Origin of the sequence: Vibrio sp. 10N.286.46.A8 (assembly GCF_041470165.1) — a bacterium.
GTDB classification, from domain to species: Bacteria; Pseudomonadota; Gammaproteobacteria; order Enterobacterales; family Vibrionaceae; genus Vibrio; species Vibrio tasmaniensis_A.
Window position 1 is genome coordinate 57,672 of the sequence record NZ_JBFRLX010000071.1, and the last position, 53,864, is coordinate 111,535.

The 53,864-nt window shown below is 44.6% G+C and carries 42 protein-coding genes and 1 tRNA gene (1 of these 43 only partly in view); 24 read left to right on the top strand and 19 right to left on the bottom strand.

Translation table 11 applies throughout. The features are described 5' to 3' along the window. On the top strand, positions 1 to 714 hold the 3' portion of the coding sequence (djlA, locus tag AB4232_RS08600; RefSeq protein ID WP_372086931.1) for a co-chaperone DjlA. The gene continues 141 nt to the left of window position 1, outside the view; 714 of the gene's 855 nt are visible here — the last part of the coding sequence; its start codon lies off the left edge, out of view; the stop codon is at positions 712 to 714. A gap of 57 nt (positions 715 to 771) precedes the next feature. Then, positions 772 to 1,317 carry a DUF924 family protein gene (locus AB4232_RS08605; RefSeq protein WP_372086932.1) on the top strand — a complete coding sequence of 182 codons (546 nt, stop codon included), beginning with the start codon at positions 772 to 774 and terminating at the stop codon, positions 1,315 to 1,317. A gap of 100 nt (positions 1,318 to 1,417) precedes the next feature. On the opposite strand, the gene AB4232_RS08610 is transcribed toward AB4232_RS08605, so the two are convergent. The 5 genes from AB4232_RS08610 to leuA all read right to left on the bottom strand — a co-directional run bounded on the left by AB4232_RS08610 (position 1,418) and on the right by leuA (position 7,283). Beyond that, positions 1,418 to 2,200 carry a DUF547 domain-containing protein gene (locus AB4232_RS08610; protein ID WP_029224049.1) on the bottom strand — a complete coding sequence of 261 codons (783 nt, stop codon included), beginning with the start codon at positions 2,198 to 2,200 and terminating at the stop codon, positions 1,418 to 1,420. A gap of 199 nt (positions 2,201 to 2,399) precedes the next feature. Then, complete coding sequence (gene leuD, locus AB4232_RS08615; protein WP_017105408.1) at positions 2,400 to 3,002, bottom strand: 3-isopropylmalate dehydratase small subunit; 603 nt, start codon at positions 3,000 to 3,002, stop codon at positions 2,400 to 2,402. A gap of 14 nt (positions 3,003 to 3,016) precedes the next feature. Continuing rightward, on the bottom strand, positions 3,017 to 4,429 hold the full coding sequence (leuC, locus tag AB4232_RS08620; RefSeq protein ID WP_012603168.1) for a 3-isopropylmalate dehydratase large subunit: 1,413 nt from the start codon (positions 4,427 to 4,429) through the stop codon (positions 3,017 to 3,019). 117 nt (positions 4,430 to 4,546) lie between these two features. Then, positions 4,547 to 5,638: a 3-isopropylmalate dehydrogenase gene (leuB, locus tag AB4232_RS08625; protein WP_017102937.1), complete on the bottom strand. Its 1,092-nt coding sequence runs from the start codon at positions 5,636 to 5,638 to the stop codon at positions 4,547 to 4,549. 97 nt (positions 5,639 to 5,735) lie between these two features. After that, a complete protein-coding gene (gene leuA / locus AB4232_RS08630) occupies positions 5,736 to 7,283 on the bottom strand; it encodes a 2-isopropylmalate synthase (protein WP_009847816.1) in 1,548 nt (515 codons plus the stop codon). A gap of 568 nt (positions 7,284 to 7,851) precedes the next feature. Between leuA and AB4232_RS08635 the strand changes: the two genes are divergently transcribed. The 9 genes from AB4232_RS08635 (at position 7,852) to ilvN (ending at position 20,890) form a co-directional block, all read left to right on the top strand. Further along, positions 7,852 to 8,511, top strand: a complete 660-nt coding sequence (locus AB4232_RS08635; protein WP_009847815.1) for a TetR/AcrR family transcriptional regulator — start codon at positions 7,852 to 7,854, stop codon at positions 8,509 to 8,511. After that, positions 8,511 to 9,848: an efflux RND transporter periplasmic adaptor subunit gene (locus tag AB4232_RS08640; RefSeq protein ID WP_372086933.1), complete on the top strand. Its 1,338-nt coding sequence runs from the start codon at positions 8,511 to 8,513 to the stop codon at positions 9,846 to 9,848. Before AB4232_RS08635 ends, AB4232_RS08640 begins: the two co-directional genes overlap by 1 nt. Continuing rightward, positions 9,845 to 12,952 carry an efflux RND transporter permease subunit gene (locus AB4232_RS08645; RefSeq protein ID WP_372086934.1) on the top strand — a complete coding sequence of 1,036 codons (3,108 nt, stop codon included), beginning with the start codon at positions 9,845 to 9,847 and terminating at the stop codon, positions 12,950 to 12,952. The genes AB4232_RS08640 and AB4232_RS08645 overlap by 4 nt, the downstream gene beginning before the upstream one ends. A 269-nt stretch (positions 12,953 to 13,221) precedes the next feature. Next, entirely contained in the window at positions 13,222 to 13,746 is a 525-nt protein-coding gene (locus AB4232_RS08650) for a phosphatase PAP2 family protein (RefSeq protein ID WP_048657992.1), read from the top strand. Between the two features lie 57 nt (positions 13,747 to 13,803). After that, positions 13,804 to 14,859 carry an MJ1255/VC2487 family glycosyltransferase gene (locus AB4232_RS08655; RefSeq protein ID WP_372086935.1) on the top strand — a complete coding sequence of 352 codons (1,056 nt, stop codon included), beginning with the start codon at positions 13,804 to 13,806 and terminating at the stop codon, positions 14,857 to 14,859. A 347-nt stretch (positions 14,860 to 15,206) separates the two neighbouring features. Next, complete coding sequence (leuO, locus tag AB4232_RS08660) at positions 15,207 to 16,166, top strand: transcriptional regulator LeuO (protein WP_017100430.1); 960 nt, start codon at positions 15,207 to 15,209, stop codon at positions 16,164 to 16,166. Between the two features lie 201 nt (positions 16,167 to 16,367). After that, positions 16,368 to 18,176 (top strand): long-chain fatty acid--CoA ligase, encoded by a 1,809-nt coding sequence (locus AB4232_RS08665; protein WP_017102943.1) that lies wholly within the window; start codon positions 16,368 to 16,370, stop codon positions 18,174 to 18,176. Positions 18,177 to 18,636: 460 nt separating this feature from the next. Continuing rightward, positions 18,637 to 20,394 (top strand): acetolactate synthase 3 large subunit, encoded by a 1,758-nt coding sequence (locus AB4232_RS08670; RefSeq protein ID WP_009847808.1) that lies wholly within the window; start codon positions 18,637 to 18,639, stop codon positions 20,392 to 20,394. 1 nt (position 20,395) lies between these two features. Continuing rightward, entirely contained in the window at positions 20,396 to 20,890 is a 495-nt protein-coding gene (ilvN, locus tag AB4232_RS08675) for an acetolactate synthase small subunit (protein WP_004735875.1), read from the top strand. A 751-nt stretch (positions 20,891 to 21,641) separates the two neighbouring features. Here the strand turns inward: ilvN and AB4232_RS08680 are convergent. After that, entirely contained in the window at positions 21,642 to 22,313 is a 672-nt protein-coding gene (locus AB4232_RS08680; RefSeq protein ID WP_012603177.1) for a GntR family transcriptional regulator, read from the bottom strand. Positions 22,314 to 22,489: 176 nt separating this feature from the next. After that, positions 22,490 to 23,902: a pyruvate kinase PykF gene (gene pykF / locus AB4232_RS08685; protein WP_012603178.1), complete on the bottom strand. Its 1,413-nt coding sequence runs from the start codon at positions 23,900 to 23,902 to the stop codon at positions 22,490 to 22,492. 429 nt (positions 23,903 to 24,331) lie between these two features. Between pykF and AB4232_RS08690 the strand changes: the two genes are divergently transcribed. Together AB4232_RS08690 and glmS are read left to right on the top strand one after the other, a co-directional pair. Beyond that, positions 24,332 to 25,102, top strand: coding sequence for a DeoR/GlpR family DNA-binding transcription regulator (locus AB4232_RS08690; RefSeq protein WP_004736011.1), 771 nt, complete (start codon positions 24,332 to 24,334; stop codon positions 25,100 to 25,102). Positions 25,103 to 25,209: 107 nt separating this feature from the next. Further along, complete coding sequence (gene glmS, locus AB4232_RS08695; RefSeq protein WP_065680160.1) at positions 25,210 to 27,042, top strand: glutamine--fructose-6-phosphate transaminase (isomerizing); 1,833 nt, start codon at positions 25,210 to 25,212, stop codon at positions 27,040 to 27,042. Between the two features lie 111 nt (positions 27,043 to 27,153). On the opposite strand, the gene AB4232_RS08700 is transcribed toward glmS, so the two are convergent. The 6 genes from AB4232_RS08700 to rpsU form a co-directional block, all read right to left on the bottom strand. After that, positions 27,154 to 28,422, bottom strand: coding sequence for an O-acetylhomoserine aminocarboxypropyltransferase/cysteine synthase family protein (locus tag AB4232_RS08700; RefSeq protein WP_372086936.1), 1,269 nt, complete (start codon positions 28,420 to 28,422; stop codon positions 27,154 to 27,156). 202 nt (positions 28,423 to 28,624) lie between these two features. Further along, positions 28,625 to 28,700: transfer RNA gene (locus tag AB4232_RS08705), tRNA-Ile, on the bottom strand. 163 nt (positions 28,701 to 28,863) lie between these two features. After that, positions 28,864 to 30,708: an RNA polymerase sigma factor RpoD gene (gene rpoD / locus AB4232_RS08710; protein ID WP_009847799.1), complete on the bottom strand. Its 1,845-nt coding sequence runs from the start codon at positions 30,706 to 30,708 to the stop codon at positions 28,864 to 28,866. Between the two features lie 99 nt (positions 30,709 to 30,807). Further along, positions 30,808 to 32,559, bottom strand: a complete 1,752-nt coding sequence (dnaG, locus tag AB4232_RS08715; RefSeq protein ID WP_017080230.1) for a DNA primase — start codon at positions 32,557 to 32,559, stop codon at positions 30,808 to 30,810. Positions 32,560 to 32,678: 119 nt separating this feature from the next. Further along, complete coding sequence (locus tag AB4232_RS08720) at positions 32,679 to 33,122, bottom strand: GatB/YqeY domain-containing protein (protein ID WP_009847797.1); 444 nt, start codon at positions 33,120 to 33,122, stop codon at positions 32,679 to 32,681. Positions 33,123 to 33,147: 25 nt separating this feature from the next. Then, positions 33,148 to 33,363 (bottom strand): 30S ribosomal protein S21, encoded by a 216-nt coding sequence (gene rpsU, locus AB4232_RS08725; RefSeq protein ID WP_004396009.1) that lies wholly within the window; start codon positions 33,361 to 33,363, stop codon positions 33,148 to 33,150. Between the two features lie 258 nt (positions 33,364 to 33,621). On the opposite strand from rpsU, the gene tsaD reads away from it, so the two are divergent. Together tsaD and AB4232_RS08735 are read left to right on the top strand one after the other, a co-directional pair. Further along, a complete protein-coding gene (gene tsaD, locus AB4232_RS08730; RefSeq protein WP_372086937.1) occupies positions 33,622 to 34,638 on the top strand; it encodes a tRNA (adenosine(37)-N6)-threonylcarbamoyltransferase complex transferase subunit TsaD in 1,017 nt (338 codons plus the stop codon). A gap of 178 nt (positions 34,639 to 34,816) precedes the next feature. Further along, positions 34,817 to 35,632, top strand: coding sequence for an alpha/beta fold hydrolase (locus AB4232_RS08735; RefSeq protein ID WP_372086938.1), 816 nt, complete (start codon positions 34,817 to 34,819; stop codon positions 35,630 to 35,632). 91 nt (positions 35,633 to 35,723) lie between these two features. Here the strand turns inward: AB4232_RS08735 and plsY are convergent, their stop codons facing one another. Next, the gene (gene plsY / locus AB4232_RS08740) at positions 35,724 to 36,320 is read right to left on the bottom strand and encodes a glycerol-3-phosphate 1-O-acyltransferase PlsY (RefSeq protein ID WP_009847793.1); all 597 of its coding nucleotides are present in this window, start codon (positions 36,318 to 36,320) and stop codon (positions 35,724 to 35,726) included. 138 nt (positions 36,321 to 36,458) lie between these two features. Here plsY and folB point away from each other — a divergent pair, with 138 nt between their 5' ends. Genes folB through AB4232_RS08755 form a run of 3 tightly spaced genes read left to right on the top strand, consistent with a single transcriptional unit; the run spans position 36,459 to position 38,115 of the window. Beyond that, the gene (folB, locus tag AB4232_RS08745) at positions 36,459 to 36,818 is read left to right on the top strand and encodes a dihydroneopterin aldolase (RefSeq protein ID WP_372086939.1); all 360 of its coding nucleotides are present in this window, start codon (positions 36,459 to 36,461) and stop codon (positions 36,816 to 36,818) included. Beyond that, positions 36,815 to 37,297: a 2-amino-4-hydroxy-6-hydroxymethyldihydropteridine diphosphokinase gene (gene folK, locus AB4232_RS08750; protein WP_009847792.1), complete on the top strand. Its 483-nt coding sequence runs from the start codon at positions 36,815 to 36,817 to the stop codon at positions 37,295 to 37,297. Before folB ends, folK begins: the two co-directional genes overlap by 4 nt. A 14-nt stretch (positions 37,298 to 37,311) precedes the next feature. Next, positions 37,312 to 38,115, top strand: a complete 804-nt coding sequence (locus tag AB4232_RS08755; RefSeq protein WP_372086940.1) for an undecaprenyl-diphosphate phosphatase — start codon at positions 37,312 to 37,314, stop codon at positions 38,113 to 38,115. Positions 38,116 to 38,215: 100 nt separating this feature from the next. On the opposite strand, the gene AB4232_RS08760 is transcribed toward AB4232_RS08755, so the two are convergent. Beyond that, on the bottom strand, positions 38,216 to 39,532 hold the full coding sequence (locus AB4232_RS08760; protein ID WP_372086941.1) for a multifunctional CCA addition/repair protein: 1,317 nt from the start codon (positions 39,530 to 39,532) through the stop codon (positions 38,216 to 38,218). A gap of 36 nt (positions 39,533 to 39,568) precedes the next feature. On the opposite strand from AB4232_RS08760, the gene AB4232_RS08765 reads away from it, so the two are divergent. After that, positions 39,569 to 41,257, top strand: coding sequence for an AAA family ATPase (locus tag AB4232_RS08765; protein WP_372086942.1), 1,689 nt, complete (start codon positions 39,569 to 39,571; stop codon positions 41,255 to 41,257). Beyond that, entirely contained in the window at positions 41,257 to 42,189 is a 933-nt protein-coding gene (locus AB4232_RS08770) for a general secretion pathway protein GspB (RefSeq protein ID WP_372086943.1), read from the top strand. Before AB4232_RS08765 ends, AB4232_RS08770 begins: the two co-directional genes overlap by 1 nt. Before the next feature lie 141 nt (positions 42,190 to 42,330). On the opposite strand, the gene AB4232_RS08775 is transcribed toward AB4232_RS08770, so the two are convergent. From AB4232_RS08775 to AB4232_RS08785, 3 genes are all read right to left on the bottom strand, one after another. Next, a complete protein-coding gene (locus AB4232_RS08775) occupies positions 42,331 to 42,942 on the bottom strand; it encodes a TIGR04211 family SH3 domain-containing protein (RefSeq protein ID WP_017098289.1) in 612 nt (203 codons plus the stop codon). A gap of 205 nt (positions 42,943 to 43,147) precedes the next feature. Then, entirely contained in the window at positions 43,148 to 44,410 is a 1,263-nt protein-coding gene (locus AB4232_RS08780; protein ID WP_012603189.1) for an inorganic phosphate transporter, read from the bottom strand. Positions 44,411 to 44,538: 128 nt separating this feature from the next. Then, a complete protein-coding gene (locus tag AB4232_RS08785) occupies positions 44,539 to 45,219 on the bottom strand; it encodes a TIGR00153 family protein (RefSeq protein ID WP_029223984.1) in 681 nt (226 codons plus the stop codon). Positions 45,220 to 45,426: 207 nt separating this feature from the next. Between AB4232_RS08785 and AB4232_RS08790 the strand changes: the two genes are divergently transcribed. Next, positions 45,427 to 46,944 carry an inorganic triphosphatase gene (locus AB4232_RS08790; protein WP_102250310.1) on the top strand — a complete coding sequence of 506 codons (1,518 nt, stop codon included), beginning with the start codon at positions 45,427 to 45,429 and terminating at the stop codon, positions 46,942 to 46,944. Between the two features lie 39 nt (positions 46,945 to 46,983). On the opposite strand, the gene AB4232_RS08795 is transcribed toward AB4232_RS08790, so the two are convergent. After that, positions 46,984 to 47,733 carry a potassium channel family protein gene (locus AB4232_RS08795; RefSeq protein ID WP_017098290.1) on the bottom strand — a complete coding sequence of 250 codons (750 nt, stop codon included), beginning with the start codon at positions 47,731 to 47,733 and terminating at the stop codon, positions 46,984 to 46,986. Between the two features lie 97 nt (positions 47,734 to 47,830). Between AB4232_RS08795 and AB4232_RS08800 the strand changes: the two genes are divergently transcribed. From AB4232_RS08800 to hldE, 3 genes are all read left to right on the top strand, one after another. After that, positions 47,831 to 49,087, top strand: a complete 1,257-nt coding sequence (locus AB4232_RS08800) for a methyl-accepting chemotaxis protein (protein ID WP_012603193.1) — start codon at positions 47,831 to 47,833, stop codon at positions 49,085 to 49,087. A 253-nt stretch (positions 49,088 to 49,340) separates the two neighbouring features. Beyond that, entirely contained in the window at positions 49,341 to 52,190 is a 2,850-nt protein-coding gene (gene glnE / locus AB4232_RS08805; protein WP_372086944.1) for a bifunctional [glutamate--ammonia ligase]-adenylyl-L-tyrosine phosphorylase/[glutamate--ammonia-ligase] adenylyltransferase, read from the top strand. Between the two features lie 165 nt (positions 52,191 to 52,355). After that, positions 52,356 to 53,786: a bifunctional D-glycero-beta-D-manno-heptose-7-phosphate kinase/D-glycero-beta-D-manno-heptose 1-phosphate adenylyltransferase HldE gene (gene hldE / locus AB4232_RS08810; RefSeq protein ID WP_065680187.1), complete on the top strand. Its 1,431-nt coding sequence runs from the start codon at positions 52,356 to 52,358 to the stop codon at positions 53,784 to 53,786. The last annotated feature ends 78 nt before the right edge of the window (positions 53,787 to 53,864 follow it).

Here is a 53,864-nt window from a genome sequence, read left to right on the forward strand (position 1 = left end):
TTTGGCCGAGGTCCAAGCCAAGCTGAAAGACAAAACGAGTTTTTCAAATCTGCTTTTGCGGTTATGGGACACGTTGCTAAAGCTAAGGGGCAGGTTACACCAGAAGAGATTCAGCTCGCTTCTACAATGATGGAGCGTATGAACCTGCATGGCGAACAACGTAAAGCGGCTCAAGATGCTTTCCGTGACGGCAAGCAGAGTGACTTCCCGTTAAGCGATGTGCTTGAGCGTGTGAAGATCTCATCGGGTGGCCGTTTTGATCTCCTGCAGTTTTTTTTAGAGCTACAAGTATCTGCTGCATTTGCTGATGGAAGTTTGCACCCTAGTGAACGTCAGGTTTTGCATAAGATAGCGCAAGGCCTTGGCTTTTCAGCAGAGCAACTAGAGCGTCGTTTGCAGATGCAAGAAGCAGCGTTTCGTTTCCAACAGCAAGGTGGAAGCTTTGGTGGCCATCAAGGCCATGGGCAATCATCAGGTTGGCAACAGGCTTCACAACAGAACCAGCTAGGCGACGCATATAAGGTTCTTGGTGTGAGTGAAAGTGCTGACGGTAAAGAGGTGAAGAAAGCCTACCGCAAGCTGATGAATGAGCATCACCCAGATAAACTGATGGCGAAGGGCTTACCGCCGGAGATGATGAATGTTGCGAAAGAGAAATCGCAAGAAATTCAAAATGCTTATGACCTGATAAAGAAGGTCAAAGGTTTTAAGTAATCGAACACTAAACCGAGTAATAACAAAGTTACTCGGTTTTTTATTAAAGGGAATTATATGACGGTAACGTATCAGGATGTTCTAGAGTTTTGGTTCGATGAATTGACGCCAAAAGACTGGTTTGCTGGCGGCGAAGAAATTGATGCTTTAATAGAATCTCGTTTTGCTGAACTGCACAAAGCAGTTATCCAAGGTGAGCTATTTGAATGGCGACAAAACGCACAAGGGCGCTTGGCAGAGATTATCGTGCTGGATCAGTTTTCTAGAAATCTTGGCAGAAACAGTCCGACAGCTTTTTCGGCTGACCCAATGGCGTTGGCTCTAGCCCAAGAGGCGGTATCGGGTGGTTTTGATCACCAGCTTAACGAGCAACAAAAAAGCTTCCTGTATATGCCTTATATGCACAGTGAGTCTTTGCTGATGCATGAACAGGCTGTGATGCTTTTTTCTCAGACAGGCTTAGAGAATAACTTGGATTTTGAGTTTAAGCATAAGGTCATTATTGAGCGTTTTGGTCGCTACCCTCACCGTAATGAGGTGTTAGGTAGAGCTTCGACTCCCGAAGAGGTTGGGTTTTTACAGCAACCGGGCTCAAGCTTTTAATCGTAGAAATACGGTTCAATAGATAAAAAAGAGGCTAGAGGTTAATAAAAACCTCTAGCCTCTTTTTGTTTAGCTTCATTCATGAGCTTTAATGTTAAAACTAGTTCGCTTGGTTAAGTGACCAATTATAGTCATAGCTGATTTTGTGAGTATTCGTGATAGGTTGAGTTCGATATTGGTCTAAGTGCTGAATGAGCTGTTTCTCTGTACCAAAATCCACAGCAAACCATTCGTAAATCGATGATAGTTGGAGCTTATTACCTTTAACCCACACACCTTTGTCACTATTAACAAACTCAGAGGCCGCTTGTTCTAGTAGAGTCTCGGTGTTGTCAGTCGTAAATGCTTGAAGTTGTAAGTTAGGGCAACCCAAACTCGCACAATTCACCGCATAATGAGTGCGCGGATCTTGCCAAATCGGTCTTAAAATTCGATGTTCAATGTCATTGAGTGTCAGTGACTTCCCGTTAACGACGACGACATCATCTCCCCATGGCCCAAAACTAAATAGTCCGCCAAGTTTAGTGATGGATTTGATCGGGTAGGCATCAAGAATCAAATCGACAGTCACGGCGTTATATAGATTAACCCAATAGGCATACTGTTCCGCTTTTGGATAGTAGAGTGGGTCAATCTGTTCAAGTCGGCTTATGTACTGCTTCAGTTTGGTTTTGTCTGAAGAACTCACCGTTTGATATCTAACTAAGGTGTGCTGACCTTGTTTTACTAAATAGTTATCGAGGAATTGTTGCCAATCTTGATGAGATACCTGTTCTAGATTGGTTTCGTTGCTTTGATTCCAGTATGGCCAAAGATCGGATTTAGGCGCAGACCAAGCTAAGGTTGAGAAAAGTAGGCTGACAATAAAAAGTAGTTGTTTCATGGCATTCTCCTGATGACTGACTACTAAGACCTTAAGGCTTACCATTTTCTTTCATTGCTCTTCATTTAAATAAACATATGAAGTTAAGTTAAAAGCTTAGCCAAATAAAAAAGGTTGGCACTAAGCCAACCTTTTATATGAACACAAAACTGTGTGATTCTACTTCATGACTTCATGACTTCATGACGTCATGACTTCTTTATTTCAGGAAGCTAGGAATCTTAGCTTCAAACTCAGAGATCTTATCGGCATGTTGAAGTGTAAGGCCGATATTATCTAAACCATTTAGCAAACAGTGACGACGGAACTCATCAATTTCAAACGAGTACTCTTTACCGTTTGCACGGACTTTCATTGCTTCTAAATCAACGTCGATCTCAGCGCCTTCGTTTGCCTCAACGAACTGGAATAGTTCATCGACTTCCTGCTCTGTAAGACGAACTGGCACCATCTGGTTGTTGATCGAGTTACCGTAGAAAATATCGGCAAAACTTGGCGCGATCATCACTTGAATACCGTAATCGGCAAGCGCCCAGGGTGCGTGTTCACGAGATGAACCACAACCAAAGTTTTCACGAGCTAGAAGAATTGAAGCGCCTTTATAGCGTGGTGCATTCATTACAAACTCAGGATTTGGCTGCTGGCCAGCGTCATCTAGAAAACGCCAATCGTGGAACAAGTGCTTACCAAAACCGATACGGTTCACTTTCTGTAGAAACTGCTTTGGAATGATCGCATCAGTATCGATGTTGGCCGTATCTAGAGGAACGACTAATCCGGTGTGTTGTTGAAAACCTGACATGTTAAATCCTCTAATTAAAGTTCACGAATATCGACAAAGTGACCAGCGATTGCTGCTGCGGCTGCCATTGCTGGGCTAACTAGGTGCGTACGACCATCACGGCCTTGGCGACCTTCAAAGTTACGGTTTGATGTAGAAGCACAGCGTTCTTGTGGACCTAAACGGTCGTTGTTCATTGCAAGGCACATAGAGCAGCCTGGTAGGCGCCATTCAAAGCCGGCTTCTTTAAAGATTACATCTAAGCCTTCAGCTTCAGCTTGTGCTTTAACTTGCTCAGAGCCCGGAACGATCAATGCTTGAACATGTTTCGCTACTTGGCGTCCTTTCGCTACTGCTGCAGCTGCACGCATGTCTTCGATACGCGAGTTAGTACAAGAACCCACGAACACTTTATCGACGTTGTAATCCGATAGTGATTTACCCGCTTCAAGGCCCATGTACGCCAGAGCCTTTTCTGCTGAAGCTTTTTCAACAGGATCTGCAAAGCTTTCTGGTGCAGGGATTGGCGTGTCTACCGAGATAACCTGACCTGGGTTAGTGCCCCAAGTCACTTGTGGCTTGATGTCTGCTGCTTCTAGTGTCACAACTGCATCGAATTCAGCGTCAACATCAGTTTTCAATGTGTCCCAGTATTCGATTGCCGCTTCTAAGTCTTCACCTTGTGGAGAGAACTTACGACCTTTGATGTATTCGTATGTCGTTGCATCTGGAGCAATTAGACCGGCTTTAGCACCAAGCTCGATTGCCATGTTACATACCGTCATACGACCTTCCATTGTAAGGTCAGTAATTGCTTCACCACAAAATTCAACTACATAGCCTGTACCGCCAGCGGCTGTTGTCTTACCGATGATTGCGAGCACGATATCTTTTGCTGTAATGCCTTCAGCGACTTTGCCTTTTACTTCGATCTTCATGGTTTTAGCGCGAGCTTGTTTTAGCGTTTGAGTTGCTAGAACATGTTCAACTTCTGAAGTACCGATACCGAATGCTAATGAGCCAAATGCACCGTGTGTTGCTGTGTGTGAGTCACCACATACAATGGTCATGCCCGGCAGAGTAATACCTAGCTCAGGGCCCATTACGTGCACAATACCTTGGTATTTGTGGTTTAGGTCGTAGAGCGTGACACCAAACTCTTCACAGTTTTTCGATAGCGTTTCCATTTGGATACGAGCCATCTCACCAGAGGCGTTGATATCTTTCGTTTGTGTCGATACGTTGTGATCCATGGTTGCAAAAGTTTTGCCTACTTGGCGAACTTTACGACCTTTTTCACGCAGGCCATCAAAGGCTTGTGGTGATGTTACTTCGTGGACTAAGTGGCGATCGATATAAAGAATTGGCGTTTCGCCCTTTGCTGCAACTGCAACGTGAGCGTCATAAACTTTTTCGTATAAGGTTTTTGCTTGCTGGTTTGTCGACATAGCTTTTCTTCCTTGGGATCATCAGTCCCAGTGTTTGTTTCGAGCCAAGTCATGCGGTTTACGATGACTTGGCTTGATATTATTCTTATGTACTTGCTTCTAATCGGAGCATTTAGCTTATGAAGCTAAGATGTACTCAGCGATCTTGTCACCCATTTCAGAGGTAGTCAGTGCTTGGTTCTTACCTGCAAGGTCTGCCGTTAGCTCACCTGCAGAAAGTGCTTTAGATACCGCTGATTCGATGTCTTGTGCTGCCGCTTCTTCGCCTAGGCTGTAACGAAGCATTAGCGCTGCAGAAAGAATTTGCGCGACTGGGTTCGCAATGTTCTTACCTGCGATATCTGGTGCGCTGCCACCTGCTGGTTCGTATAGGCCGAAGTTGCTTTCGTTTAAGCTTGCAGAAGGAAGCATACCCATGGAGCCTGTGATCATTGCGCACTCATCAGAGATGATGTCACCAAAGATGTTTGAACATAGCATTACGTCAAACTGAGATGGGTCTTTGATTAGCTGCATGGTCGCGTTGTCGATGTACATGTGGTTTAGCGTGACATCTGGGTAATCTTTTGCGATTTCTTCAACCACTTCACGCCATAAGATAGAGCTCTGCAGAACGTTTGCTTTGTCGATTGAGTAAACGTTTTTGTTACGTAGACGTGCAGATTCAAACGCAATCTTTGCAATACGTTCGATCTCGTAACGGTGATAAACCTCTGTATCAAAAGCTTTCTCAGTTGCGCCTTCGCCTTCACGACCTTTAGGTTGGCCGAAGTAGATGCCGCCTGTTAGTTCACGAACTACAACGATATCGAAGCCGTTACCTGAGATGTCAGCACGCAAAGGAGAGAAAGACTCTAGACCTTTGTGGATTTGTGCAGGACGTAGGTTACAGAACAGTTGGAAGTGTTTACGTAGAGGAAGTAGGGCACCACGCTCTGGTTGATCGTTTGGTGGGAGATGTTCCCACTTAGGTCCGCCAACCGAGCCAAATAGTACTGCGTCAGATTCTTCACAGCCCGTTACTGTCGCTTCTGGAAGTGGACAGCCGTGATTATCAATTGCGATACCACCAACATCATACTCTTCGCGAGAAAAGCTAATCGCGTGCTTCTTTTCAATCGCGTCTAGCACTTTATGTGCTTGCTGCATTACTTCTGGGCCAATGCCATCACCAGGTAGTACGGCAATCTTGTATGATTTATCTGTCATGTTAATCCTTTAATTCTTGTTACTGAGCTTTTTGGCTCGTTTTAAATTTTGTCCCTAAAGCCAACAACATCGGCTCTAGGGCTCTGTTATTGGGGTCTTAAACTGTCGCGAATTTTTGCTGCTTCATTTCAGCAATAGTGTCTGCGCGTTGAATGCTATTGATAACGTGTAGCAACGCTTGACCAGAAGCTTCAACGATATCGGTTGAAACGCCAGTACCGTGGTACTTACGGCCTTTATAGTTAGCAATGATGTCCGCTTGACCTAAGCCATCTTCGCCTTCACCTTTTGCAGTTAGGTCGAACTTATCCAACGCTATTTCGTAGCCTGTTAAGCGGTAGATACATTGGTATAAAGCATCAACAGGGCCATTGCCGACAGCGGCTTCGCATTTCTCTTCATCACCACATTGCAGTTTGATGCTGGTGGTAGACATAACACTACCAGATTGTACGCTTAGGTAGTTAAGTTTATAGAAGTCATCTTCATCACGTAGATTCGCGAAGTGCATCAATGCTTCTAGGTCGTAATCGAACACTTGGCCTTTACGGTCAGCAAGCTTCAAGAAGTCTTCGTACAATGAATCTAGGTTGTACTCATTATCTTTATAACCCATAGCGTCCATGTGGCTCTTAACAGCGGCTCGGCCACTACGGCTTGTTAGGTTCAAGGCTTTGTTTTTCAAGCCAATAGACTCAGGCGTCATGATCTCGTAAGTGTTCTTGTTCTTTAGCATGCCATCTTGGTGAATACCTGAAGAGTGGCTGAATGCGTTAGCACCGACGATTGCTTTGTTGTCTTGAATTGGCATGTGGCAAAGCTGACTTACCAACTTACTGGTACGGTGGATCTCCTTGTGATCCAAGCCAGTATGAACACCCAAAAGCTCTTGACGAGTTTTGATGATCATTGCGATTTCTTCTAGAGAACAGTTACCAGCACGTTCGCCAATACCATTGATTGTGCCTTCAATTTGACGAGCGCCCGCTTGCACAGCAGCAATTGAGTTTGCAACCGACATACCTAAGTCATCGTGACAGTGAACAGAGATGATCGCTTGGTCGATGTTGGGTACGCGATCGAATAGCGTCTTGATAATGCCACCAAACTCATTTGGTACTGTGTAGCCCACTGTGTCTGGAATGTTGATGGTTTTCGCGCCTGCGTTAATCGCGGCTTCAACCATGCGACATAGGTTGTCGATAGGGGTACGGCCGGCATCTTCACAAGAGAATTCAACATCATCGGTATAGTTACGAGCGTGCTTGACTGCTTTCACTGCCATCTCTACTACGTCATCGTAGCTGCGGCGTAATTTGTCTTGTACGTGAACCGTTGATGTTGAGATGAAGGTATGAATACGGAACTGGTCAGCAACTTTAAGCGCTTCGGCAGCGGCATCGATATCTTTCGCTACGGCACGAGAAAGCGCACAAATACGGCTGTCTTTGATGTGTTTAGCGATGGTTTGTACTGACTCAAAATCACCCGGAGAAGAAATAGGGAAGCCAGCTTCGATAACATCTACACCCAGTCTCTCAAGAGCATAAGCGATCTGTAACTTCTCTTTTACCGTAAGGCTTGCAGCCAATGCTTGCTCGCCGTCACGTAAGGTAGTATCAAAAATTATTACTTGATCGTTCATGGGTGCTTCCTTATATCGATAATGAATCGATTGCTATCCAAATTATTATTAAGAATGATGTTCTTTTAAAAGTGCCAGTTACAAAAAAACCCGCTCAGTGCGGGTTTTAATATTTGTGTAGTTCTTGACCCACAACTTACCCGCGCGATTGGTTCACGATAAGGAGAAGTTTCAGCAGTAGAGAAGAAGAAAAAATCATTACACAAATATCCGTAAATAAACTGTTAACACCATATTTACCGTAATTTATTCTGAGCGTCAAACAAGAAAATCCAATATCAGCGTGCATTGGCAGTGTTTTGGTTTTGTTTGTGCTGTTTTTTGTTTAAGTGTTAGCAATATCAACTAAATGGTGGTTTTGTATTGGCGGGTTAGTTTATCGTTTGGCTGATGTGTAGGTTAAAACTTTGTAGTAAATATTTTTAATGGAACGATTCACCAAAAAAATCACAAGCGTGACTAAAGTAATTAATCAATTGATTAAATAGTGAGTAATTAATCTTCTACTGTTATGCCTGTTTATCTCTATAATTAATCGAATGATTAATTATAGAGATAGGTTGATGCCATGACAGCACGAAAAGCGGGGCGACCTCAACAGAACTTAGATGTTCGACAACTATTGATTGAGCATGCTCGTGATCTGTTTGTCGTTCAGTCATACGACAAGGTCTCGACACGCCTGATTGCTGATCGTGCGGGTGTGAACATTGCGATGATCCGTTATTACTTTGGCAGTAAGGCTGGATTATTTGAGGCGATGCTGCGTGAAACGCTACGACCGATGCAATTGCAAATGCAGAGATTGGTTGAAGAAAGCAGCCATGAGAACTTTCTTGATTTAATGCGGACTTACTATAAAGAGATGGTCAAGGTGCCCAAGTTTCCTCGCTTGATTGCTCAAGTGATGAATATGCCTCCCTCTGAAGTGCAAAGAGAGTTGCTCGAAAAGGTTTTTCTCGATGTCGCCAAGCCAGCCCAAGATGTCATTTTTGAAAAGCTGGTTGAACAAGGCATCTTAAAACAGAACATGGATCCAAAATTGTGTCGAGTTTCGTATATAAGCTTGATGGTGTTTCCATTCATTGCTCCGCCCCCTCTATTAGCAATCCATGGTATTGAGATTAATGAAGAATTTCTTAACCGTTTAATCGAACACAACATTCAATTGATGACCGAAGGCTTTATCAACGCACCGAGCCCTTCTGCAGTGCAGGACAAAAGATAATGAAAATAAATAAAAAACTACTCTTCTTTCCAGCACTTGCGGTTGGTGTCATCGGCCTTGTGACTGCTATTAGCTTAAAGCCGGATCTGCCGACTAAGCCCGCGGGAGATAGGGCTCGTCTAGTCGAAACCGTCAGTTTAGAACAACAAATGATCGCGCCGTTGGCTGTGGGCTTTGGCAAAGTAGTCCCTAAAGTTGAATGGAAAGCCATTGCCGAGGTGACAGGGCAGATTGTTTATCGACATCCAGACCTAGAAAAAGGGCAGATCATTCCAGCGGGTACTGAGGTACTTAAGATCGATCCCTTGGATTACGAGTTGAAGTTGGTACAAGCTGAAGCGGATCTTAAATCAAGCCAGACCTCATTAGCTAAATTGAATCAAGAAGAAGACAACCTGAATCAGACTCTTAAGATCGAAAAGAACCGCTTAGTGATCAGCAACAAAGAGCTACAACGTAAACAAGATCTGCGTAAGAAAGGGCTGACTTCTCAATCGGATGTCGACCTGCAACAACAAAGTGCACTGTCTCAACAGAAGCTTGTATTGGATATTGATAACCAAATTGCATTGATGCCAGATGAAAAGCGTGTTGCGGAAGCCGTGATTAAGGTGAATGTCTCTAAAGTAAAAGAGGCGCAACGCTCTTTAGATAAAACAACCATCACCCTACCTAGAGCGATGAGAATTGCGCAGGTTGATATTGAACAGAACCAAGTGGTTAATCTTCAGCAAGAGATGTTTGTTGCTCACGGGATTAAAGTTATGGAAGTTGAGGCGCAACTCTCTATTCACGATATGCAAACTTTAGCCTCAAGCTTTACTCAATTCCCTCGTGATGCCGCAGGCATACCAAACCCTTATGAAGCGCCGATCAAAGCAAGTATTCAGCTAAACAGTGGCAGCCTTAACCTCAATTGGCCTGCAAAGGTGGCGAGAATCAGTGAGACGGTTGATGAGAACCAAGCGACAGCAGGGATCATTCTTGAAATCGCTCAAGACTACTCACAACTGCAACCAGACAGCGCTCCTCCGTTGGTCAATGGTATGTTTGTTAAAGCGGAGATTGAAGGTGTCGCGAATCTGAGTTGGGTTGTGCCTGAGCGAGCACTGCATGGTGATAAGGTTTACCTGATGGACGACAATCAGCGTTTGCAAGTGGTGAATGTTGAAGTGCTTTATCGCAGAGACAATCAAGCGGTTGTGAGTGGTGAGCTACAAACGGGAGATAAACTGGTTCTCAATGATGTCCTGCCAGCAATCGAAGGCATGTTACTGAAAGAGTCGAACTCTGAAGAGGCTGAGCTTGAATCAGATACTCAGGAGAGTGCGTCATGATCAAGTTTTTCTCTCGGCACCCAACAGCAGCAAACTTGTTGATGCTTGGGTTGTTGATTTTGGGTATAAGCTCACTATCAACCATCAAACGTGAAACCTTTCCTGCCTATGATCCACCTTACATTATGGCGGCGATCGTTTATCCCGGCGCATCACCACAAGAAGTGGAAGAGAGCTTATGTGTGCGAATGGAAGATGCAGTAGACGGCTTAGCCAACATTGAAGAGACTCAGTGTGAAGCCATCGAAGGCAGCGCTCGTTTAATTCTCAAGTTAAATGAGAAAGCGGACATTGGCCGAATGCTGGTGGACGTTCAAACTCAGATCAACTCGATCAATGATTTCCCTAGTGAGATTGAATCTCCGGTTGTTCAAGAGTTGGATTGGAATGAACCGGTAGTTGATATCGCGATTACAGCCGAAACCTCATGGCCTGAACTCAAAGCTTACGCCGAAGATCTCAAACGAACCATGAAGCTCGATTACGACGTTTCTTTAGTCGAAGTTAGTGGTTTTTCCGATCACCAATATCGTGTCGAACTGGATACCCAAGCCATTCGCCAGTTGGGTTTGAGTGTCGGTGATATCGCCGACCAAATTGGCCGTCAGAATGTAAAACTGCCAAGCGGTAACGTTGAGACGCCAGACAAAAATTTTCTGATTCGTTTTGATGAGAGACGAATTACACCGGTTGAGCTGGAAAGTATTGTGGTTGGATCTGCGCCTAATGGCTCGGTGATTCGTTTGAGAGACATAGCCAAAATAACCAACCGCTTTGAGCTTGATGAACAGAAGGTTCTATTTGATGGTAAGCCATCTGCTCTGTTGAAAATCAGTAAGAACAAAGAAGATGATGCGTTACGAATTAAAGAGAACGTGACTCGATTCGTTGAAGATCAAAGCGCGATTGCGCCCGATGGCGTGACATTGCAAATGACCAACGATCTCTCGTCGGTACTTTGGGATCGTCTAACCATGATGGTGCGCAATGGCTGGCAAGGTATTGTGTTGGTGTTCGCAACCATGTGGCTGTTCTTCAGTTTACGATATTCATTCTGGGTTGCAGCAGGTTTGCCGGTAGCCTTCCTTGGTGGCTTGTTCTTAATGGCTAACTTGGGCTTGTCGATCAACATTATGTCACTGGTTGGTTTATTAATGGCGATTGGTATCATGATGGATGACGCCATAGTGATAGCCGAATCTATAGCTTCCCATCTGGATCGGGGGCAAAACGTTGACGATGCGGTGTACAACGGTGTGAAGAAAGTGCTCCCCGGAGTCTTGTCTTCTTTCCTAACCACTGTGTGTATCTTTGGTAGTTTGTTGTTCCTTGATGGTGAAATGGGTGCGGTGCTTAAAGCGGTGCCTCAGGTGCTTATCTTGGTGTTGTCGCTGAGCTTAATCGAAGCGTTTCTTATTCTACCAAATCACTTATCTCATTCATTACACAAAGAAAAAAATGATAAGCCAGCGCTGCGCTTTAAAGTCGTTCTGCTTGAGAAGTTTGAGAACTTTCGCAATACCACTTTGATGAACATGGTCGAGAAGGTCGTGACGTTCCGCTATGCCTTTATGGGCGGAGTGCTTACCCTGCTGCTGCTTTCGGTAGCATTGATTGCAGGTGGCGTTGTCAAATTCCAACCTTTCCCTGAGTTGGATGGTGATATTGCCGAGGCTCGCATCATTCTTCCACCGGGTGCATCACTGTCTCAAACCGAGAAAGTCGTCGATAAAATAGTCGCATCTGCTGAACGTTTGAATGAGCAGTGGAGTGAAGAGCTTGAGGACGGTAATAAATTGGTTGAGCATATCACCAGCCAATTCAATGCAAACGCAGATGCCAATGAATCAGGCCCACACTTAGCCACTGTGCGCTTAGACTTGCGTGGTGCAGAGAGTCGCAACACGGTGATCGATGATTTTATTGATGCATGGCGGGAAGACATCGGCGATTTGGCTGATCCTATCTCGCTAGTTTTCAAACAACCGACGATGGGGCCGGGCGGTCGTGCTATCGAGATCCGCGCCAAACATGATGATCTTGCCGCGTTGAAATCGGCTTCTTTAGATATTCAAGAGTACCTCAATCAGTTTGATGGTGTGCACGGCGTGCTTGATGACATGCGCATGGGTAAGGAAGAGATCTTAGTTAAACTGCGCCCAGGTGCTGAAACCTACAATGTGAATGGGCAGATGATTGCTTCCCAATTGCGTGCGGCCTTCTTTGGTCAGACTGCGGATGAAATCCAAATTGGGGTCGAGAACATTTCGATTGAGGTACGCCTTGATAAAGAACAAGCGGGTGATTTACAGCAATTAGCTAATTTCCCAATCATCACCGCTGATGGCAGTCAGATTCCGCTAGCGACATTGGCAACGCTAGATTTCCAACGTAACTACGTACGAATCCAACGTATTGATGGGCTGAGAACCATCAGTATCTTTGGTGATATTGATAATAAGAAAGCGAGCTCTTCAGCAATTTTGGCTCAGTTCCAAAAAGATGAAGCAGCCAAGCTTATTCAAAAGTACCCAGGATTACGCTTTGATTTTGAAGGGGAAGCCAAAGATGCGGCGAAGACCGGAGCCTCGATGGGCAAAGGGTTCTTATTGGGCTTATTCGGCGTATTTGCGATTCTAAGTTATCAGTTCAGAAGTTACTTAGAACCTGTGGTCGTGATGTTGGCGATTCCACTAGCCTTCATTGGGGTAGTGGTTGGTCACTGGATACTTGGGCACGCTTTGAGTATGCCAAGCATGATGGGCTTTGTGTCGCTTGCTGGGATTGTGGTTAATGATTCCATCTTGTTGGTGCAGTACATTCGTCACCATGTTGATGAGGGAGATAGCGTTCATGACTCGGTGGTGAAGGCCAGTCGTGAGCGTTTCCGTGCGGTATTCTTGACCTCAATGACCACAGCGGCAGGTTTGCTACCGCTGTTGACGGAAACCAGCTTGCAGGCTCAGGTTATCCAGCCTCTGGTTATTTCAATTGTGTTTGGCATATTTGCTTCAACCTTACTGGTGTTGTTTATGATCCCTGCCGCTTACGCGATATTGGCTGACTTCGGGTTGGTGAAGAAGCATGAGCCATTAGCGCTATAATCTTTAGCGCTATTATCATTAGCGAGCTCTATAACCATTAGCACGATAGAAGTAGTGTTTGCTTATATAAAGAAGCAAAAACATAGAAGAATAAAGCGGCCTTGTGTCGCTTTATTTTTATCGGCTGCTTCTAGGCTCCTATTAGCTTACTTAGTGAAAGCGGTTAATTCGCTTCAAAATTCATTTTAGTTCATTAAAAACGTCACTTAACTGTCATTTCAGGGGCATACCTTGAGCCTTAACTGAATGAGGATTGTTAAGGAGATCGTATGCGTACTATCGAACCGATTGTCCGCTGGGATGTGGCATTTTCTGTTTTCTGTTTGAAGAACCGTTATAGCGGGCAACATGCAACACTGAGTAAAGCGGTGTCTCATACTGGGGATGGTCACTTATATGTGTTGATCGCTCTGATTGCGCTGTTAGCTGATGGCTATACAGGTCGTGAATTTTTAATGGTTGGTCTAGCCGCTTTTGCGATAGAGCTGCCGATTTATTGGTTAGCCAAGAACACTCTTAAGCGCCGTAGACCCGCTGAATTCTCTTCATTGCTTTACTCCCATATTGTGCCATCTGATAAATACAGCCTGCCTTCTGGGCATTCCGCTGCGGCTTTTGTTATGGCGACTCTAATCGGACATTTCTATCCGAGTTTATATCTCTTTAGCCTGATTTGGGCGGCAGCGATTGCTGGCTCTCGAATCCTACTTGGTGTGCACTTTTTAACGGACGTACTGATTGGCGCAGCCTTGGGCATCGCTTGTACTAGCCTTGCTATCAGCTTCATCCTGTAATCATTTTGTTGGCAACAACCACTGCCGAGCTTAAGTGGCAAACATAAAGGAACATGCATGAAAATTTTATATGGCGTACAGGGCACTGGAAATGGGCACATCGCTAGAGCGAGAGCAATGGCCGTCGCTTTTCGTCAGCAAAATATTGATGTCGACTTTCTGTTCTCTGGGCGAGACGAGAGTAAATTCTTTTCGATGGAAGCGTTTGGCAACTATCAGACCCGCAGCGGTTTAACTTTTTACAGCGAGCAAGGGAAGGTTAAATACGGCAAGACATTCATCAAGAACAACATCTGGCGATTTCTCCGCGAGGTTAACCAGATCGATCTTGCGCCTTATGACTTAGTGCTTAATGATTTTGAACCTGTGACGGCATGGGCGGCTAAGAGACAAGGTGTGCCGTGTATTGGAATAAGCCACCAAAATGCGTTCCGTTACGATGTGCCTAAGGAAGGGGGCAACTGGATTGAACATTCCGTGATTCAACATTTCGCCCCAACTGAGCACTCTATTGGTTTGCACTGGTATCACTTTGAACAGCCAATATTGCCACCTATCGTTCACACGCCTGCGTGTGATGAGCGAGCTAAAGCAACACAAGACTTCACCTTGGTTTATTTACCATTTGAGGATCTTGATGCGATCTCTGAGTTGTTGATGAAGTTTGTTTCTCATCACTTTGTCTGCTATCACCCGAATGTTATTGAGTATAACCGAGTCGAAAATATTGAGTTCAAACCACTCAGTCATGCCGGCTTCCAATTCGATCTCAATCAGTGCTCTGGTGTGGTGGCCAATGGCGGTTTTGAATTGCCATCAGAAGCCTTAACTTTAGGTAAGAAGTTGCTTCTCAAGCCTCTTGAGGGACAGTTCGAACAACAAAGTAATGTGGCGACGCTTGAAGCGCTCGGGTTGGCTCAAACCATGAGTTTTTTAGACGCGGCTATCTTGCGTAGTTGGCTCGGTGAAAAGCAGGCAGAAAGGGTCACTTACCCTGACGTGGCAAGTGCACTTGTTGAGTGGCTTTTGGCGGGCAAATGGTCCAACCAAGATGACTTGAGAAAGCAACTTTGGGATAAGGTGGATTTTCCTAGTTATGCATCACTCACGTAACCTATAAGTGTTATTTCTGAATTGCCTAGCTGAACGATTCACGAGTTCAATAATTTGTAACAAATGTAACCAAAACGATAGAACAGCTAAATAAGTCGAAATGAAACTCATAAGTGACGCATTTTATGTTTTTTTATAACTCCATAAGCAACTGATTTTTAGGTGTTGTTTAATCATTAAGGTAAAATTAAATTATTCTTTATCAATCTTGTTGGTAGCTCGAGATTTATTGGTTAATAGTAATGGCAATCCGAAAAACATCGGTCTGATAAATATAAGAATTAGTGGTTATCTATTCCCACACCATTACCAATTTAACCCTGTCGAACCGACAAGAGGCAACTTGAATGTTAGAGAAAAAAGACGCAATGAGTGCAATTGCAAGCTACAGAATGGAAAGCACACTTCGTGGAGTCGACTTAAATCTTTTGACTGTATTTGATGCAGTTATGCAAGAGCAAAATATTACACGTGCAGCTCATAATCTGGGCATGTCTCAGCCAGCGGTAAGTAATGCTGTTGCTCGTCTAAAAGTAATGTTCAACGACGAGCTATTCATGCGTCAAGGTCGTGGTATTCAACCGACTCAACGTGCTCGTCAGTTGTTTGGCCCAATCCGCCAAGCGCTGCAGTTAGTACGCAACGAATTACCAAGTTCTGTATTCTCTCCAGAGTCGTCTTCTCGTCTGTTCAAACTTGCAATTTGTAGCCCTTGCGACATGCGTTTTGCACCTAAGATTATGTCGACAATCAACGACCAAGCACCTAGCGTTAATCTGCACATGGATGCGGAATTTGACCGTCAACTTTCTGAGCGCATGCGTTACCAAGAAATTGACTTTGTTATTGATTACTCGCGTTTTGATGAACAAGGTTTCTCAAGCACTGAAATCTTCCAAGATGAATTGGTTGTGGTCGCTTCTGCTTCTCACCCACGCATCAACGGTGAAGTTTCAGCGGCAGAGTTGCTTAACGAAAAGCACGCTAAACTGTCTCGCATCCATGGTCAACGTAGCTTCTCTGAGCAAGCTTACCGTGACCTCGATTGCACACCTTTCTACGAAGGTACGAGCTTAAGCAACGTACTTTACGTTGTTGGTCAATCTGAACTTGTGACGATAGCTCCTCGTTGGATGGTAGAACATGCAGCAAACAAAGATCAGCTTCAGATTCTAGATTTCCCATTCGATAATGCGGCGATTTCTGGCTTCCTTAGCTGGCACGAATCAAGTGAAAAGGACAAAGGACACATCTGGTTACGAGATCAGTTAATGATGATCTGTGGCGAAGTAGTGGCGCTTAACTAGACACTAATTCCTATGATTTATAAGCCCTAAGCTAGGAGTCTGGCTTGGGGTTTTTTTGTACCTGCTATTTTTGTTGATAGAAAACTTAGCGTGAGACGTACTATTACTTATAACTTTGAGCTTCATCAGTTGCCTTTTCCATGATCAGAGGTACACTTGTGCGCTCAAAAAAGCTTACAGGTGTAAGCCAAAGGTAAAGAGATGGCCAATTTAGATTTTCATATCGTAAAAAGACTTCGTGACCAAATTGCCCAAGGTGGCAACCGTACAGCTTTGAAGCACAAAGTAGGCAATGTATGGCAAGGTATTAGCTGGGAACAATTTGGACAACAAATCGATACGCTTTCATTAGCGCTATTGGCTCAAGGATTGAGAGTTCAGGATAAGATCGGTATCTTCTCGAACAATATGCCTCAGTGGACTGTGGCTGACTTCGCATCCTTACAAGCGCGCCTTGTAACGGTACCAATCTACCCAACCAACACAGCGGCGCAGTCTTCTTACATTATCCAAAATGCGGATGTGAAGATCTTATTCGTTGGTGAGCAAGCTCAATTCGATGCGGCGGTTAGCCTTTTTGAAGAGTGTGAACAGCTAGAAGTTGTTGTGGCGATGTCTGATGATATCGATCTGCAAGGACATCGCTTTGCCGTCTCTTGGAAAGAGTTCATGGCTCGTGGTGTTGAAGATCAGCGAGCTGAGCTTGATGTTCGTCTTGCAGATGCCTGCATGGATGACTTACTGACGCTTATCTATACCTCTGGTACAACAGGCCAGCCTAAAGGTGTAATGCTTGATTACACTAATGTTGGCTATCAACTAAAAGGCCATGATGAGCGTCTCAGCTTAAGCAAAGACGACGTCTCATTGTGTTTCTTACCTCTATCACATGTATTTGAACGCGCTTGGACTTTCTATGTCCTTTATAAAGGCGCAACCAACTGCTATTTGCAAGACACCATGCAAGTTCGTGACGCACTGAGTGATGTTAAACCAACGGTTATGTCTGCAGTTCCTCGCTTCTACGAGAAGATTTTCTCAGCGATTCACGAGAAAGTATCTAAAGCACCGTTTATTCGTAAAGTACTCTTTACTTGGGCGGTGAACATGGGCGCGAAGCTTTCTGTTTGTCATCAAGAAGGTCGTACACCATCATTCATGCTGAAGAAGAGCCATGCGCTTGCTGACAAGCTTGTGTTATCTAAACTGCGAGCTCTGTTAGGTGGTAACATCAACTTCATGCCATGTGGTGGCGCGAAGCTTGATGAAACCATTGGTCGCTTCTTCCACGCGATTGGTATCAATGTAAAACTTGGCTACGGCATGACAGAAACCACGGCAACAGTATCGTGCTGGGATGACCGTTGTTTTAACCCTGATTCGATCGGTATGTCGATGCCGGGCGCTGAAGTGAAAATTGGCGCTAAGGACGAGATTCTTGTTCGTGGCCCAATGGTGATGCGTGGCTACTACAAGATGCCAGAAGAGACAGCTAAGACATTTGACGAGCATGGTTTCCTAAAAACGGGTGATGCGGGTCATTTTGATGAAAATGGTAATCTATTCATTACTGATCGCATCAAAGAATTAATGAAGACTTCTGGCGGTAAGTACATTGCACCGCAAGTGGTGGAAGGCGCGATTGGTAAAGATCACTTTATCGAACAGATTGCTGTTATCGCTGATACTCGCAAATTCGTTTCTGCGCTGATTGTTCCTTGTTATGACTCGCTAGAAGTGTATGCCAAGGAGCTTAATATTAAGTATCACGACCGTGTGGAACTTGTTAAAAATCACCAAATAGTAGAGATGCTAGAGAAACGTGTGAATGACCTGCAGCAAGAGCTAGCGAAGTTTGAGCAAGTGAAGAAGTTCAAGTTGCTGCCAAAAGCGTTTTCTATGGATGATGGTGAGCTAACACCGACCCAGAAACTGCGTCGTAAGGTTATTAACGATAAGTATCAAGACGAAATCGAAGAAATGTACAACGAAAAGCCTAAAGATAAGTAGTTTTCTGTTTAGATAAATTTTCAGTTGTTTAAAAATCCCCCTACGAATGTGATTGCATTTTTAGGGGGATTTTTTGTATCTAATGACACAGCACAATGTGCGAAAGCGCACACCAACAAGCTCGCTGTTTATCGATAAATAGCGAACTGTTGAAATATTAAGTGCTTTTTTTTATCAAGTAGGCAGTGTTTAAACCTAGTGTGAAAGCCTGTGTTGGGTTTTATTTGATGCTTTGAGCTAATAGTTGGTTTTTTGGCACAGTTGCCGAATAACAGGCGTTAGACCAGATGATAATAAAGCGTTAAAGTTGTTTCGTATTACTGTTTGTTGTTATCACAACAGACAGCCATAGCCGAAAAAGTGGAAGTATTTCGAATTAGGCTACGAATAAGCCCTAGACTATGAAAAACCAGCCCAACATGTTCACCAAATGTGATTGGAAACTGGTGAGGAGAGCAATATGACAACAAAACCTGAAACAGCCATGTCATCCGGCGCTGAAATGTTATCCGGCGCTGAGATGGTGGTGCAGTCTCTAATTGAAGAGGGTGTAGAACAAATCTTTGGTTATCCAGGTGGTTCTGTACTTGATATCTACGATGCGCTGCATGCTAAAACTGCTGAAATTAAACACGTATTAGTACGACACGAACAAGCCGCTACCCACATGGCAGATGGCTATACTCGTTCTACCGGTAAGCCGGGTGTAGTACTTGTGTGTTCTGGTCCAGGTGCGACCAATACCGTTACTGGTATTGCAACAGCCTACATGGACTCAATCCCAATGATTGTTATTTCTGGTAACGTACCAAATAACCTTATTGGTAACGACGCCTTCCAAGAGTGTGACATCGTTGGTGTATCACGCCCGATCGTTAAACACAGCTTCCTCGTTAAGAAAGCGGAAGATATCCCTGAAGTCGTTAAAAAAGCATTCTATATTTCAACGACAGGACGTCCAGGTCCTGTGGTTATTGACCTGCCAAAAGACATTTTAAACCCACAAATTAAGCTTCCTTATGAATACCCAGAAACGATCAAAATGCGTTCATATAACCCAACGGTTACGGGTCATAAAGGTCAGATCAAAAAGGCGCTAAAAGCCCTTCTTGAAGCGAAGAAACCGGTACTTTATGTCGGTGGTGGTGCGGTTATTTCTGAGGCAGATAAGCCGCTGTTAAAATTAGCAGAGGCACTGAATTTACCCGTGGTAAGTACCCTAATGGGGCTTGGCGCTTTCCCTGGTACTCATAAGAACTCTTTGGGTATGTTGGGCATGCATGGTTTGTATGAAGCCAATATGGCGATGCACAATGCGGACTTGATCTTTGGTATTGGCGTACGTTTCGATGATCGAACGACCAATAACCTAGATAAATACTGTCCTGATGCGAAGATCATGCACATTGATATCGATCCATCTTCTATCTCTAAGAACGTTAAAGTGGATCTTCCGATTGTAGGTTCAGCGGAAAAAGTACTAGAAAGCATGGTTAACCTGCTTATTGAGCAAGGTGGAACTAACGATGCAGAAGCGATGGAAAGCTGGTGGAGTGAAATTAAACAGTGGCAAGAACGTGACTGCTTAGCGTATGACAAAACGTCGGGTCGAATTAAGCCACAACAAGTTATTGAAACACTGCATAAAGTAACCAATGGTGATGCCTATGTTGCTTCGGATGTTGGTCAGCACCAAATGTTTGCTGCTTTGTACTACCCGTTTGACAAGCCACGCCGTTGGATTAACTCTGGTGGTCTAGGTACGATGGGCTTTGGCTTACCAGCTGGTATGGGCGTTAAGTTTGCGAAACCTGATGAAGAAGTTGTGATTGTTACTGGTGACGGCAGTATTCAAATGAATATCCAAGAGCTGTCGACTGCGCTGCAATACAATATCCCCGTTAAGATTATTAATCTTAACAACCGTTTCTTAGGCATGGTAAAACAGTGGCAAGACATTGTTTATCAAGGTCGTTACTCTAATTCATATATGGACTCTGTTCCTGATTTTGCTGCTATCGCTGAGGCTTATGGCCACGTTGGCATGCGTATTTCATCTCCGGATGAATTGGAATCAGGTTTGGAAAAAGCACTGGCGATGAAAGACCGTTTGGTATTTGTCGATATTAGTGTGGATGACACCGAGCACGTATACCCAATGCAGATCAAAGGCGAGGGTATGGATAACATGTGGCTAAGTAAAACGGAGAGAACATAATATGAGACACATCCTTTCACTATTAATGGAAAACCAACCAGGTGCACTATCTCGTGTGGTTGGCTTGTTTTCTCAGCGTGGCTACAACATCGAGTCTTTGAATGTATCCCCTACGGATGATCCAACGCTTTCTCGTCTGAATGTCACCACTAACTCAAGCGAAATGCAGCTTGAGCAGATCCAAAAACAGCTACACAAGTTAATCGACGTACTTAAGGTACAAGAAGTGTCTGAGCTTGAGCATATCGAGCGTGAACTTCTGATGGTAAAAGTACGCGCTAGCGGCTTTGCTCGCGCTGAAGTGAAGCGCACAGCGGATATATTCCGTGGTCAGATTGTTGATGTGACGGCTTCTCAATATACGGTTCAAATGGCGGGTACGAGCGAGAAACTGGATGCTTTCATTCAGGCATTGTCTGAAGTAACGGAAGTACTTGAAGTGGCTCGAAGTGGGGTTGTTGGCATCGCACGTGGTGAACGAGCGTTGAAAGCCTAACGAAGAAAGATTTAAAGCTGCTTTTAAGCTAAAACTGATCATTTAATCGTTTGAAAAAGATAGCGATTTTACTGATACGAACGGCCCTTAATTTGGGCCGTTTTGCTTTCTGGAAGTATGTATCGTTTGTCCACACTTTCTTATTGCCATTCATTTCTTTGTAACTCTGCCTTAGGGCGCTATTGCGCTTTTTATAGAGTGCCCTGTTATTTACTGTGCTTGATCCCCCCCAGTACCATGCATCCATATTTATTGGGAATCTCATTTTTGAGAGACTTAAATCACAAAGTTTATATGATTAGACTAAAGTCTAATACTCGCGGTGATTTGAGCTAAACTGAACAATAATCAAACAGTCTTGCTTCATGTCATCTCATGATAAAAGATGCAATTAATAGAGTGTTTGCTAGATGTAAAAGGATGGCACCGTTAACTTAATTCAACTGGTTAGCTAACCCTATCAAAGTCTTGAAGGGCATTAGTTGAATTAGGTTCGCTGAAGCAAGGGTTTAGGGATCATACAGTCTGATTGAAAGAGGCGTGGTATGTTTGTCGATTTTTTAGTGAGGTTAACCATAGGTACATTAGCCGTTCTTGGCTTTCAACTGAGTGCATTGTATTTTTTACCTATGGTTGTGCTACTCAATACTCATCACAAAGAGTTTTTTGGGTGGTAGTTCAGTCGTAATACTGGAAATAAAAAACGGAGCTATTAGGCTCCGTTTTTATGTGGTTAGAATCTATCTTGACATTATGCGGCTTCGATAACTTCTTCAATTCGCTTCATTGAACTTAACAGGTGTTGATCCAATAGTTCTGTCGCTTGATCGACATTTTTAGCAAGTACCAGCTTCATGATCATTTCATGCTCATCAATATTGAACAGATCATCAGATGCGCTTTTCGCTGACATCGCTAGGAAGCGGTAGCGTTTTACTTGATTGATAAGATCATCAAAGAACTTAAACATGTTCTCTGAGTCTGCGCCTTCAAGTAACGCTGCATGAAACTGCTGGTGACGTTCTTCCCACTCAACACAATCAAACTCTTCTGAGACATATTGTATGCGTGATAGCTTGTGGTAGGAGGTTAATACTTCCAGTTCCCAGCTTTCATCGCCTGCTGAAATTGCCTTTTTAAGCAGAACAGAAGAGACAACACGAAGGCTTTCATATAGGTCATTGAGTTCTTTCTTTGATACCGGTGATACCCAGCAGCCTTTTTGTGGCTCTAGCTTTACGTATTTACTCCAAGATAGCTGCACTAAGGCTTCGCGAATTGGAGATGCGCCGACGTTGTATCGTGCTTTGAGATCAGCGACAACGAGTTTTTTACCTGGGGTTAATTCACCATTGAGAATATCTTGGCGAATCATCTTTGATACTTTGTCAGTAAGCGTAGGACTAGACATTACAAACCTCATGTATATTTGATTTCTAGTCTGCTAATCCGTTTCTTAGAAAGAGTTTATTGGAGTTTAACAGTACGTAGTTCTAATGTGATTGATAATACAGCGTACTGAAAAGTTAGGCAAGATTTTGTTTCATAAAAAAAGAGGGCCGAAGCCCTCTTTTATATTTTATGCGAATCGGTTCATTCTTATAGAACGTGAACAGATGCTGTGTTTGTAGTACCAGAAGCGACTAGAGCACCAGAAACCATAACTACGATGTCGCCTTTGTTACCTAGGCCAGATTGTAGAGCGATTTCTTTACCGTTGATGTAGAACGCGTCTGTGTTCTCGATAGAGTCAACAAGAACTGGCTTAACACCTTTAGTAAGAACTAGCTGTGCAGCTGTCTTTTCGTTAGTTGTTAGAGCAAGGATGTTTGCAGTTGGGAAGTACTTACGTACTGAACGTGCAGACTTACCGCCTTCAGTTGCAACAACGATTAGAGGAGCAGCTAGCTTCTCTGCTGTGTCTACAGCGCCTTTACATACTGCTTCAGTGATGCGTAGACGTGGGCTGTCTAGACGAGAACCTAGCTCAGCTTTAAGAGCTGAATCAGTACGGTTCGCGATTTGAGCCATGATAGTAACAGCTTCAACTGGGTACTTACCTTTAGCAGTTTCACCAGAAAGCATTACTGCATCAGTACCATCCATGATTGCGTTCGCAACGTCACCCGCTTCTGCACGAGTTGGACGTGGGTTGCTGATCATAGAGTCAAGCATTTGAGTTGCAGTGATAACCATCTTACGTGCGCGGTTACACTTCTCGATCATCATCTTCTGAGCGAAGATTACTTCTTCAGCTGGGATTTCAACACCTAGGTCACCACGAGCAACCATGATGCCGTCAGAAGCTTCAAGGATTGAATCGAAGTTATCTACACCTTCTTGGTTTTCAATCTTAGAAATGATGTGGATGTTCTCGCCGCCGTTAGCGTTTAGAAGCTCACGGATTTCTTTAACGTCTTCTTCTTTACGAATGAAAGAAGCAGCTACGAAATCAACGCCTTGCTCGCAACCAAACTTAAGGTCAGCTTTGTCTTTCTCAGAAAGAGCTGGAAGTTGAACAGAAACGCCAGGAAGGTTAACACCTTTGTTTTCGCCTAGAGCACCGTTGTTAAGAACTTTACACTTAACTTCAGTTTCTGTTGTTGCGATAACTTCCATTTCGATTAGGCCATCATCAACAAGGATAGTGTTACCTGCTGTTAGGTCCTTAGCGAAACCTAGGTAAGTTACTGCTACTACGTCTTTGTTACCAACAACTGTTGCGTCAGTTGTGAAAGTGAACTCTTGACCAGCTACTAGATCTACGTCGTTACCATCTTCAAGTTTGATAGTACGGATTTCTGGACCTTTAGTATCTAGAAGGATCGCAAGTTGCTCACCATTGTTTTCCATTACTTTACGGAAGTTCGCGATACGAGTGCCGTGCTCTGCGAAATCACCGTGAGAGAAGTTAAGACGCATAACGTTCATGCCAGCATCTACTAGTTCAGTTAGCTTCTCTACAGATTCAGTTTTAGGGCCAATCGTACATACGATTTTGGTCTTTTTCATGGAAGGTACTCTCCGGTAAGTATTGTTACAATTTGAAATTTATTTAAGTTCTGAAGATTGGTCCGCTACATCAACATTTTGTGCCTGTTGTGTAAAAGCGCGGGACTTCCAATATGTCCTTCAGAGTTGTAAGTCTTTCATCAATTTTAGTCATTTTATGACCAAAAGATTTTGATTCAATATCGGTTTTCTGTGACTTACCCCACCATATAGGCGGTAAGTTGCAAAAAAATAACAGTCAGTTTTGTAATTTTTTTTCTTTTCGGGTGCGGATTCTACCACCTAATGAGTTCAATATCACTGCTTAACAATTGTCTTAGGACAAGGTTTTATCGCTATTTATTAATTTTTTGGATCAAAATAAATGGACTAAATAGTTTCGTTGTAATTATAATATGTTTCACATCGAAACTTAATGGCCTTTTTTAAATGTCGAAACGAAACACCCAGCTCAGAAGACATGCAATTTCTAACCTAGTGAATGAAAAAGGGGAGGTTAGTGTTGATGAATTATCCGCTAAGTTCGAAACCTCAGAGGTCACGATTAGAAAGGACTTGGCGTCTTTAGAGAAAAACGGTCAGCTTTTGCGCCGTTATGGTGGTGCGATTTCATTACCGAAAGAGGTTGTGAACGAAGAGCTGGGTCCACAAGTTTCGACTCGAAAGATTTCATTGGCGAAAGCCGCAGCAGATTTAATTCGCGACCATAACCGCATTGTGATCGATAGTGGTAGCACGACAGGAGCGCTAATTCAGCAGCTCAATAGCAAGCGTGGTTTGGTTGTGATGACCAACTCGTTGCACGTTGCTAATGCACTTAATGAGTTGGAAAGCGAACCAACACTGCTAATGACCGGCGGCACTTGGGATACCCATTCGGATTCTTTTCAAGGCAAAGTCGCAGAATCAGTACTTCGAGCTTACGATTTTGATCAACTATTTATCGGGGCTGATGGTATCGACCTTGATAGAGGCACAACCACGTTCAATGAATTGGTTGGTCTAAGTAAAGTAATGGCTGAAGTGTCACGAGAAGTGATCGTGATGGTTGAGTCGGAAAAGGTGGGACGAAAGATCCCGAACTTAGAGCTGGCATGGGAACACATTGACATCTTAATTACCGATACAGACTTAGGCGAAGAATCCAAAGCAAGTATCGAATCACATGATGTTCGAGTGATCCTGACCGATCCAGCGTAAAAACAAATTTAAGTATTATGCATTTACCTTCCTATAATTGATCTTGATAAAGATCTGGCCTTTGCTTGCTGCCAATAGGAATAAAACGAAATTGATGGAGTGAAACTATGTGTGGAATTGTTGGTGCAGTAGCACAGCGTGATGTAGCCGAAATTTTAGTAGAAGGCCTTCGCCGCCTAGAATACCGAGGTTACGATTCAGCGGGTGTCGCTGTAGTTGATAGCGAATCTAACCTAACTCGTGTACGCCGCCTTGGTAAAGTACAAGAGCTAGCAGACGCAGTCGATCAACAACATGTTATTGGCGGTACTGGTATCGCTCATACACGTTGGGCGACACACGGTGAGCCTTCTGAAGCAAACGCACACCCACACATGTCTGGTGATATTGCTGTTGTACACAATGGTATTATCGAAAACCACGAAGCACTGCGTGCTCTTCTTCAAGAGCGTGGTTATGTGTTTACTTCACAAACGGATACTGAAGTTATCGCTCACTTAGTTGAATGGGAACTTCGTACTTCTGATTCATTGGTTGAAGCGCTTCAAAAGACCGCGAAACAATTAGACGGAGCATACGGCACGGTGGCGGTTGATCGTAAAGATCCTAGCCGTATCGTTGTTGCTCGTTCAGGTAGCCCGATCGTTATCGGTTTTGGTGTTGGTGAAAACTTCCTAGCCTCTGACCAGCTTGCACTATTAAGCGTAACTCGTCGTTTCATGTACCTAGAAGAGGGTGATGTTGCTGAGGTGACTCGTCGTGATGTAACGGTATTTGATGTAGCGGGCGAGCGTGTTGAGCGTGACATCGTTGAATCAAACGCTGAACACGATGCAGGTGACAAAGGTCAATACCGTCACTTCATGCAGAAAGAGATCTTTGAGCAGCCAACAGCGCTGATCAACACAATGGAAGGTCGTATCTCTGACACTTCTGTAATCACTAATGCAATCGGTGTTAAAGCGGAAGAGATCCTGAGCAAGGTAGAACACGTGCAGATCATCGCATGTGGTACGTCTTACAACTCAGGCATGGCAGCTCGTTACTGGTTTGAGTCTCTAGCAGGCGTAAGCTGTGACGTAGAGATTGCCTCTGAATTCCGTTACCGTGATTTCGTTGTTCGCCCGAACAGCCTATTGGTGACTCTGTCTCAGTCTGGTGAAACGGCGGATACGCTTGCTGCACTTCGTCTTGCAAAAGAGAAAGGCTACATGTCGGCAATGACAATCTGTAACGTTGCCGGTTCTTCACTGGTTCGTGAATCTGATTTTGCCTTCATGACTCGCGCAGGAACTGAAATCGGTGTTGCTTCAACTAAAGCCTTCACAACACAGCTAGCGGCTATGCTGATGATGGTAACGTCAATTGGTCGTCTACAAGGTCGTATCAATGAAGAGAAAGAAGCGGAAATCGTTCAATCACTGCATCAACTGCCTGCTGATATCGAGAAAGCATTGGCGTTTGATAAAGAGATCGAAGCGCTAGCACCTGATTTTGCTGATAAGCATCACACACTGTTCTTGGGGCGTGGTGAGTTCTACCCAATCGCGATGGAAGCGTCTCTTAAACTGAAAGAGATCTCTTACATCCACGCAGAAGCATACGCGGCTGGCGAGCTTAAGCACGGTCCTTTGGCTCTTATCGATGCAGATATGCCAGTCGTCGTTATTGCACCAAGCAACGACTTGCTAGAGAAACTGAAATCAAACGTTGAAGAAGTACGTGCTCGTGGCGGTCTACTTTACGTATTCGCAGATGAAGATGCAGGCTTTGAAAGCGATGAGAACATGAAGATCATCAAGATGCCTCACGTAAGTGAAGTAACAGCACCTATCTACTACACAGTACCGATGCAGTTGTTGTCTTACCACGTAGCGCTAATCAAAGGTACTGACGTTGACCAACCTCGTAACTTAGCGAAAGCGGTTACTGTTGAGTAATCATTAGCCTATCTAAGAGCATTAGATATTAAGAAGCCTATCCAGTGATGGGCTTCTTTGTGTCTGTTAGTTAACGATCAGTGTTGGAGCTAGCTTTAACGGCGTTCAGCGTTAAGCATTAAGTGCTTGCTCTAGGTCAGCCAAGATATCGTCAATGTGCTCGATACCTACTGAGAGACGAATCATCTCTGGTGACACACCTGCTTGCTTTTGTTCCGCTTCGCTTAATTGACGGTGTGTTGTAGAAGCAGGGTGACAAGCGAGAGATTTTGCATCACCAATGTTCACCAAGCGCTTGAAAATTTGCAGCGCATCATAGAAACGAACACCGGCTTCATAACCATCTTTCAAGCCAAAAGATAAAATGGCAGACGGCTTACCTTGCATGTATTTCTCAGCCAGCGGATAGAACTCAGACGTTGGTAAACCAGCGTAGCTCACCCAACTCACTTTCTCATGTTGCTGAAGGTACTTAGCTACTTTCAGTGCATTCTCTGTGTGTCGCTCCATGCGTAGCGATAAAGTTTCTAGACCTTGCATTAGCATGAAGGCATTCATGGGCGACAGTGCTGCGCCGGTATTACGTAGTGGAACCGTTCGAGCACGACCAATAAACGCGGCGTCACCAAAAGCCTCGGTATAAACCACACCGTGGTAAGAAGGTTCTGGCTGATTAAATACTGGGAAGCGATCTTTGTGCTCTGCCCATGGGAATTTGCCTGAGTCGACAATCACGCCACCCAATGTTGTTCCATGACCACCAACGTATTTGGTGAGCGAGTGCACCACAATATCGGCACCAAAATCGATAGGTTTACACAACACAGGTGTCGCCACCGTGTTATCTACAATCACAGGTACACCTTGTGCGTGAGCAAGCTCAGCAACACGTTCTAAGTCGATAATATTGCCTGCTGGGTTACCGATACTTTCACAATAAACTGCCTTGGTTTTTTCATCGATCAGTGCCGCTAAGCTTTCTGGTTTATCGTCTTTAGCAAAGCGAACTTCGATCCCTTGGTTTGGTAGCATATGAGCAAATAGGGTGTAAGTACCGCCGTAAAGCTGAGGTGTTGAAACGATGTTGTCACCGATTTGTGCCAACGTTTGAATCGCGTAGTTGATCGCCGCGCTGCCTGCACTCACCACTAAGCCTGCAATACCACCTTCTAAGGCTGCCATGCGCTTTTCCAACACATCATTGGTTGGGTTCATTATACGAGTGTAGATATTGCCTGGCACCGCAAGGTTAAACAGATCGGCGCCGTGTTGTGCGTCATCGAATTCGTAAGCAACGGTTTGGTAAATAGGGGTCGCAACTGATTTGGTTGTTGGATCAGTGTCGTAGCCGAAGTGAATCGAGAGCGTTTCGTCTTTCATGTTTCTTCCCTGAACGATTGAATTATCTATGTACTCTCATATTGCCGATTTTTTTATAAAAGAAAAGTATATTTAGTCACAGAGAGGGAATTGGAATTGCGTGTGGGACAATTCGTTATTTGTAGGAAACATAGCTGTGAGTTGTACAGCTTCAGAAAAGCAAAAAGCCAGAGCAGCGTGAACTGTTCTGGCTTTTCTAATTTGGTGGCCCCTCCCAGATTTGAACTGGGGACCGAACGATTATGAGTCGTGCGCTCTAACCACTGAGCTAAGGGGCCGTAGGGCATAGATTATAGGGGAAGCATTCATTGGTGTCTAGACACTATGAGGGGCAATTCCGCTTACATCTTAGCCACTTAAATCATATAGGCACAAAAAAGGTGAGCCAACGCTCACCTTTTTTATTTTATGCTTAAAAGCTAACCACACTAAAGTGTGTAATTACTCGTCTAGGAAGCTACGCAGAGTTTCTGAGCGGCTTGGGTGACGAAGTTTACGCAGTGCTTTTGCTTCGATCTGACGGATACGTTCACGAGTAACGTCGAACTGCTTACCCACTTCTTCTAGAGTGTGGTCAGTGTTCATGTCGATACCGAAACGCATACGCAGTACTTTCGCTTCACGAGGCGTTAGGCCTGCAAGAACGTCTTTAGTTGCGCCGCGCAGGCTTGTTGCCGTTGCAGAGTCTAAAGGCAGTTCTAGCGTTGTATCCTCGATGAAATCACCTAGGTGCGAATCTTCGTCGTCACCGATTGGTGTCTCCATTGAGATAGGCTCTTTAGCGATTTTCAGTACTTTACGGATCTTGTCTTCAGGCATTTGCATGCGCTCAGCCAACTCTTCCGGAAGTGGTTCACGACCCATCTCTTGTAGCATTTGACGAGAGATACGGTTTAGTTTGTTGATCGTTTCGATCATGTGAACCGGAATACGGATAGTACGAGCTTGGTCGGCAATCGAACGAGTGATTGCTTGACGGATCCACCACGTAGCGTAAGTAGAGAACTTGTAACCACGACGGTATTCAAACTTATCTACTGCTTTCATCAGACCGATGTTACCTTCTTGGATTAGATCCAGGAATTGTAGACCACGGTTTGTGTACTTCTTAGCAATCGAGATTACTAGACGTAAGTTCGCTTCAACCATCTCTTTCTTAGCACGACGAGCTTTCGCTTCACCGATAGACATACGACGGCTGATATCTTTAATGCTTTGAACAGTAAGAGACGTTTCACGTTCGATTATATCCAGCTTTTGGATAGAACGACGGATGTCGTGTTCGTTACGTTTGATCTTTTCAGCGTATGGTTTGTCTGAAGCAAGAACTTCGTCCAACCATGCTTCGCTAGATTCATTACCAGTAAATAGAGCAATGAAAGATTTCTTCGGCATTTTGCCGTACTCAACCGTTTGACGCATGATTAGGCGTTCTTGAGTACGTACGCGATCCATTGAAGTACGCAGTTCGTTTACTAGGTAATCGAACTGTTTTGGCGTCAGACGGAACTCTTTGAATACGTCTTGCATCATTGTCGTTGCAAGTGTTGCTTTCGGGCTTTCATGGCCGTATTCATTGATTGCTAGTTGACGGTTTTGGTAGCTAGTGCGAAGTGCTGTGAACTTCTCAAGAGCAAGCTCAGGATCAATACCTGTATCTTCCTCTTCTTCTTCCTCGTCGTCTTCTGCTTCTTCTTTGTCTTCGTCTTCTAGATCAGTTTTAGCGAGCTCTGAACCGATGTGAGTCGCCGTTGGCGCAGCTGTGCCATCGTCGTCTGGGTCAACAAAGCCATTGATTAGATCTGTTAAGCGAATCTCTTCAGCGAGTACGCGGTCAAACTGTTCCAAGATGTATGGAATAGTGCCTGGGTACTCAGCAACAGATAATTGAACGGTATTGATACCATCTTCAATACGCTTCGCAATGTCGATTTCGCCTTCACGAGTCAGTAGTTCAACTGTACCCATTTCACGCATGTACATACGAACTGGGTCAGTAGTACGGCCAATCTCGCTTTCTACGCTTGAAAGCGCAGCAGCAGCAGCTTCAGCTGCATCTTCATCTATATTGGCATCGTCATCATTAAGAGCTAGATCATCAGCGTCAGGTGCAGTTTCTACTACCTTGATACCCATGTCATTGATCATTTGAATGATGTCTTCTACCTGTTCAGAATCCACGATTTCTGCAGGTAGGTGGTCGTTTACTTCGGCGTAGGTCAGATAGCCTTGTTCCTTGCCTTTAATAACAAGTAATTTTAGCTGTGACTGCGGATTTTGATCCATAGATGATATCCAACTTCAGGTCTGGTGAAGGACGTTGCATTCTCAAATGCAAACCAATTATGTTAACAAATTTATTAAATGCTGACTAATCAAACAGGGTTACGCTTTTAGATCTAGCATTAAAGCTAGTAGCTCCCTTTTTTCTTCGGCTGATAAACCGACACTTCTTGCTTTGGCCTGCAGGTTTTCAATTTGTTTTTCAACGCATTGGGCAAGGATATTGTCCAATGAGTCTAAAAATATGTCTTCTTGATTGTCTTCGTCGAGGGGGATTTCCCAGCTCGCGAGACGAGACAGAAGTGCCTCATGTTTGTTCTCTCGCCAATGTTCTAATAATTGGCCTGTGCTGATATGGGGGTTCACTCGGCAGATATCAAGTACTTCGACGAATAAACTTAGTCCAGGCAGCTGTAAGCCTTTGACACTTGATAAATCCGGTACCATATCAGCATAGCTCGGATTTTGGATAAGCAAAGCGATAACTTCACGCATTGGAGTGCGCTTGAGCTCTTTATGCGGTTGAGGTGTCGGGTTCTTTGTGTGAACGCGAGCACGCCTCAATTGGTTATCAAATCCAGTTCGCTCATCGAGCAATTTTTCGAGCAGTTCTTGGAAGTAACTGTCAGGAATTTTACTAATCAAGGCGCTCGCGTGTGCACGCAGTGCCGATTTTCCTTCTGTTGTTCCTAAATTCAGCTTGTGTATTTCTATCAGGTTATCGAACAAATAGGTCGAAAGCGGCGTCGCATTGTGGACGAGCTGTTCGAAAGCAGCCTGACCGTGTTCTCTAATATAGCTGTCTGGGTCTTCACCGTCTGGCAAGAACAGAAACTTGAGTGTGTTACCTGTTTTTAGGTATTCAAGCGCATTTTCTAGCGCGCGCCACGCGGCCTCTTTACCTGCTCTATCACCATCGTAACAACAAACCACAGTATTGGTCTGGCGGAACAACATCTGAACGTGGTCACCGGTTGTTGAGGTGCCCAGTGATGCCACTGAGTAATCGACACCGTACTGCGCTAGTGCGACAACATCCATATAACCTTCAACCACAAGTACTTGAGGCGGTTCACGGTATGCTTGTAACACTTCATAAAGGCCGTAAAGCTCTTTACCTTTATGGAAGATCGGCGTTTCTGGCGAGTTCAGGTACTTTGGCGTGCCGTCTTCTAAAACACGACCACCAAACCCGATTACTCGGCCACGACGGTCACGAATCGGGAACATCACGCGTCCACGGAATCGATCGTATCGGTTGCCTTTATCGTTTTCTATCAACATGCCGCCAGTAACGAGCATGTCTTGGGCTTCTTTTTGTTGGCCAAAGTTCTTACGAACCAAATCCCATTCATCAGCGACGTAGCCAATGCCAAATTTCTGTACGATTTCACCAGAAAGACCGCGATTTTTTAGGTAATCAATCGCAGGTTTGTTAGCTGAGATTTTCAGCTGAGAGCGGTAAAAATTACTGATGCCGCCCATCAAATCGTAGAGGTTACGTTTTTGTTCGCTGTTGGCTCTTGGCGCCGTGGATATTTCACCGCTGCGCTGTTCTCTAGGAACATCAAGTCCTAAAAATGAGGCAAGCTCTTCAATCGCTTCAACAAAATCGAGACGTTCGAACTCCATAATGAAGTCGATAGCATTGCCGTGTACGCCACAACCAAAGCAGTGATAAAACTGTTTTTCTTGGCTTACGCTGAAAGAAGGGGTCTTTTCGTTGTGAAATGGGCAACAAGCACCATAGTTTTTGCCTTTTTTCTTAAGTTTCACGCGTGCGTCCACAATATCGACAATGTCGAGACGCGCTAGGAGATCATCGATGAAACTACGCGGGATGTGTCCTGCCATAAAACCTTAGAAAAATGCACTAACTGAGAGTGTGGATAATAATAGTTTGAATAGGTTACAGATACAAACAAGCCGTGCGTTCCGAAGGATTGCACGGCTTGTTGCAATTTGATTTGGGATTAAGCGAGTTTAGAACGAACTAAACCACTAACTTTACCCATATCTGCACGCCCTTGAATTTGTGGTTTCAAGATAGCCATTACTTTACCCATGTCTTGCATGCCCGCAGGTTGAGCTTCTGCAATTGCGCTATCAAGTAGTGCAATAACTTCTTCTTCAGTTAGCGGTTGAGGCATAAAGCCTTCAAGTACCGTAATTTCTGCTTTTTCCACGTCAGCAAGATCTTGACGATTTGCCGATTCATATTGAGCAACAGAATCGCGACGTTGCTTAACCATTTTAACTAATATAGCAATAATGTCGTCGTCGTTCAGAGTGATCCGTTCGTCAACTTCACGTTGCTTAATTGCTGAAAGAGCTAAGCGGATAGTGCCAAGGCGCGGTTTGTCCTTGGCTTTCATCGCTAATTTTTGCTCTTCTTTGAGTTGTTCAATAAGAGCCATAACTCAGTCCTTATGGATTAAGTTATTAGTACAGACGAACGCGACGTGCGTTTTCGCGAGCTAGCTTTTTAGCGTGACGCTTTTGAGCTGCTGCTTTAGCGCGTTTGCGAACTGTAGTTGGCTTTTCGTAATGCTCACGACGACGCACTTCAGAAAGGATACCTGCTTTTTCACAAGAGCGCTTGAAACGACGTAGTGCAACGTCGAACGGTTCGTTTTCACGTACTTTAACTATTGGCATATGCCTTTCACCTCAGGGGTTATTCATTATCGCTGGTTATTCAGTACCAAATCAGAGAAGTTACCCATCGAGCTAACTCTCTATTCGCGTTTGGTCATTAACCAGCTTGATCAAAAATGGTGCGGAATTTTAATCCGATCACAGTGGCTTTGTAAAGCACTTTGTCGATTATAGTCTGTACAATATTTGTTTGAAGAGCTTAGGCAGGGTAATATTGCGCTAATTTCCCATTTTAGACGAAAGCGTGCCGAGAAAATTATGCGCATTATTGGTATTGAAACCTCTTGTGATGAAACAGGAATCGCAATTTATGATGATGAGCAAGGGCTGCTTTCTCATCAGTTATACAGCCAAGTAAAGCTGCACGCCGATTACGGTGGTGTGGTACCTGAGCTAGCGTCGCGTGACCACGTAAAAAAAACTATTCCACTGATTAAAGCGGCATTGGCAGAAGCGAACCTAACGTCGAAAGACATTGATGGCGTGGCTTACACAGCTGGTCCCGGTTTGGTTGGTGCATTGCTTGTGGGTGCAACAATTGGTCGCAGTATTGCTTATGCGTGGGGCGTGCCTGCTGTGCCAGTACACCATATGGAAGGTCACCTTCTTGCGCCAATGCTAGAAGATAATCCTCCACTATTCCCATTTGTTGCTCTGCTGGTTTCTGGCGGTCATACCATGATGGTAGAAGTGAAAGGCATTGGTGAATACCGAATTCTTGGTGAATCGATTGATGATGCGGCGGGTGAAGCGTTTGATAAAACCGCGAAGCTAATGGGCTTAGATTACCCAGGTGGTCCACTGCTATCTCGACTCGCAGAAAAAGGCACGCCAGGTCGTTTTAAGTTCCCACGTCCAATGACCGATCGTCCGGGTCTAGATATGAGCTTTTCGGGCTTGAAAACGTTCGCGGCAAATACCATTCGTGCTAATGACAATGATGACCAAACTCGTGCTGACATCGCTTATGCGTTCCAAGAAGCGGTTTGTGCGACCTTGGTAATCAAGTGTAAGCGTGCGTTGGTAGAGACGGGTATGAAACGTATCGTGATTGCTGGCGGTGTGAGTGCCAACAAACAACTACGAGTTGAGCTTGAAGCATTAGCCAAGAAAATCGGTGGTGAGGTTTACTACCCACGAACTGAATTCTGTACTGATAACGGTGCGATGATTGCTTACGCGGGTATGCAACGCCTTAAAAATGGTGAAACGGCTGATTTGTCTGTTCATGCCACGCCGCGTTGGCCAATTGACCAACTAGAGCCAATTGCTTAGCTCGTAGCAATCGCTTGGCTAGTAGCAATCGTTCAACGAGAAACCGTCGATCAACAAAAGCTAAGCGCAGAATAAACCAGTGTGTTTCGATAAACGGTCGCCTTGTGCGGCCGTTTTTATATCCTAGCTTACCGACTGTATGTCGATAAATAATTGCTGATAGAGATTAGGGAAGAAAATGAACAAGTTCACAGTAGACAATCAATCGATGGCATACCTAGATGAAGGTCAAGGCCCTGTTGTTGTATTAGGCCACAGCTACCTTTGGGACAGTGCAATGTGGCAGCCGCAGATCGATGCATTAAAAACTCAGTATCGCTGTATTGTTCCAGAGCTTTGGTCTCATGGTGAATCACAAGCCGCGCCGAGCTCGATGCGCAACTTAAAAGATTACGCTCAACACATTTTGGATCTACTTGATCATTTAGAAATCGAAGAATTTTCCGTAGTAGGTTTATCAGTTGGCGGTATGTGGGGAACCGAGTTAGCGGAACTTGCACCTGCACGTATTAAATCTTTAGTTCTAATGGATACCTTTGTTGGTTTAGAACCAGAAGTTGCTCATGCTAAATACTTCAGCATGTTAGACACCATTACTCAAACCAAGATGGTTCCTCAACCGATTGTTGAAGCGGTTGTTCCATTGTTCTTTGCAAATGATGCTCAAACAAACACGCCAACTTTAGTGGAAGGCTTTACTCAGAAATTATCGGCTCTTAAGGGTGAGAACGCTGAAGAAGTGGCTCGAATCGGTCGAATGGTCTTTGGACGTCGCGATATGATTGAAGCAGTAGAGAGCTTTGCACTGCCGGTTTTGATCGCTGTAGGGCAAGAAGACAAACCACGTCCGGCACTTGAGTCATACCTAATGAACGATTGTATTACGGGCAGTGAGTTAGTGGTGATTCCTGATGCTGGTCATATTAGTTCGCTAGAGCAACCAGAGTTTGTGAACACAATGCTGAAGACGTTTTTAGATAAACATCTGCTGTAAGCTTTAGATATTGAATAGTATTGCTCGACAGAGATTTACGTTGGTTTAAACGTATCTCAATTTAAAAATGGATCGGCTTAGACATGACAGTTTAAGCCGATTTTTTTTGCCCGAGTTTTGGTTCACTGCCATCGAGTAGGCGGCGGATATTCTGATGGTGACGTAGGACGATCAAACAACACAACATGGCCACAGGCAGTGTGTATTGAGGTTTGACTAACCAAGCGTAGAAAGGTGCGAGCAACACAGTAACCAGTGCAGCTAAAGAAGAATAACGAAACAAAAATGCCACAACTAACCAGGTCGCCATGATCATGCCCGTTAGATCGAATCCAATTGGGGCGATAGCTCCGAGTGCGGTTGCGACGCCTTTACCACCTTTAAAGTGGAAGAATATTGGATACATATGACCAAGGCAGGCTGCGATCGCCACAACACCTAAAATGATGGGATCGATCTTGAGGTAGTAGCCAAGCCAAACAGGAATGGTGCCTTTAAGCATGTCACAAAGCAGGACGGCCGCAGCGGCGCCTTTGCCACCCACGCGAAGCACATTGGTGGCTCCGGGGTTATTGGACCCCACAGTTCTTGGGTCAGGAAGTCTTAAGACTCGGCATATCAAGACCGCACTAGAGATTGAACCTAGTAAATAGGCAGCAATAATCATGATGAGTGCCAATGGGGTCATGTTTTTCCTTAAACAGTTATAAGCCTAACGATGGGAAAATAATGCTCAATCTAAGAGTAATTGATATCATATCTGGAATTACGCAAATAATACGTTTTTTTCCCCGGTATGGGTATCCGACCTCTAAAAGGACAAGTCATGGCACTGGATAAAGTTTTCATTGAACAGCTAGAAGTAATTACAACGATCGGTGTTTACGATTGGGAACAAGAGATTAAACAAAAACTTGTGCTTGATATTGAAATGGCTCATGACAATCGCCCAGCAGGTAAGAGTGATGATGTTGTCGATGCTTTGGATTACTCGACAGTCAGCACTGCCGTACTTGACCACATTGCGAATGGCCAATTCCTATTGGTTGAGCGTGTGGCAGAAGAAGTCGCTGAATTGATTATGACTCAGTTCTCAGTGCCTTGGATTAAAATTCGTCTAGCGAAGCCTGGCGCAGTACCACAAGCAAAAGCCGTGGGTGTGATCATCGAAAGAGGTCAAGCATGACAATAGCCTATGTTGGTGTTGGCACGAACATAGACCGCGACAAGCATGCAAGGGTGGCATGGACAGAGCTTCAATCATTAGGGACTAACCTTAAATGCTCTAAGATCTATCACTGTGAGCCTGTGGGGTTTAAAAGCCACTCGTTTTATAACTTTGTGGTTGAGATCGATACATCACTCTCATTGACTGAATTTTCACAGCACCTCCGTGAAATTGAGTTTAAATGGGGTCGCCCTCAAGATGCCCATAAGCTTCAAGATCGAAAGCTCGATCTTGATATTGTGCTGTTTGGAGAGGTGGTTTCTGAGAGCGAGCCAGAATTACCACGCAGTGATATCTATAAATATTCTTTTGTAACACAACCACTTTATGATCTCTGTCCTGCGAGAGTGATCCCGCAAGATGGAAGAACCGTCAGTGAAATATGGCAGAATATGCAGCAATTAGACACACTCTCTGTTGTAGATATGAAACTATAATTTGAAGGCAAGTAATGAGTTATTTTGAAGCGTTTATGTTGGCGTTGGTGCAAGGCTTTACTGAGTTTTTACCTATTTCCAGCTCTGCACATTTAATCCTTCCTTCTGCTGTCTTGGGTTGGGAAGATCAAGGCTTGGCTTTTGATGTTGCTGTCCATATCGGTACTTTGGCCGCCGTTGTTATCTATTTCCGCAAAGAAGTGGTCTCTCTTTTGAGCGCATTCTTTGGTTCCGTGTTTAAAGGTGATCGCAGTAAAGAAGCTAAGCTCGCGTGGATGATCATTCTCGCGACGATTCCTGCGTGTATCTTTGGCTTGTTGATGAAAGATATTGTTGAGCTTTACTTGCGCAGTGCATGGGTGATTGCGACGACCACCATTATCTTTGGTCTGTTGCTATGGTGGGTGGATAAGAACTCAAGCCTGCGTGATGACGAATACCAAGCGGGTTGGAAAAAGGCGCTGTTTATTGGCCTTGCTCAAGCCATGGCTATCATCCCAGGTACGTCTCGTTCTGGCGCGACGATTACCGCAGCACTTTACCTTGGTTTCACACGTGAAGCGGCGGCTCGATTCTCTTTCTTGATGTCTATCCCAATCATCACTCTGGCTGGTGGTTATTTGGGCCTGAAGTTAGTGACCAGTGGTGATCCAATCCATGTTGGTACTTTGCTAACGGGAATCGTGGTTTCTTTCATCAGTGCTTATATCTGTATTCACTTCTTCTTGAAGCTTATCTCTCGTATGGGTATGACGCCGTTTGTTATCTACCGTCTGATTTTAGGTTTTGGTCTATTTGCTTTCTTGATGATGCAGTAGCGCTCGACTTACGAAGACAAATGTTTCGTCCTACAGATTGAAACGGAAAAACCCGCTTAGTTGCGGGTTTTTTAATACCGGAGAATCAGCGCTTTGGCGATTAATTATCTGCGAGTTCTAATAGGGCGCTCTCAATTGCGAACGTTCTGCGTTTTTCTTGTTCTTCTCGAATATCTTTACCTTGAAAACCATCGGCAATAATCGATTTCACTTCGACTTGAAGCGCTGCTTGGTAAGCCACTTCAAAACGTGCTTTTTGAGGGTAAGGCTGATCTTCTAATCCTTTTCGGCCTGCATGATCGGCTTGGCAGCAAAGCAGTATATCGTCGAGTCTATCTGGCTTACGCCAAACATCGAACTTGTTGAGAACCTTGAGAAAGGTGGTTGGCTTTAACTCGCCAGCACGATGGATATTAGAATGCTGCTCGCACACCAATAACGCGAGGTCTCTGAATTCATTGGGCACTCTGACTCTTTCACACAGCTTCTTAATGATTTTTAAGCCTGTTTGGCAATGCATTTTGTGGCTTGGCCACTCGCTTTCTGGCGTGACGCCTTTACCTAAATCATGTACTTGAGCTGCAAAGCGTACAGGCAATGACTGGCTTAAGAGTGCTGCTTGTTGAGCCACCATCAGAGTGTGAATGCCTGTATCGATCTCAGGGTGCCATTTTTCAGGTTGAGGTACACCAAACAGAGCGTCAATTTCAGGCAACACAACAGCCAATGCACCACACTCTTTCAATAAAGAAAGGAACACTTCAGGGTGGGGAGTGCTAAGAGATTTATGCCACTCTTGCCAAACTCGTTCGGCAGTGAGGTGTGCCAGTTCACCGGATTGCACTATCTCACTCATCATCACCATGGTTTCAGATGCAACCGTAAAGTTGAGATGATGGAGTTTGGCGGCGAAGCGAGCCACACGCAGCACACGAAGAGGATCTTCAACAAAGGCATCCGAGACGTGCCTTAGAATACGATCAGAGAGATCTTTTTGGCCATGGTAAGGATCGTAAAGTTGGCCTTTATCATCTTGAGCGATGGCGTTGATCGTTAGATCTCGACGCATGAGATCTTCTTCCAAACTCACATCTGGTGCAAAGTAACATTCGAAACCGGTATAACCCGAACCGGATTTTTTCTCAGTGCGAGCCAGTGCGTGCTCTTCTTTGGTTTTTGGATGTAAGAATACAGGGAAATCTTTCCCGACAGCAGTAAAGCCAAGGCTTTCCATCTCTTGAGGGGTACTTCCTACCACGACCCAATCTCTATCATAACTATCAATATTGAGCAGCTTATCGCGTACCGCTCCACCGACTAGATAGCGCTGTAGCCCATTGTCTTTTGGTAGGCTATCGTATATTTGCAACTTATCACCTCGAAATGTTTTATCACTGCTGGACTTTACTGCGAGCAATGGTACTTTCCATTAATCGTAATTATAGGGCAGCACATGTATAAGGAATATTTTGGCTTCGTTGAGATGCCATTTTCGATTGTACCAAATTCTCGCTATTTGTTTTTGAGTCAGCGTCACCAAGAAGCGATGCAGAACCTACAAGCCGGTTTAGGTGAGGGTGGGGGCTTTGCGATGCTTACTGGTGAGGTCGGTACAGGAAAAACAACGGTCGCCAAAGCGATGTTGTCATCACTCGATCATCAGACTCAAGCTGGCCTTATACTCAACCCTACGTTTTCCAATTCAGATTTACTTGAAGCTATCTGCGATGAGTTTGAGGTCGAATACCCTGAACAAGCGTCGTTGAAACAGCTGAGTCAGGCAATTTATCACTTCCTGCTTGATAGCCATGCTGAAGGCATTCAAACCTTATTGGTGATAGATGAGGCCCAACACCTTGCAGCTGATGTGTTGGAGCAGCTACGCCTTCTGACCAATTTAGAAACCGATAGTCGTAAGCTATTAAAGGTGCTGTTGGTTGGCCAACCTGAATTACAGCAACACTTACAAACCACACAGCTACGTCAACTCGCGCAGCGGATTACAGGTCGCTATCACTTACTACCTCTTAATATCGAAGAAACGCGTAAGTACATCGCGTTTCGTTTGGAAACGGCTGGTGGTGAGCAGATGTTGTTTTCGAATCGTTCAATCAAGCTTATCTCCCAATATACCCATGGTATTCCGAGGCTCATTAACTTGGTGTGTGATAAAGCGCTGCAATTGGCTTTCCATGATGGTGATAAATCACCGAGTAATGAAACGGTTAACCGAGCTTGTCAGCAGGTCATGTCCTTTCAGGCCGATGTGTATCACGTCGAGAAAACTCGTGCTACTCATGTAGTTCCAAAATTAATCCAATACGCGGGGATTGCCACATTAAGTGTCGGCCTTGTAATCGCGACCTTTAACTTCGCCCCAACCTATATTAGTTCATGGATGCCTGCGGATACTTCCAGTGAAGTGAAAACGGAAGTAGCGGCGAATACTCAACGCTCATTTGTGGCTGAAGCACCGATATTGGATGATAAATCTATATCGGTTCAAGATCTCAAGGCTTCGAAGTTTGCACTACCACAAGATGTTCAGAATCACTTAAGGCAAGGGAATAATCAAACGCTTGCAATTAGGGACCTATACACGCTTTGGGGGTATGAATCTTCGCTTCGTGATTGGCTATGTTTGAGTGAACAACAAAGTGTATTTGTATGTGAGCAACATCAAGCCAATTTAGAATATTTGATTGAACTTGGAGTTCCCGTGGTTCTTAATCTGGAATTAGGTCAAGAACCTGTGTTTGCTGTACTTTATGGCGCGTCTGAGGAGTCTGTTGAGCTCCTAGTCAACGAAAAGCTATTGGTGATGCCTAAGCGCACCTTAAAGCAAATTTGGCAAGGTGATTATGTCGCGATTTGGAAACAGCCGCTAAGAGAGACCCTGAAAGAGGGCTATCAAGGTGAGGCGGTTGCTTTACTTGATCTATTGCTTTCAGAAGTCTTGGGTGAAGACGTATCGGGCAGTGATGTATTTGACTATGAATTGAAAATGAAAATCGAAGCGTTTCAAACTTGGCAGGGTATGTCTGTTGATGGCATCGCAGGTAAGCGCACCTTAGCAAGGTTGCAGAGATTAGCTCAACTCGACTCGCCTAAGTTGATGTCATTAGAAGGAGGCGAAAGCTAATGTCACGTATTATGCACGAGCTTAAACAGTCTTCTAATAATAAACCTAGCTTTAAAGGTTACCAAAACCATCACGTGCCTAGTTCTGCTAAAGGGATTAGCAACAAACGAGGTTTATCGTTAACAATGGGACTGGTCCTTGTCTTGGTGCCTTCTTTATTGGTGGGCGGCGTTCTGGCTTACCAGTCGTATAATCAACAGCAGCAAGGCTCGGCTAGCCCCGTAGCTCTGCCTGAATCAAAGCTTCAATCAGACCTTGAGCCTCACATTGCCGGTGCTGGCATTGCCAGTGTGGATGTAGTGTCAGTGGATGCAGACGATGAAGCATTATTCTCTGTTCGCTCGGCACCGGTAAGCCAGCTTTTGAAAGCACTACCGCGTCAAGAGATACATGCAAAGATGGGCACCGACATCGGTAATATCGCTAGTGACTCAAAAGCGATATTGGCAAATGTAGATACTAGTAATCAAGCAGCAACGAATTTAGAGCCATTATCTATTGAACCGTCAGTTCAACCTGGAACGAATAATGATAATGTCACGCTGCAATCGGACCGTGATTTACTAAAAGGGTTAGACCTCACCGAGTTGCCACCCGATTTAGCGTTGAAGCTTGAATCAATGATGGGAGAGCAGTCGGTTTCACCTGAACCGATGGATTCTAGACCTGTGGGGAATATGGATTCTCAGGTCATCGGTTTAGAAACACATGGCAATAGATTGTCTGGTGTATTACCTAAGTTAGACTTACAAACTCACATGTACTCGAGTAGCGAAACTAAGCGTTGGGTAAAAGTGAATGGACATGAAGTTGCTCAAGGGGAATGGATCGAGCGGGGTATTCAGTTGCTTGAGATTAAACCACAATCGGTAATCATTGAATTCAATCAGCAGAAAATAGAAATCCCAGCTTTGTATGAGTGGGAAGGTTAGTACTATCGATATTACTTACTGTGATTGATGTTAGCGCAGTGATAGGTATTAGCGCTGTGACTTGAATGATAAATCCAGACAAATAAAAAGGAGCACTTCGGTGCTCCTTTTTGATATTCGATACTGTACCAAAGGCGAGGCTTACGCCCAGCCGTTTGGTGACTTTCTACGACGAGGCATGATGTGTGGCAGAACAAGGCCAAGAAGTAGACCAATACCAGCAACACCACCACCGTACATGAAGTACTTCAATAGTAAGTCATCTTTTTGAGTATCTAGCTTAGCGCGTAGTTGACGGTTCTCAGTTTGAGAGCTCGTTAGCTGTTGGCTAATCTCGCTGTAGTTTTGCTCTAGTTCAGCAATCTGCTTGTTACGAGAGTCTAGAGAGCTTGCGAGACCTGCTTTTTCGCTATCAGCACTTTGGCGAGCATTTGCCAGTTTGCCTTTTACTTCAGAGAGCTCTTTCTCTAGCTTAGGCATGCGCAGCGCCATACTTTCTTTTGTGCTTACGAACTTACTCTCAACCCAACCTTTGCGTCCTCGGCTATCTTGAACCTGAGTGTAACCCGTGCTTTTGTTAGTTTGCAGGTAGGTGATTTTCTCACCGGCATCAATACTACCGATGATACGGAAAGTATTGTTTGGGCCAGAGTGCATATAAGTAAATAGTTTGTCAGCAATATAACGGTCTTGAGCAAAGGCAGCTGGAGCCGCAAGCATTGCGAACAAAACTAAGCTAATCAGTTTTTTCACAGTAAATCCTTTAACGATTCAAATTGGGTAGGCGTATGAGTCAGCCTCAATGAGCAAATAATATTTAGTTTTTTTATATGGTGCAACAAAGAAGGGAGGCAAAGCCTCCCTTTCTGTGCGTTTGAGTCAATAATGACATGGTATTTACATATCTTTACTGAAGCTCACCGTTTTCTGACGCTAATATTGACTAGCGTCAGGGCTATTACATAGTAAACATAGCCTGAATTGCGTAGAAGAATACAACAGCAAGTAGAGCACCTGCAGGTAACGTCACAATCCAAGAAGCTACGATGTTACGCACAACGCCTAAGTTTAGAGCTGCGATACCACGAGCAAAGCCTACACCTAATACCGCACCAACCAATGTTTGCGTGGTTGAAATCGGAAGGCCAGTACCAGAAGCAAGTACAACCGTGCACGCGGTCGCTAGTTGAGCTGCAAAGCCACGGCTAGGAGTTAGTTCTGTAATACCAGTACCAACGGTTGCCATTACCTTATGACCCATTGTTGCAAGGCCAACAACGATACCAATACCACCTAGTGGAAGAATCCACCATGCGATAGTGCTCTTGCCTGAGATTTCGCCCATGTGCTCAACCGTTGAAACAACCGCTGATAGTGGACCAATCGCGTTGGCAACATCGTTTGAACCGTGTGCGAATGCCATTGCACAAGCAGTGATAACCATTAGTACGCTGAAGATACCTTCTACGCCAGTAAAACCGTGGTCTTCTTCGCGGTTAGCAAACTTCTTCTGAATGTATAAGTAACCGCCAATCATGACGACAGCAGAAACACCTGCAGCCCATAACCAGGCTTCAGTACCGGTTAGATGAAGGCCTACGTGCTTAAGACCTTTCTTGATCGTTACAAGTGCAATGACCATTGTAGTAATGAACATGTATACCGGTACAAAACGCTTCGCATTGAATAGCGGGTTTTCTGTATCGAATATCAGTCGCTGGGCACTGACAAATATGAGATAGGCGAAGATACCGGAAATCAATGGTGTGACAATCCAACTTCCCACAATGCCTTGAACACTGTTCCAATCTACAGCTTCAGTACCCACAGACACACAAGCAAAACCGATGATTGCACCGATGATGGAGTGAGTCGTTGATACTGGCCAGCCCATGTATGAAGCTAGAAGTAGCCATGTACCAGCAGCTAGTAGTGCAGACATCATACCGTACACAAGTACGTCAGGTTGATCTGCAAACAGAGATGTTTCGATAACACCTTTACGGATCGTGTCTGTTACTTCGCCGCCCGCAAGGTAAGCACCTGCGAATTCAAAGATCATTGCGATAATGATCGCTTGTTTAACGGTTAGAGCTTTAGAGCCTACTGAAGTGCCCATTGCGTTCGCAACGTCATTTGCACCAATACCAATAGCCATCAAGAAACCGAAAGCTGCTGCAACAATAATCAGGACAGTGCCGTAGTTAGCAAGGATATCCATCGTAATACCTAGTTGTTTGATAACAAGCGGAACAAATTTAGACGCAAAAAACCGCTCAGCGAGAGAAATACTCAGCGCATAAGTGGTTTGTTCAAAAAATGCTCTTCGTTATATAGTTAACGTATGATTTAAGATCGAGAAAGCATTACTTCAAGACGAGCGCCTACACGCTGTGCTTGATCTGCAATACCACCAACCCATTCAAGAATTTTGTATAAGAACATGATATCAACTGGATTCAGACCGTCTTCAATCGCCATTAGTTGTTGGCGTAGTTCGATCTGCATCGCGTCCGTGTCATCTTCAATTACATCTAATTGATGAATCATTTCAGCAACGAGTGTTACTTCACGGCCTTTAAAGCCCGTTTCAAGTAATTCGTCCAATTCATTGATTACGTTTTGTGCTTGGTTCGCTGCATCTAGACAACGTTTAACGTAAGCGATGAAGTTTTCTTGCATAGGAGCAGGAATGACAAGTTGACGACCATATACACGGCCAGCAATGTCTTTCGCTAGGTTTGCGAGTTTGTCTTGTTGAGTTAATAGCTCCAACATATCGGTGCGATCAACTGGCATAAACAAACCGCGAGGAAGTTTAAGGCGAATTTCACGTTTTAGTACGTCAGCTTCTTTCTCAAGGTGAGAAATCTGAGCTCGAATTTCTGATGCTTTCTCCCAGTCACCTTTTGAAGAAACTTCAAAGAAATTAACTAGGTGAGAACAACATTCGTTCACGCATACTACGTGACGCTGCAAAGGTTTAATTGGGGACTTTGCAAATAACCCCATAATTGTATTTACTGGCATGGTCATCCAACCTAATAAATAATAACCTTAAAACAACATACACCATATTCATGGTGAAATGTTAAGCGATGGCTACAAAGTCGCGCATGTTAACCTAATCAATGTCTCATTAAAACTGTTTTAGATCATCATAAGGGCGATATTTCTGACTTGCTGAGTTTTCAAATTGGCAATATCCTGTCCCTATCTTCACAGAAAGGTATAACTATGGAAACCGAGATAGAACTGAAGTTTTTTGTTTCTCCTGATTTTTCAGAGACTTTACGCAATAAAATTGCTGAAACTAAAGTACTTCAGCACAGTTGTCGTGAGCTAGGTAACATCTACTTTGACACCCCCGATAACTGGTTACGTAAGCACGATACTGGCTTGCGCATTCGACGCTTTGATGACGTATTTGTACAAACCGTAAAGACGGCTGGTCGTGTGGTTGCAGGCCTGCATCAAAGGCCTGAATACAATGCAGAACATGACAGCAATGAACCTAAGCTAGCCCTACATCCAGAGGACATCTGGCCAGCGGGTAAAGACATCGAAACGCTGCAAGCTGAGCTGACTCCTCTATTTTCTACCAACTTCACACGTGAGCAGTGGTTGATTGGTATGCCTGATGGCAGTCAAGTCGAGGTCGCATTCGATCAAGGTTTTGTTGAATCAGGCGAACTGCAAGAACCGATTTGTGAAGTCGAATTGGAACTTAAGTCCGGTCAAACAGATGCTCTGTTTACACTGTCTCGTCAATTCTGTGAACAAGGTGGCATGCGTTTAGGTAATCTAAGCAAAGCCGCTAAGGGTTACCGACTTGCTCAAGGTTATCAAGGAGATGAAGTGACTCCTTTGACCTTAGTTGATACTGATAAAAGTGATACCGTTGAATCGTGTTTCATTCAATCTTTAGAGCATGCTCTCGCTCATTGGCACTATCATGAGCAGATCTTCACCGAGCGCCAATCAATTGAAGCGTTACATGAGATCAGTCACTCGCTGAGTTTCATTCGTCAAACCTTCACCATCTATGGTGGCATTGTCCCAAGACGCGCGAGTGCTATTTTACGCCAAGAGCTTAAGTGGCTTGAGCAAGAACTCAACTGGCTAAAAAGCTATGACCACTTCGAAGATTTGCTCGAAGATAAAGGCCACGTACTGCGTAAATTGGATGCGCGTAAGTTTTTGGTCGCTGAACTTAAAGAGATGCAAGAGCAACTTCCCGATCGCGAAGAACTGCTTACCCTGTTGAGCTCTGCTCGTTACACTGGTTTGTTGCTAGATCTGAGTCGCTGGATCTTGTCTCGTGGCTGGCAACCATTCTTAGACGAAAAAGCACGTGAACAAATGGCACGTGGTATCGAATGGTTTTCGGTTAAGCAACTCGATCGCACATGGGCCGACTTGATGGAAGCTTTCCCGCCAGAGCGAGTGATGACTAGCCAAGCGTATATTGAACAGCAATATCGTTTGATGAGAAACCTATATTCTGGTGTTGGTTTCGCGAGTTTGTATGATGACGATGAACGAAACAGTTTCCGCTTGCCATGGGCCGATATGGTGCAAGGTATTGACGATTTGCTGGCACTTAAAACATTAGAGCCTTTGACTGAGAAGTTAGAAGGCGATGAGAAGGTTCAGCTAGAGCGTTGGTTAGCTCGTCAAGAGGTGTCTATTCTGCATGCGATGGAACAGACACGCCAAATAAGTGTAGAAGTTGAGCCGTATTGGCAAGACTGAGTTTCATAACAACATGAAATTGAAAATAGGGCTTCGGCCCTATTTTTTTGTTTGTTGTTCCAGCTTTTCTAGTCGTTCGAGAATTTTCTGTTGTTGCTCAATGATCTTCTCAAGGTGCTTCTCTTTGTTTTCAGCTCGTTGATTGTCATGGCGAGTTGGAGAGGTGATCAAAGAAGTAATCAAGCCTGAAATCATACCAAAAACACCCACACCACAAATGATCACCAGAGAAGCGACTAACTTGCCTGAGCTCGTCACTGGATAATGATCGCCATACCCCACGGTACTAATCGTTACGAAAGCCCACCATAAAGCATCTTGGCCAGTGGTAATGTTGGCATTGGGATCCTTGTGCTCTAGCAGCAGTATTGTTCCTGCACCTATGGTCAGGAGAATAACCAATAGCAAAATAATTGAGGCGAGTGTCGTTTCTTTTCGATTGCGAAACAGCTCTCTGAAAACACGTTTTCCCGATCGAAGAACGAGAATGACACGCAAGATCTGAAAAATGCGAGCGAATCGAAGTGGCTCGACCATAGGGATGCTTGCCAAGAAATCGATCCAGTGTACTTTTAGATATTCTTTCTTATTTTGTGATCTGAATAGATCAATCGTGAGCTGAAAAAGAAAAACGCTACAGATTATAAAGTCCAGGCCGATAAGAACTTGTTTCGATTCTTTATCAATCGGTGCAAACAATAAGCCTGAGATCACAAATAACGCTAAGAAAGAGAGAATCAGTGATAATAAGCTCATCGGCTTAGTGGTGTCTTTGATACTATTTAACATTCATACGAGGCTCAAAATAAATCGCGAACTTTGACTGACATAGCCATCTCGCGGATATAGAAGCCATCAATATATAAGAGTTAATGGAGAACTGACAATGACTAAACTGTCATTCAAGCCGTGGGAAAGGATTATCTCGGACATCCGTCTCGTTCCAAAAATGATCATGCTGATGGTTTTCAGCACTATCTTGATTATTTCGAAGCAGCTATGGGACGCAAGTGCGTTTTACGATTCATTACTTGCAGTCACCAACAATGCACAAGTTGCACAGCAGCATTACGAGACTTACCTAGTTCAAGTGGCTTGGCAAACAGCCTTGATGATCATTGTGTTTGTGGTTCTTCTATTGGCGGCAGCGCGCGTTATGCTTCGCCAAACTCAATACCTCAATGACGCCATTAAAACCATGGCCGATAAGAACCTATCAGTGCCAATTCATATGGATTGTAAAGATGAATACGGTGATGTGGCACGAGAACTCGAAAAAACTCGAGTCCAGTTGAATGACATGATCAAAACTCAGGTGGCCTCTTCTGATGAGTTGTTTGCCCTGACGGAAGTGATGACCATCAGCATGTCAGAAACCAAAGATTCAGCTCAGGAAGAATTTAACGAAATCGACCAACTAGCGACAGCAATGAGCGAGATGACGTCTACCGTACAAACCGTGGCTGAACACGCGCAAAGTGCTTCTTCTCTTACTGAACAAGCATCAGGTCAAGCATTGACGGGTCAGAAGTTCGTTCAAGGTTCTGTTTCTAAGATGAGTGAGCTTTCTTCGGACATCGCAGCCTCTGCAGCAGCGGTAAACCAAGTAGAAGAGCGCGTAGACTCGATTGGCAGTGTGGTTGGTACTATCCAAGGCATTTCAGAGCAAACGAACCTATTGGCTTTGAACGCAGCGATTGAAGCCGCGCGTGCCGGTGAAGCGGGACGTGGTTTTGCGGTTGTTGCCGATGAGGTTCGTAACCTTGCGCAACGTACTCAGCAAGCGACAGTAGAAATTCAAGATATGATCAGCCATCTACAAAGCAGTGCTAACTCGGCAGTAGAGCTGATGGAAAAGAGTGTTGTTGAAGCCGCTGAAGGCGTAGACCTAGTGACTAACGCTGGTTCTGAGCTTGATGGCATCGTAAGTCAGGTAAACCAGATTAATGATATGAACTTCCAGATCGCGACTGCTGCGGGCCAACAAACTAGTGTCGCGGAAGAGATGAGTGTCAACCTGACCAATGTTCGTGAGCTTGTTGAAGCCTCCGTGGTGGTGGTGGGTGAGCTTCTCGAGACTTCTGAGATCATGGAAAGCAACGCGCAAGAGCTAGACGGTAAGATTAAGCAGTTTAAGGTTTAATCCCCAGTTCTCGGTCTGAGTTCTAGTTCTTAAGATCTAAAGGTCTATTTCTAGAGGTTTGGCCACGGAGACTTGTTATTAGAGATAAAGGCTTTACTTGATAAGTTCACTGATAAAACGCCCACATTGCTAATGTGGGCGTTTTTTATTGGCAGAACTTTGGTATAACTAATCATTAGTTTTTAGAACTCGTTATTGAAGAACCGAACCGACAAACCAATTGTTCGGTGCGCAGCTTACACAAGGAAGAAACATGCCATTGCCTTCTCTACTCGTCACTCATTCCCAGTCTGCTTTTGAGCAATTATTAGAGCATCAAAGTGACGCCATTAACACTTGGCCTGAGTCATTGATTGCCGAGCTCAAGCGTGTATTAGGCTTGAGCTGTTTTGTTGGTGATTGTTTACAGCGTGACTCGATTTTATCCAGCACCTTGCCAGAAATGCTGAGATGTGAAGAGCGCGCGGAAGGGTATCGTAAGCGTTTGGCCGAGTTACTTTCTGGTTGTGTTGATGAAATGAGCGGTCAACGTGTACTGCGTCAATTCCGTAATCGAGAGATGACCTACATTGCTTGGCGTGACTTTATGGGCTCTTGGGCTCTAGAGCAGAGCTTAAATCATTTGTCGATGCTAGCAGAGGCGATGATCTTCGAGACCTATCAATGGCAGTACGATATTTGTTGTAAAGAGTGGGGCACACCTTGTAACGAGCAAGGTGAAGCGCAGCCTATGTTGATCATAGGTATGGGCAAGTTAGGTGGCGGTGAGCTGAATTTCTCTTCCGATATCGATCTAATTTTTACTTACCCTGAGAATGGTGAAACCCAAGGAGCAAGAAGAAGTATCGCCAACGCGCAGTTCTTCACGCGTTTGGGGCAACGTATTATCAAGGCGCTTGATCAGCAAACCTTTGATGGGTTCTGTTATCGAGTCGACATGCGCTTGCGTCCATTCGGGGAGAGCGGCCCTTTGGTCATGAGCTATGCTGCTCTTGAAGACTATTACCAAGAACAAGGCCGTGACTGGGAACGCTACGCAATGGTTAAGGCGCGTGTGATGGGCAGCGAAATGTACCCTGAATACCAAGAGCTCCGCCAGATGCTGCGTCCGTTTGTTTTTCGTCGTTATATTGATTTCAGTGCCATTCAATCTTTGCGTCGAATGAAGTCGATGATCAGTAGCGAAGTGCGACGTCGTGGCTTATCAAACAACATTAAGCTTGGCTCTGGTGGTATTCGTGAAGTCGAGTTTATTGCTCAAGTCTTTCAACTGATTCGTGGTGGACGTGAACCGAGCCTTCGTGGTCGAGGTTTGTTGGAGACGTTAAGTGCGATTGAATCTCTTCATTTATTAGAAGCAGAAGAGGTCGGTCACTTACGTGAGGCATACCTGTTTTTACGCCGCCTTGAGAACCTATTACAAGCGATAGCCGACAAGCAAACTCAAACCCTACCTGATGGCGATTTCGAACAGTTGCAACTTGCTGTCGCCATGCAGTTTGCAGATTGGGATGGTTTGATTGATGCGACCCGTGTTCATATGGCGAATGTCCACACCGTATTCGAAGACCTAATTGGGGTTGATGAAGATGATGCTAACCCAATCGCGAGTCACTTTAGTGAGTTGTGGGATATGGCTCATAAGCAAGATGTGATTGAGCAGGTTCTAGAGCATGACATCGCGATTGCTAACCCGCAGCAAGCGGCGAAAACCATTATCCAATTCAAAGCTGATTTGGCTAAGAAAACCCTTGGCCCTCGTGGACGTGAAGTACTCAATCGATTAATGCCCAAAGTGTTTCAAGCGCTCTACACCGCCAAGGATGCTGAATTTGGTTTGTCTCGAGTACTGCACCTGCTGCAAAAAATTGTTACGCGCACCACGTATCTTGAGCTATTGGATGAGCACCCCGCTGCCCTCACTCAACTCGTTCGCTTATGTACAGCGAGCCCGATGATTTCGGAGCAGCTTGGTCGTTATCCTATTCTTTTAGATGAACTTATCGACCCTCAACAACTCTATAATCCAGTGCCATTAGAGTCCTACAAAACAGAGTTACGTGATTATCTTGCTCGTATTCCTGAAGATGATATGGAGCAGCAGATGGAAGGTCTGCGTCAGTTTAAGCAGACTTGTATTCTGAGAATTGCTGCCGCGGATATTGCGGGCGCTTTGCCTGTTATGAAGGTAAGCGACCATCTAACCTATTTAGCAGAAGCGATTGTTGAGGCGGGTATTAATCAAGCATGGCTGCAAGTGTCGGCTAAGTTCGGTGAGCCCACTCATGTGAAAGATCGAGAAGGGCGCGGTTTTGCCGTGGTTGGTTACGGCAAAGTCGGCGGTTGGGAGCTTGGTTATAACTCCGATCTTGATATTGTGTTCATGCACGATTGCCCAGTACACATCTATACTGATGGTAAGAAAGAGATTGATGGACGCCAGTTTTATCTAAGGTTGGCACAGCGCATTATTCATATTTTCTCGACCAGAACTGCTTCTGGTATTTTGTACGAGGTCGACACTCGCTTGCGCCCTTCAGGTGTCTCTGGTCTATTAGTGAGTCCAACCGATGCCTTTGATGAGTATCAGCATAATGACGCGTGGACTTGGGAACACCAAGCTTTGACTCGTGCTCGTATGATTTATGGCGATGACTTATTGGCTTCGGCATTTAACAAGACTCGCCATGAGATTTTGTGTTTGACTCGAGATGAAGCTGTACTTAAAAAATCCGTTGTCGATATGCGTGAAAAAATGCGCGGGCACCTCGGAGGAAAAAAAGCCGATCGATTCATGCTAAAACAAGATGCGGGCGGTATTACTGATATTGAGTTCTTGGCGCAATATTTAGTACTTCGATACAGTAATGAAAAACCTAAGTTGACTCGTTGGTGTGACAATGTACGAATCTTTGAAAGTCTGTTGTCACAAGGGATCATGGACGAACAGCAAGGCATGGCATTAACTAGTGCCTATACAGCATTAAGAGATGAAATCCATCACCGCAACCTACTCAACCTTGATGCGGACGTGGCGATTGATAAATTTAAAATGGAAAGGGAACATGTTGTTCAGGCATGGAAGCAATGGATGGAAGCGTAACGGAACTATTTCTTAACGGTTACGTCATTATCATTTAGTGATCGCTTATCGACTTCTTAGCTACTAGAGTATCTATCGAGTTAGGCTTTCACTCATTTTTCTATGGTTTAGCCACTGTAATCAGTGTGCTAGACTCTAGCCAGATTCGATTTTTGGAGATCCACAATGAAACCAATTCTACCTGACTACAGCCAATCAGGCGTTCTTGTTGTCGGTGATGTAATGCTTGACCGTTACTGGTATGGCCCTACTGGCCGTATTTCACCAGAAGCACCTGTACCCGTTGTTAAAGTAGAAAATAACGAAGAGCGCCCTGGTGGTGCTGCCAACGTAGCAATGAATATTGCCTCGCTTGGTGGTCATGCTCATATCGTTGGTTTAACTGGAAAAGATGAGCCTGCTGAGGTGTTGAAAAATACCTTGGGTGCATTAAAGGTTAAGTGTGATTTTGTTGAGTTAGAAGATTACCCGACCATCACAAAGTTGCGTGTCATGAGCCGTGGACAGCAGTTAATCCGTCTTGATTTTGAAGACAAATTTGAGAACACGGATCCTGAACTTGTTTTATCTCGCATGGAGCAAGCTCTTCCTAATGTACGCTCGGTAATCTTATCTGATTATGCGAAAGGTGCTTTGGAGCATGTGCAGAGCTTTATTCAAAAAGCGCGCGCAGCGAACGTTCCGGTGTTTATTGATCCTAAAGGTGCAGATTTTGAACGCTACCGTGGGGCGACATTACTTACGCCAAACATGGCGGAGTTTGAGCTGGTTGCCGGTAAGGTTAAGTCTGAAGATGAAATGATCGAAAAAGGGCTAGCGTTAATCGAAGAGTTTGATTTTGAAGCCTTGCTAGTGACTCGCAGTGAGCATGGCATGACATTGCTCCGCAAAGGCGTAGAACCATTCCACTTACCGACCCAAGCGAAAGAAGTGTATGACGTTACTGGTGCTGGTGATACGGTTATTTCAGTATTAGCAGCTTCAGTTGCTGCAGGTAAGCCACTTGATGAGGCGTGTGCATTAGCAAATGCTGCAGCTGGCGTGGTAGTCGGCAAGCTAGGTACATCGACGTTGTCTACGATTGAGTTAGCGGAAGCGATTCATGGTAGCCAAGATACTGACTACGGTGTGATCTCTGAAGCTGCCCTAGTTGAAGCGGTGAAACGTGCTCGTGCGAAAGGCGAGAAAGTCGTTATGACTAATGGCTGCTTTGATATCCTGCATGCGGGACATGTCTCTTACATGAACCATGCTGCTGAGTTAGGTGATCGTTTGATCGTTGCTGTGAATACGGATGAATCAGTGAAACGCTTAAAAGGTCCAGGTCGTCCTGTGAACCCAACTGATCGTCGTATGGCGGTACTGGCTGGTTTAGGTGCGGTTGATTGGGTTGTTCCGTTTTCTGAAGATACACCGCAACGTTTGATCTCTGAAGTTCTTCCAAGCATTCTTGTGAAAGGTGGTGATTACAAACCTGAAGAGATTGCTGGTGGTGCGGAAGTGATTGCGGCTGGCGGTGAAGTTAAAGTACTTAACTTTGAAGATGGTTGCTCTACGACTGAAATCATTAAAGCGATTAAAGGTGGTCGAGGCTAACTCTTAGTCTTCTAGCTTTCTCGTCTCAAGGCTTAACCTTTGGGTTAGGCTGAGAATTAGCTTTCAATAGATAATAAA

Coding starts and splice junctions, on each gene's coding strand:
- glnE (WP_372086944.1), top strand. CDS start 49,341: ATGCCATTGCCTTCTCTACTCGTCACTCATTCCCAGTCTGCTTTTGAG.
- AB4232_RS08780 (WP_012603189.1), bottom strand. CDS start 44,410: ATGGATATCCTTGCTAACTACGGCACTGTCCTGATTATTGTTGCAGCA.
- AB4232_RS08700 (WP_372086936.1), bottom strand. CDS start 28,422: ATGAAAGACGAAACGCTCTCGATTCACTTCGGCTACGACACTGATCCA.
- rpsU (WP_004396009.1), bottom strand. CDS start 33,363: ATGCCAATAGTTAAAGTACGTGAAAACGAACCGTTCGACGTTGCACTA.
- AB4232_RS08655 (WP_372086935.1), top strand. CDS start 13,804: ATGAAAATTTTATATGGCGTACAGGGCACTGGAAATGGGCACATCGCT.
- AB4232_RS08785 (WP_029223984.1), bottom strand. CDS start 45,219: ATGCCAGTAAATACAATTATGGGGTTATTTGCAAAGTCCCCAATTAAA.
- folK (WP_009847792.1), top strand. CDS start 36,815: ATGACAATAGCCTATGTTGGTGTTGGCACGAACATAGACCGCGACAAG.
- AB4232_RS08680 (WP_012603177.1), bottom strand. CDS start 22,313: ATGAGGTTTGTAATGTCTAGTCCTACGCTTACTGACAAAGTATCAAAG.
- AB4232_RS08800 (WP_012603193.1), top strand. CDS start 47,831: ATGACTAAACTGTCATTCAAGCCGTGGGAAAGGATTATCTCGGACATC.
- AB4232_RS08670 (WP_009847808.1), top strand. CDS start 18,637: ATGACAACAAAACCTGAAACAGCCATGTCATCCGGCGCTGAAATGTTA.
- AB4232_RS08640 (WP_372086933.1), top strand. CDS start 8,511: ATGAAAATAAATAAAAAACTACTCTTCTTTCCAGCACTTGCGGTTGGT.
- AB4232_RS08635 (WP_009847815.1), top strand. CDS start 7,852: ATGACAGCACGAAAAGCGGGGCGACCTCAACAGAACTTAGATGTTCGA.
- AB4232_RS08795 (WP_017098290.1), bottom strand. CDS start 47,733: ATGTTAAATAGTATCAAAGACACCACTAAGCCGATGAGCTTATTATCA.
- AB4232_RS08650 (WP_048657992.1), top strand. CDS start 13,222: ATGCGTACTATCGAACCGATTGTCCGCTGGGATGTGGCATTTTCTGTT.
- tsaD (WP_372086937.1), top strand. CDS start 33,622: ATGCGCATTATTGGTATTGAAACCTCTTGTGATGAAACAGGAATCGCA.
- AB4232_RS08605 (WP_372086932.1), top strand. CDS start 772: ATGACGGTAACGTATCAGGATGTTCTAGAGTTTTGGTTCGATGAATTG.
- plsY (WP_009847793.1), bottom strand. CDS start 36,320: ATGACCCCATTGGCACTCATCATGATTATTGCTGCCTATTTACTAGGT.
- hldE (WP_065680187.1), top strand. CDS start 52,356: ATGAAACCAATTCTACCTGACTACAGCCAATCAGGCGTTCTTGTTGTC.
- AB4232_RS08770 (WP_372086943.1), top strand. CDS start 41,257: ATGTCACGTATTATGCACGAGCTTAAACAGTCTTCTAATAATAAACCT.
- dnaG (WP_017080230.1), bottom strand. CDS start 32,559: ATGGCAGGACACATCCCGCGTAGTTTCATCGATGATCTCCTAGCGCGT.
- AB4232_RS08720 (WP_009847797.1), bottom strand. CDS start 33,122: ATGGCTCTTATTGAACAACTCAAAGAAGAGCAAAAATTAGCGATGAAA.
- AB4232_RS08735 (WP_372086938.1), top strand. CDS start 34,817: ATGAACAAGTTCACAGTAGACAATCAATCGATGGCATACCTAGATGAA.
- leuB (WP_017102937.1), bottom strand. CDS start 5,638: ATGACAGATAAATCATACAAGATTGCCGTACTACCTGGTGATGGCATT.
- AB4232_RS08645 (WP_372086934.1), top strand. CDS start 9,845: ATGATCAAGTTTTTCTCTCGGCACCCAACAGCAGCAAACTTGTTGATG.
- ilvN (WP_004735875.1), top strand. CDS start 20,396: ATGAGACACATCCTTTCACTATTAATGGAAAACCAACCAGGTGCACTA.
- leuD (WP_017105408.1), bottom strand. CDS start 3,002: ATGTCAGGTTTTCAACAACACACCGGATTAGTCGTTCCTCTAGATACG.
- AB4232_RS08755 (WP_372086940.1), top strand. CDS start 37,312: ATGAGTTATTTTGAAGCGTTTATGTTGGCGTTGGTGCAAGGCTTTACT.
- AB4232_RS08610 (WP_029224049.1), bottom strand. CDS start 2,200: ATGAAACAACTACTTTTTATTGTCAGCCTACTTTTCTCAACCTTAGCT.
- leuC (WP_012603168.1), bottom strand. CDS start 4,429: ATGTCGACAAACCAGCAAGCAAAAACCTTATACGAAAAAGTTTATGAC.
- glmS (WP_065680160.1), top strand. CDS start 25,210: ATGTGTGGAATTGTTGGTGCAGTAGCACAGCGTGATGTAGCCGAAATT.
- rpoD (WP_009847799.1), bottom strand. CDS start 30,708: ATGGATCAAAATCCGCAGTCACAGCTAAAATTACTTGTTATTAAAGGC.
- pykF (WP_012603178.1), bottom strand. CDS start 23,902: ATGAAAAAGACCAAAATCGTATGTACGATTGGCCCTAAAACTGAATCT.
- folB (WP_372086939.1), top strand. CDS start 36,459: ATGGCACTGGATAAAGTTTTCATTGAACAGCTAGAAGTAATTACAACG.
- leuO (WP_017100430.1), top strand. CDS start 15,207: ATGTTAGAGAAAAAAGACGCAATGAGTGCAATTGCAAGCTACAGAATG.
- AB4232_RS08790 (WP_102250310.1), top strand. CDS start 45,427: ATGGAAACCGAGATAGAACTGAAGTTTTTTGTTTCTCCTGATTTTTCA.
- leuA (WP_009847816.1), bottom strand. CDS start 7,283: ATGAACGATCAAGTAATAATTTTTGATACTACCTTACGTGACGGCGAG.
- AB4232_RS08665 (WP_017102943.1), top strand. CDS start 16,368: ATGGCCAATTTAGATTTTCATATCGTAAAAAGACTTCGTGACCAAATT.
- AB4232_RS08690 (WP_004736011.1), top strand. CDS start 24,332: ATGTCGAAACGAAACACCCAGCTCAGAAGACATGCAATTTCTAACCTA.
- AB4232_RS08765 (WP_372086942.1), top strand. CDS start 39,569: ATGTATAAGGAATATTTTGGCTTCGTTGAGATGCCATTTTCGATTGTA.